Source organism: Rhizobium sp. BK512 (assembly GCF_014194915.1).
GTDB lineage: Bacteria > Pseudomonadota > Alphaproteobacteria > Rhizobiales > Rhizobiaceae > Rhizobium.
Genome location: NZ_JACIAS010000002.1, coordinates 1 through 57545 on the forward strand (window position 1 = coordinate 1; position 57545 = coordinate 57545).

The 57545-nt window shown below is 61.0% G+C and carries 52 protein-coding genes and 1 pseudogene (1 of these 53 running past the window's edge); 28 read left to right on the top strand and 25 right to left on the bottom strand.

Going from position 1 to position 57545, the window contains the following annotated elements; all coding sequences use genetic code 11:
• The 3 genes from FHX06_RS05820 to FHX06_RS35535 all read left to right on the top strand — a co-directional run.
• Window positions 1-894 (top strand): hypothetical protein (locus FHX06_RS05820; protein ID WP_183878422.1); only part of this gene is annotated, 894 nt, incomplete at its 5' end.
• A gap of 615 nt (window positions 895-1509) precedes the next feature.
• The gene (locus tag FHX06_RS05825) at window positions 1510-2355 is read left to right on the top strand and encodes a class I SAM-dependent methyltransferase (RefSeq protein ID WP_183878424.1); all 846 of its coding nucleotides are present in this window, start codon (window positions 1510-1512) and stop codon (window positions 2353-2355) included.
• Window positions 2356-2778: 423 nt separating this feature from the next.
• Window positions 2779-3015: a hypothetical protein gene (locus tag FHX06_RS35535; RefSeq protein ID WP_112547924.1), complete on the top strand. Its 237-nt coding sequence runs from the start codon at window positions 2779-2781 to the stop codon at window positions 3013-3015.
• Window positions 3016-3229: 214 nt separating this feature from the next.
• Here the strand turns inward: FHX06_RS35535 and FHX06_RS05830 are convergent, their stop codons facing one another.
• From FHX06_RS05830 to FHX06_RS05845, 4 genes are all read right to left on the bottom strand, one after another.
• Window positions 3230-3601, bottom strand: a complete 372-nt coding sequence (locus FHX06_RS05830; RefSeq protein WP_112971810.1) for a DUF1330 domain-containing protein — start codon at window positions 3599-3601, stop codon at window positions 3230-3232.
• Between the two features lie 53 nt (window positions 3602-3654).
• Window positions 3655-4371: a helix-turn-helix transcriptional regulator gene (locus FHX06_RS05835; protein ID WP_183878426.1), complete on the bottom strand. Its 717-nt coding sequence runs from the start codon at window positions 4369-4371 to the stop codon at window positions 3655-3657.
• 271 nt (window positions 4372-4642) lie between these two features.
• Window positions 4643-5080 (bottom strand): DUF6678 family protein, encoded by a 438-nt coding sequence (locus tag FHX06_RS05840; protein ID WP_113148480.1) that lies wholly within the window; start codon window positions 5078-5080, stop codon window positions 4643-4645.
• A 331-nt stretch (window positions 5081-5411) separates the two neighbouring features.
• Entirely contained in the window at window positions 5412-6065 is a 654-nt protein-coding gene (locus FHX06_RS05845; RefSeq protein WP_113017284.1) for a hydrolase, read from the bottom strand.
• Between the two features lie 172 nt (window positions 6066-6237).
• Here FHX06_RS05845 and FHX06_RS05850 point away from each other — a divergent pair, with 172 nt between their 5' ends.
• Entirely contained in the window at window positions 6238-7137 is a 900-nt protein-coding gene (locus FHX06_RS05850) for a LysR family transcriptional regulator (RefSeq protein WP_113017283.1), read from the top strand.
• Window positions 7138-7255: 118 nt separating this feature from the next.
• Window positions 7256-7537, top strand: a complete 282-nt coding sequence (locus FHX06_RS05855; RefSeq protein ID WP_018114898.1) for a GlsB/YeaQ/YmgE family stress response membrane protein — start codon at window positions 7256-7258, stop codon at window positions 7535-7537.
• Between the two features lie 70 nt (window positions 7538-7607).
• Here FHX06_RS05855 and FHX06_RS05860 read toward each other — a convergent pair whose 3' ends face one another.
• Entirely contained in the window at window positions 7608-8483 is an 876-nt protein-coding gene (locus tag FHX06_RS05860) for an NmrA/HSCARG family protein (protein WP_113017282.1), read from the bottom strand.
• 89 nt (window positions 8484-8572) lie between these two features.
• Here FHX06_RS05860 and FHX06_RS05865 point away from each other — a divergent pair, with 89 nt between their 5' ends.
• Window positions 8573-8986: a winged helix-turn-helix transcriptional regulator gene (locus tag FHX06_RS05865; protein ID WP_113017281.1), complete on the top strand. Its 414-nt coding sequence runs from the start codon at window positions 8573-8575 to the stop codon at window positions 8984-8986.
• A gap of 47 nt (window positions 8987-9033) precedes the next feature.
• Here the strand turns inward: FHX06_RS05865 and FHX06_RS05870 are convergent, their stop codons facing one another.
• Together FHX06_RS05870 and FHX06_RS05875 are read right to left on the bottom strand one after the other, a co-directional pair.
• Window positions 9034-9171 carry a hypothetical protein gene (locus FHX06_RS05870; protein ID WP_162728647.1) on the bottom strand — a complete coding sequence of 46 codons (138 nt, stop codon included), beginning with the start codon at window positions 9169-9171 and terminating at the stop codon, window positions 9034-9036.
• Between the two features lie 117 nt (window positions 9172-9288).
• Window positions 9289-9483: a hypothetical protein gene (locus FHX06_RS05875; protein WP_312866502.1), complete on the bottom strand. Its 195-nt coding sequence runs from the start codon at window positions 9481-9483 to the stop codon at window positions 9289-9291.
• Window positions 9484-9556: 73 nt separating this feature from the next.
• Here FHX06_RS05875 and FHX06_RS05880 point away from each other — a divergent pair, with 73 nt between their 5' ends.
• Window positions 9557-10354 carry a hypothetical protein gene (locus FHX06_RS05880; protein WP_162728646.1) on the top strand — a complete coding sequence of 266 codons (798 nt, stop codon included), beginning with the start codon at window positions 9557-9559 and terminating at the stop codon, window positions 10352-10354.
• 39 nt (window positions 10355-10393) lie between these two features.
• Here FHX06_RS05880 and FHX06_RS05885 read toward each other — a convergent pair whose 3' ends face one another.
• On the bottom strand, window positions 10394-11911 hold the full coding sequence (locus FHX06_RS05885) for a terminase (RefSeq protein WP_183878428.1): 1518 nt from the start codon (window positions 11909-11911) through the stop codon (window positions 10394-10396).
• Window positions 11895-12452, bottom strand: coding sequence for a terminase small subunit (locus FHX06_RS05890; protein ID WP_113017278.1), 558 nt, complete (start codon window positions 12450-12452; stop codon window positions 11895-11897). The genes FHX06_RS05885 and FHX06_RS05890 overlap by 17 nt, the downstream gene beginning before the upstream one ends.
• A gap of 316 nt (window positions 12453-12768) precedes the next feature.
• On the opposite strand from FHX06_RS05890, the gene FHX06_RS05895 reads away from it, so the two are divergent.
• From FHX06_RS05895 to FHX06_RS05905, 3 genes are all read left to right on the top strand, one after another.
• Complete coding sequence (locus tag FHX06_RS05895; protein WP_113017277.1) at window positions 12769-13026, top strand: KTSC domain-containing protein; 258 nt, start codon at window positions 12769-12771, stop codon at window positions 13024-13026.
• Window positions 13023-13421: a KTSC domain-containing protein gene (locus FHX06_RS05900; RefSeq protein WP_113017276.1), complete on the top strand. Its 399-nt coding sequence runs from the start codon at window positions 13023-13025 to the stop codon at window positions 13419-13421. The genes FHX06_RS05895 and FHX06_RS05900 overlap by 4 nt, the downstream gene beginning before the upstream one ends.
• 742 nt (window positions 13422-14163) lie before the next feature.
• On the top strand, window positions 14164-17769 hold the full coding sequence (locus tag FHX06_RS05905) for a hypothetical protein (RefSeq protein WP_113017275.1): 3606 nt from the start codon (window positions 14164-14166) through the stop codon (window positions 17767-17769).
• Window positions 17770-17796: 27 nt separating this feature from the next.
• Here the strand turns inward: FHX06_RS05905 and FHX06_RS05910 are convergent, their stop codons facing one another.
• Entirely contained in the window at window positions 17797-18390 is a 594-nt protein-coding gene (locus FHX06_RS05910; RefSeq protein ID WP_183878430.1) for a hypothetical protein, read from the bottom strand.
• A 260-nt stretch (window positions 18391-18650) separates the two neighbouring features.
• On the opposite strand from FHX06_RS05910, the gene FHX06_RS05915 reads away from it, so the two are divergent.
• From FHX06_RS05915 to FHX06_RS05930, 4 genes are all read left to right on the top strand, one after another.
• On the top strand, window positions 18651-19244 hold the full coding sequence (locus tag FHX06_RS05915) for a dienelactone hydrolase family protein (protein WP_183878433.1): 594 nt from the start codon (window positions 18651-18653) through the stop codon (window positions 19242-19244).
• A gap of 27 nt (window positions 19245-19271) precedes the next feature.
• Entirely contained in the window at window positions 19272-19907 is a 636-nt protein-coding gene (locus FHX06_RS05920) for a HEAT repeat domain-containing protein (RefSeq protein WP_183878435.1), read from the top strand.
• Window positions 19908-19989: 82 nt separating this feature from the next.
• Window positions 19990-20508 carry a hypothetical protein gene (locus FHX06_RS05925; protein WP_183878437.1) on the top strand — a complete coding sequence of 173 codons (519 nt, stop codon included), beginning with the start codon at window positions 19990-19992 and terminating at the stop codon, window positions 20506-20508.
• A 331-nt stretch (window positions 20509-20839) separates the two neighbouring features.
• On the top strand, window positions 20840-21070 hold the full coding sequence (locus FHX06_RS05930; RefSeq protein WP_018114917.1) for a hypothetical protein: 231 nt from the start codon (window positions 20840-20842) through the stop codon (window positions 21068-21070).
• Window positions 21071-21123: 53 nt separating this feature from the next.
• On the opposite strand, the gene FHX06_RS05935 is transcribed toward FHX06_RS05930, so the two are convergent.
• A complete protein-coding gene (locus FHX06_RS05935; protein ID WP_183878438.1) occupies window positions 21124-22803 on the bottom strand; it encodes a hypothetical protein in 1680 nt (559 codons plus the stop codon).
• Window positions 22804-23206: 403 nt separating this feature from the next.
• On the opposite strand from FHX06_RS05935, the gene FHX06_RS05940 reads away from it, so the two are divergent.
• The 7 genes from FHX06_RS05940 (at window position 23207) to FHX06_RS05970 (ending at window position 36248) form a co-directional block, all read left to right on the top strand.
• Window positions 23207-23737 (top strand): dihydrofolate reductase family protein, encoded by a 531-nt coding sequence (locus FHX06_RS05940; RefSeq protein ID WP_183878440.1) that lies wholly within the window; start codon window positions 23207-23209, stop codon window positions 23735-23737.
• Window positions 23738-23941: 204 nt separating this feature from the next.
• Complete coding sequence (locus tag FHX06_RS05945; RefSeq protein WP_183878442.1) at window positions 23942-25099, top strand: acyltransferase family protein; 1158 nt, start codon at window positions 23942-23944, stop codon at window positions 25097-25099.
• 495 nt (window positions 25100-25594) lie between these two features.
• Window positions 25595-30904 carry a DUF4082 domain-containing protein gene (locus FHX06_RS05950; protein WP_183878444.1) on the top strand — a complete coding sequence of 1770 codons (5310 nt, stop codon included), beginning with the start codon at window positions 25595-25597 and terminating at the stop codon, window positions 30902-30904.
• Window positions 30905-31024: 120 nt separating this feature from the next.
• The gene (locus FHX06_RS05955; RefSeq protein ID WP_018114922.1) at window positions 31025-32257 is read left to right on the top strand and encodes a GTP-binding protein; all 1233 of its coding nucleotides are present in this window, start codon (window positions 31025-31027) and stop codon (window positions 32255-32257) included.
• Window positions 32258-32306: 49 nt separating this feature from the next.
• Window positions 32307-32615, top strand: a complete 309-nt coding sequence (locus tag FHX06_RS05960) for a hypothetical protein (RefSeq protein ID WP_018114923.1) — start codon at window positions 32307-32309, stop codon at window positions 32613-32615.
• A gap of 40 nt (window positions 32616-32655) precedes the next feature.
• Complete coding sequence (locus tag FHX06_RS05965) at window positions 32656-34800, top strand: peptidase domain-containing ABC transporter (protein WP_112546011.1); 2145 nt, start codon at window positions 32656-32658, stop codon at window positions 34798-34800.
• The gene (locus FHX06_RS05970; RefSeq protein ID WP_183878446.1) at window positions 34797-36248 is read left to right on the top strand and encodes an HlyD family type I secretion periplasmic adaptor subunit; all 1452 of its coding nucleotides are present in this window, start codon (window positions 34797-34799) and stop codon (window positions 36246-36248) included. The genes FHX06_RS05965 and FHX06_RS05970 overlap by 4 nt, the downstream gene beginning before the upstream one ends.
• A 446-nt stretch (window positions 36249-36694) precedes the next feature.
• On the opposite strand, the gene FHX06_RS05975 is transcribed toward FHX06_RS05970, so the two are convergent.
• Together FHX06_RS05975 and FHX06_RS05980 are read right to left on the bottom strand one after the other, a co-directional pair.
• Window positions 36695-37804, bottom strand: coding sequence for a sulfite oxidase (locus FHX06_RS05975; protein WP_183878448.1), 1110 nt, complete (start codon window positions 37802-37804; stop codon window positions 36695-36697).
• Window positions 37805-38125: 321 nt separating this feature from the next.
• Window positions 38126-39022 (bottom strand): LysR family transcriptional regulator, encoded by an 897-nt coding sequence (locus FHX06_RS05980; protein ID WP_183878450.1) that lies wholly within the window; start codon window positions 39020-39022, stop codon window positions 38126-38128.
• A 140-nt stretch (window positions 39023-39162) separates the two neighbouring features.
• On the opposite strand from FHX06_RS05980, the gene FHX06_RS05985 reads away from it, so the two are divergent.
• Both FHX06_RS05985 and FHX06_RS05990 read left to right on the top strand, forming a co-directional pair.
• Window positions 39163-39861 carry an SDR family NAD(P)-dependent oxidoreductase gene (locus tag FHX06_RS05985; RefSeq protein ID WP_183878452.1) on the top strand — a complete coding sequence of 233 codons (699 nt, stop codon included), beginning with the start codon at window positions 39163-39165 and terminating at the stop codon, window positions 39859-39861.
• Window positions 39862-40082: 221 nt separating this feature from the next.
• Entirely contained in the window at window positions 40083-40781 is a 699-nt protein-coding gene (locus FHX06_RS05990) for an HAD family hydrolase (RefSeq protein WP_183878455.1), read from the top strand.
• A 246-nt stretch (window positions 40782-41027) separates the two neighbouring features.
• On the opposite strand, the gene FHX06_RS05995 is transcribed toward FHX06_RS05990, so the two are convergent.
• Window positions 41028-42329, bottom strand: coding sequence for a serine hydrolase domain-containing protein (locus tag FHX06_RS05995; RefSeq protein ID WP_183878457.1), 1302 nt, complete (start codon window positions 42327-42329; stop codon window positions 41028-41030).
• 253 nt (window positions 42330-42582) lie between these two features.
• Here FHX06_RS05995 and plsY point away from each other — a divergent pair, with 253 nt between their 5' ends.
• Window positions 42583-43239, top strand: coding sequence for a glycerol-3-phosphate 1-O-acyltransferase PlsY (plsY, locus tag FHX06_RS06000; RefSeq protein ID WP_246715499.1), 657 nt, complete (start codon window positions 42583-42585; stop codon window positions 43237-43239).
• Window positions 43240-43404: 165 nt separating this feature from the next.
• On the opposite strand, the gene FHX06_RS06005 is transcribed toward plsY, so the two are convergent.
• Window positions 43405-44346 carry an NmrA family NAD(P)-binding protein gene (locus FHX06_RS06005; protein ID WP_183878461.1) on the bottom strand — a complete coding sequence of 314 codons (942 nt, stop codon included), beginning with the start codon at window positions 44344-44346 and terminating at the stop codon, window positions 43405-43407.
• 74 nt (window positions 44347-44420) lie between these two features.
• On the opposite strand from FHX06_RS06005, the gene FHX06_RS06010 reads away from it, so the two are divergent.
• Entirely contained in the window at window positions 44421-45221 is an 801-nt protein-coding gene (locus FHX06_RS06010) for an AraC family transcriptional regulator (protein WP_183878463.1), read from the top strand.
• Between the two features lie 187 nt (window positions 45222-45408).
• On the opposite strand, the gene FHX06_RS06015 is transcribed toward FHX06_RS06010, so the two are convergent.
• From FHX06_RS06015 to FHX06_RS06055, 9 genes and pseudogenes are all read right to left on the bottom strand, one after another.
• Window positions 45409-45855, bottom strand: a complete 447-nt coding sequence (locus FHX06_RS06015; RefSeq protein ID WP_113116331.1) for a DUF2721 domain-containing protein — start codon at window positions 45853-45855, stop codon at window positions 45409-45411.
• Window positions 45856-46028: 173 nt separating this feature from the next.
• A complete protein-coding gene (locus FHX06_RS06020; protein ID WP_183878465.1) occupies window positions 46029-47864 on the bottom strand; it encodes a PAS domain S-box protein in 1836 nt (611 codons plus the stop codon).
• A gap of 260 nt (window positions 47865-48124) precedes the next feature.
• Complete coding sequence (locus tag FHX06_RS06025; RefSeq protein ID WP_312866449.1) at window positions 48125-48367, bottom strand: hypothetical protein; 243 nt, start codon at window positions 48365-48367, stop codon at window positions 48125-48127.
• Window positions 48368-48632: 265 nt separating this feature from the next.
• Window positions 48633-48746 (bottom strand): annotated as a pseudogene (locus tag FHX06_RS36165) (IS5/IS1182 family transposase); the annotation flags it as partial.
• Window positions 48747-48818: 72 nt separating this feature from the next.
• Window positions 48819-49325 (bottom strand): hypothetical protein, encoded by a 507-nt coding sequence (locus tag FHX06_RS06035; protein ID WP_246715501.1) that lies wholly within the window; start codon window positions 49323-49325, stop codon window positions 48819-48821.
• On the bottom strand, window positions 49326-49634 hold the full coding sequence (locus FHX06_RS06040; protein ID WP_183878467.1) for a hypothetical protein: 309 nt from the start codon (window positions 49632-49634) through the stop codon (window positions 49326-49328).
• A 152-nt stretch (window positions 49635-49786) separates the two neighbouring features.
• The gene (locus FHX06_RS06045) at window positions 49787-51493 is read right to left on the bottom strand and encodes an adenylate/guanylate cyclase domain-containing protein (protein WP_183878469.1); all 1707 of its coding nucleotides are present in this window, start codon (window positions 51491-51493) and stop codon (window positions 49787-49789) included.
• 180 nt (window positions 51494-51673) lie between these two features.
• Window positions 51674-53347, bottom strand: coding sequence for a dihydroxy-acid dehydratase (ilvD, locus tag FHX06_RS06050; protein ID WP_183878470.1), 1674 nt, complete (start codon window positions 53345-53347; stop codon window positions 51674-51676).
• A 125-nt stretch (window positions 53348-53472) separates the two neighbouring features.
• The gene (locus FHX06_RS06055; RefSeq protein ID WP_112547967.1) at window positions 53473-53910 is read right to left on the bottom strand and encodes a VOC family protein; all 438 of its coding nucleotides are present in this window, start codon (window positions 53908-53910) and stop codon (window positions 53473-53475) included.
• Between the two features lie 209 nt (window positions 53911-54119).
• Between FHX06_RS06055 and FHX06_RS06060 the strand changes: the two genes are divergently transcribed.
• On the top strand, window positions 54120-54386 hold the full coding sequence (locus FHX06_RS06060; RefSeq protein ID WP_112547968.1) for a DUF2277 domain-containing protein: 267 nt from the start codon (window positions 54120-54122) through the stop codon (window positions 54384-54386).
• Between the two features lie 21 nt (window positions 54387-54407).
• Here the strand turns inward: FHX06_RS06060 and FHX06_RS06065 are convergent, their stop codons facing one another.
• Complete coding sequence (locus FHX06_RS06065; protein WP_183878472.1) at window positions 54408-55358, bottom strand: alpha/beta hydrolase family esterase; 951 nt, start codon at window positions 55356-55358, stop codon at window positions 54408-54410.
• Window positions 55359-55737: 379 nt separating this feature from the next.
• Between FHX06_RS06065 and FHX06_RS06070 the strand changes: the two genes are divergently transcribed.
• Complete coding sequence (locus FHX06_RS06070; protein WP_113207350.1) at window positions 55738-56646, top strand: DUF1003 domain-containing protein; 909 nt, start codon at window positions 55738-55740, stop codon at window positions 56644-56646.
• A gap of 255 nt (window positions 56647-56901) precedes the next feature.
• Window positions 56902-57545 carry the 5' portion of a hypothetical protein gene (locus FHX06_RS06075; protein ID WP_183878474.1) on the top strand. 379 nt of this gene lie beyond the right edge of the window, so the window shows 644 of its 1023 coding nt (coding positions 1-644); the start codon lies at window positions 56902-56904; the stop codon falls past the right edge of the window.

Genomic DNA, 57545 nt, shown 5'->3' on the forward strand with positions numbered 1-57545 from the left:
GACCGTGGCGACAAGGGCGGAAACGACCGTGGCGACAAGGGCGGCAACGACCGCAACGACAAGGGCGGCAACGACCGCAACGACAAGGGCGGCAATGACCGCAACGACAAGGGCGGCAATGACCGCAACGACAAGGGCGGAAACGACCGTGGCGACAAGGGCGGCAACGACCGCGGCGACAAGGGCGGCAACGACCGCAACGACAAGGGCGGAAACGACCGTGGCGACAAGGGCGGAAACGACCGTGGCGACAAGGGCGGCAACGACCGCAACGACAAGGGCGGCAACGACCGCAACGACAAGGGCGGCAACGACCGCAACGATAAGAGCGGCAACAGCGGCTCGAGCAACAGCGGTTCCGGCAGCAGCGGCAAAAGCGGCTCGGGCAACAGTGGCTCCGGCAGCAGCGGCAACAGCGGCTCGGGCAACAGTGGCTCCGGCAGCAGCGGCAACAGCGGCTCAGGCAACAGTGGTTCCGGCAGCAGCGGCTCGGGCAACAGTGGTTCCGGCAGCAGCGGCAACAGCGGCTCGGGCAACAGTGGTTCCGGCAGCGGCGGCAACAGCGGCTCTGGCAACAGTGGTTCCGGCAGCAGCGGCAACAGCGGCTCTGGCAACAGTGGTTCCGGCAGCAGCGGCAACAGCGGCTCTGGCAACAGTGGCTCCGGTAGCAGCGGCAACAGCGGCTCGGGCAACAGCGGTTCCGGCAACAGCGGTTCGGGCAACAGTGGTTCCGGCAACAGCGGCAACAGTGGCTCAGGCAACAATGGCGGCAACGGTGGCTCTGGCAACAATGGCAACAACGGCGGCTCGGGCAACAACGGCAACAACGGCAACAACGGTGGCTCTGGCAGCAGCGGCACCGGTGGCCCCGGCAAGAGCGGCGGCCATAACTGATCCGGCATAGCGAACCGGAGGAGGGGCTTCAGGCAACGAAGCCCTTCCTCAATGGAAATATCCGAGATGCGGCCCGGCGACGGTGTCTTCACTATTTGCCTGGCGCATTCCCTTTCCTCTCTCATTCCTGTGCCCGCGTGCTGGCGCAAAGGATGTCACAGGAATCGCAGCGTCTCTTCTGTGCAGTGATGGTTCAGATGTAGTGCGTAGGAGTTGCTGCACCCGAAAGGGGAGAGTGCTGGATCTCTGTGAGATAACCCGGACTGGGCCGGGAACACAGAGATGAGGGGGGAGAGGGGTATTTGTGAGGGGCCGGGATCCTGCATCTGGGAGGGGGATTCCGGTTTGGGGGACGAAAGAGGGGTGCCGCAAGGTACCCCTTTTTTGTGGCATTAAGGAGCAAGTGGCGCGGATTGAGGCTCAGGCAAGGCGCTCTTCGTTCGCCGGTCCGCGCGATGGTTGACAGTCCCGGACGATCTATATTTTATGGATCGCTAATATGGCGATAAAAGGCGAACCTGATTTCAATCGGCGCCGCGGCATATGGCAGACCAGGCTGAGCCAGAAATTACATTTCCCTAAAGCAGTTGTTGTGAACTCGGACCGGACAGGCAGATGAGCAACGCTTCAGATTCCGAACACATCACGTCGTCCGGCCATAAGCTCAGCGCCGGAGGTCATCTCAATCTTCATTACCTGGCGCTGAGGGACGAATATGATGCCACCCTTCGCGCCGCCGGCATCCGGTCCGGCTGGTCAGTGCTTGATGCGGGAGCAGGCAACGGGGTCTTCCTGCCTTTAATGGCGGAGCTGCTGGGCCCCGAAGGGCATATCGAGGCTTGTGATCTGGCGCGGGAAAATCTCGAGGCAATCGAAGGCTTGATTGCAAGCGAGCGGCTTGCCTGTCCAATAAGAGCGCGAACCGGCAACATCCTCGCGCTGCCCTATGAGACGGGCACATTCGATGCGGTCTGGAGCGCGAACGTCGTCCAGTATCTGAGCGATGTGGAGCTGACACAAGCAATCGCCGAATTCCGCCGCGTCGTAAAGCCGGGCGGACTTGTGGCAGTGAAGGAGGTCGATATCTCGGTTTGGCAGTATCAGCCGCAGGATCCCAAACTGATGTGGCGTCTGCTCGATGCGCTGTCTGATGACGTGCAGATGTCAGGCGCAATGAGGGGAACGCGCGTATCGGCGTGGTTTCGAGCGGCGGGCCTCGAGAATGTCTCCGCAATCACGACGCTCGCGGAACGCCGTCAGCCGCTCACGTCCGTGGAGCGCGAATACATTCGCAACAATCTGGAATTCTTGTCCGGACTGGCCAGAACGCGCGATTTGACAGAAGCGGATCATCGCCAATGGAAAGCGATCGGTGAAGAGCCGGAACGCCTGATTGGCGACCCCGATTTCTGCTATCGCGAAATGTGGGTACTCAGCCTGGGCATCGTGCCGAGGTCTTAAGCACCTTTCGTCGCCACGATCTGCCCCGCGATCTATTGCGGTAATGCCGGAGTGGCGAGGGGCGCAGGATGCGCAGTGCGGTCCCGCCAACTTGTGCTTCCGCTCCCAAGCGATCGCGATCGCAAAGCTCCGGAGGCAAGACATCAGAGGTCTTGTGGCGCCCAAAGCCGTCGGCGACGCCGATCAGCCGCCGCAGGTATCGCAGCACGGAACCGATTCTACGTGATGTTACGGGCCAAGAATTGGTTCGAATGTTATGATGTTGCCGCTTGTGGGAGGCCGGCCATGACCGGTCCTGACGTTCCGCATTATCAAAGCGTTTGTACGCACCGTGGCCTGTTCAATGGCATTGATCAGGCCACAGGTGGGAGTGGGAGCAACCGCAGTGCTTCTCGGGAAGTATCGAAGACATAGGAGGCGAATATGAAACGAATTGCTGCTGCGTCACTTGCCTTTCTAACGATTGGATTTACGGCACCGCCCATGGATACCGCAAATGCTGTCGTCTACTGTCAATATATCAGTTATCCGGCGGGCTGCGTCGTAAGACCCGGGGTGGTGCTGAGGCCGCGTCCGGTTGCTCGTGCAGCGCGTGGTACGGTGACGCAGGGAACTGCTGTAAATAAGGGTGGTCCAGTTAACCGCGTCGGTCGTCGCTAGTTGTCGGTTTCGACGCGCCAACCTCGACCGCTACCAGATCGTCCAAGCTCCGAAGCCAAGACATCAAAGGTCACGGGAATCTTGTGGCACTCGCTCCATGATGCCGCCCTTGTGGCCGGCAACGACCGCTCCGGTGCGAAGCGGTCGTTGCCGGGTCAATACTGCCGCCGTGCAGGCGGCCAGAGGGCGGCTGCGCGACTGTCGTTCCCCGCCATCACACCATACCGTCGTCAGGTTTCAGAGGCTGCAGGACGATATCGGAGATCGCCGATACTCCGACCTTGAAGGCAATCTGGTATTCCGGATCCGCAACCATATCCTTGAATGCGGAGCGGCGTGGATACTGAACCAGCACGACCGCATCCCAACCCTTTTCCTGCCCGGTCGTCAGCACAGGCAGGCCATTTCCGCCAAACAGGATTTTCGCGCCGAAGCGAGCCAGGATCGGCTTCGCCATCCGCAGGTATTCCAGATATCTTTGCTTGCCGCCATCGGGCTCGAACCGGATGAGGTTCAGCATGACGACGGCAGAATCGTCGTCTTCGGCCAGGAAGGCGTCGAATACGGCAGGTGAGAATGAAACCATCTAACTTCCTTTGACACGGCACCGGGAGTGGGTGTGGGTGCGCCGGTCAACTGTTAGCCTGTCGCAGTGCCAGAAACTGGCAGGAACGAGCGCCAGTCGCGATCCTGTTGCTGCCACTGTTTCATGATCGACTGGCGTCGACCGGGGTAACGCTCGTCCGAAATAGCCTTCACCTGCAGACGATCGACGCGGAAGTGGCGGAAGGCCGATCTCTGTTCGCACCAGGCCGCCAGGACACGCACATCGTCGAAATAAACGATGGCGATCGGCCAGATGATGCGATCCGAGAGCGAGCCCTGAGCGTCTTCATAGCTGATCGCCACTTTGCGCTGCCGATGGATGGCATCGCGCAATGACGCGGCCTGCGGAGGGTCCACACGCTGGGAAACCGAGGCCGCCGCGAGGGCAGGCGGCCCATCCTTCGTCGCCGGGCCGTTCTTTTGGGCGGAAATTATCTTGGCCAGAGCGCTTTCGCTGCCCTGTGCCAGCGCAGGATCGGCGCGCTGCTGCACCCAGGCGAGGCCAAGGGTCAATGCGTCCAGCTCATCCGGCGAAAATGCGAATTCCGGCAGAAAGAAGCCTGGGCCCAAAGAGTAGCCAATACCCGCCTGTCCCTTGACGGGAGCGCCCAGCGACCGCAGCGTTTCAATGTCCCGGTATATGCTTCGCAGCGAAATGCCCAGCTCGCGTGCCAGATCGAGGGCCGTGACGGGTCTCCTGCGTGCTCGCAGCACGCTTATAAGCTCAAACAGACGGTTCGTTCTCGACATATCCAGTTTCTTCCGAGGCCAGTCCCATGCTCACGCATCCGACGCAAGGTCTCCAGCAAACCGGGACCTTCTTGCGACCGGAAGCAGCCGACCCGAAGATAGTCGACCTTGAGAATTTACAAGAGACGGGATTTCAACATTCCCAGGCGGCAATGAGGCATGTGGTGGCCTGAATTTGGCCAGCCTAGAAGAGGCGTACCGGAGCTGCCCAATCGGTGCGGTGATTGAATCAAGCGCCCTAGGTAGGAGCAATATCAGGCCCCGAGCTTCTTCACTTCACGTGCCCGATGACCCGAATTGCCTCTCCGGAGACCTCAAGGGGAAAGCGCTTACCTGTGCTTTCAATAACGGTCAGGATCGCATCTATATCTTGTGGCACCAGTTTCGCAGGAACATTGTTCGGCCGCTTCCACTCGACAATTCGTCGAAACTCGACCCACTCGATCTCCACTAAGGGATAGACGTTAAGGGGCCAGAGATCGATATAGGCACGAGGAGGATACAATCCGGGATATACGGGCGACCACTCCTTATCGTCATCAATGAACTTGACCGTCATCCCCTCAACTTTAACCGCAGACTCTTCGATAGCCTCGAACAGCGTCCGCCATTTGCTGTTCGACATCAACGAGGCCGCATAGGTCTCCGACGCAAACTTCTTCGACTCCAAGCGACGCGCCATCATATCGACAGGTTGGTTCTTCCACATGCTGCATCTCCGAGAGGCGTCCGATCAAATCGCTCCTACTCATTCCGTAGCACAGCTAACCAAAGACATGAACACGGTGAGGGCGCGTCCCAATGCAGCGTTGCAACGAGTTTCAACGGTATCGACGCAAAGCTGCCCACGCCGCATGCTTGCAGGTCGATGGCAGCAAATTCGGCTTCCTGTTGTCGGGAACTCTGGCAATCGAGGCCTTGGGCGGTTCAATGACAGCTCTGGCCCGAACGGGCCATGCAGCGGGTGGGATGACGAGCCCGGCAAGCGGCGAAGGCTTGTTCGCCGCTTCGGTCAGGGTTCCCGTCATCCCCTGCTCAGATCAGCCTGCCTTGCCGGGCAGCGGCGTGTTGAGCAGCTGCTGCTCCCAGAGATAGGCAATGCCGCTGCCGGCGGCATGCAGCTTGAAGATGTCGGTCAGCTCGTCGGCGTGTTCGGTGCGCGCCCAGTCGCGCTGCCATTCGGCGGCCAGCGCCACCCAGGTCATCATGTTGGCGCCCGCCGCGATCATGCGCTGGATGGCCACCTCGTGAGCCTCGATCGACGTGCCGCCCGAGGCATCGGTGATGACAGTGACATCCCAGCCTTCGCCGAGCGCCTGGATGACGGGCATGGCGACGCAGATCTCGGTCCAGAGACCCGCGATGATCAGCTGCTTGCGGCCCGTTGCCTTGACCGCATCAACCACCTTCCTGTCCTCCCAGGTGTTGATGAAGGTCCGGTCGATCACCTCCTGGCCCGGGAACACATCGGTGATCTGCGGGAAGATGAGGCCGCCGCGCGCGGCGACCACGCTGGTCAGGATGGTCGGCACGCCGAAAGCCCTGGCGGCCTTTGCCAGCGCCGCCGAATTGTTGACCACCATCTGCGGATCATGGCTGTTCAGGTTCGCGAGCTGGTAGGGCTGATGGTCGATCAGGACGAGTACGGAATCTTCCGGGCGGAGAAGCGAAGCAAGGCCATTACGAAAGGTCATGAAGGGATCCTCTGCTGCCGTCTTGTATGAGTTCGGTCTGGATGTTTCTCGATATTGAGACAGACATGCGCTGACAGCGGCGCCGCCTGCGAGACGGACACTGTCATTCCCGTTTTCGATACGGTAGCCTCCCGTTCTGCCAAGCTGTGTCGCAGGATGGGGAACGCCAACCGTGGATATCGAAGATCTCAGGACATTCGTGGAAGTTGCCGATGCCGGCGGCGTTTCGCCCGCCGCGCGGCGGCTCGGCATTTCCAAGTCCATGGTCAGCCGCCGGCTCATCCGGCTCGAAGCCGAACTCGGCGTACAGCTTCTGGCGCGAACGACCCGCGGTGCGGCGCTCACCGAAGCGGGGATCACCTTTCGGGACCATGCCGCCAGGGTCGGTTCCGAGATCGACACTGCCATGGAAACGATCCTGCCTTCCGGCGATCTTCGCGGCCGGCTGCGCATTGCCGTGCCGGTTTCCTTCGGCCCCAGCCACTTCGCCCACGTGCTGGCGCAGATGGCGCAACGCCACCCCGAACTCCACATCCATGCGTATTACAGCGACCGCTTCGTCGATCTCATCGCCGAGGGTTTCGACTGCGCGATCCGGGTCGGCTACCTGCCGGACTCGAACCTGGTCGCAAGACGCATCGGTCCGCTCTACGGAAAGCTGGTCGCAAGCCCTGATTACATCAGAAGGCACGGTTCGCCCCAAACGCCGGAGGAACTCGCCGGCCACGAGGCCCTCATGCAGGGAACGGAGGTCTGGCAGTTCATGGACGGAGAGGAGATCATCACGGTTCATCCGCGCGGGCGCTTCAAGGCGGATAACGCGCTCGCTCTCGCCGCCGCCGCCCTGGCCGGCGTCGGCATCGCCTGGATCCCCGACGGCGTAACCCACGACCATCTGGCTTCCGGCGCGCTGGTTCCGGTCATGACATGCTACCCGCCACCGCCCGCCGGCATCTACGTCATCCGCCCGTCGGGGCAGCATGCGACGCGGAAGGTGCGGGTGCTGACGGACATGCTGATCGAATGTTTCGAAGAGGCTCCGGCGCCGATGGGAGCTGCCGGCATGGCGTGAACAGCGCTTCGAAGCGCCTTCGACCTGCGCCGGCGCAGTGGATGGCGCGCGTTCTTTCAGTTATTCTTTCCAGCGAATATCGGCTTCCTGTCCCCATTCAAGCGAGGAGATTGCAAGGATGACAGAAGGGGAGATTGGCTGGGTCACTGCCATCATCGTAGGCCTGGTTGCAGGGTGGATGGCGGATAAATTCATGCATACTCACCTGCCGTTCGGATGGGCAGCTGTCGGGATGTCAGGCGCCTTTATCCTGAATGCGATAGCCGAAAAGGCCGGCTATCACTGGGGCGGCTGGCTGACCTACTTGCTGCTCGGCTTCTTCGGGGCATGTATGCTTCTGATCCCCCTTCGTCTCTATATAGTCCGCACGCGGCTTCCCAAAACTCCGGATGAGTGGTGAGACACGGCTTCGGTTAGCGCCAATGCCGCCATCGGCCTTGCGGACATCAAAAGGGCTTGTCTGCCGCATTCTACCCCAGGGCTTCGTCGAACGCCTTTCGGCCGATCCCGGCGAGCCAGGAGCGGAAAGTGAGGATTTCCGGATTGATCTCGCGCATGAGATCCAGATCCACACGTTCTGCCAGTGGGCCATCTTCCAGGCTCCTCGCCATGTGCGCGAGGTCGGCATTGGCTGCAAGAACATCGTCGGGAAAGCGCGCATAGGTGATCGTGCGGCCGGCGATTTCGCTCAGGGCGGCCTCGAGTTCGTAGCCGGTCAGCCTGTCGCTTGCGATTTTCAAGGCGACGCTGCCGAACCGGACCTTGTCGGCGAACATGGCCGCAACGAATTTGCCAATATCGTCCACCGCGGTCAGCTGGATCGAATGCTCCGGCCTGATGAGAGAGAGCAACTGGCCCTGGTCCAGGCCGAATCCCGGCCGCACCAGCATTTCCATGAAGATCATCGGCCTGACGATCGTGGCCGTGACAGGCAGTTTGCGGATATGCGCCTCTATGCGAGGCTTGGCGTCAAAACGCGCCACACCCGTCGGCTTGTCGCCGACGCTGGCGCCCGAGGAATAAAGGAGATGCGCGACGCCGCTTTCGACGGCCAGGTCGGCGATCGAAATCCCCAGACGTTCTTCCTCCTCTGCCGACAGGTTGGCCGGCAGCACGCTGAAAACGCCATATGCGTCTTTCATCGCCGCCCGGACGGCATCCTCGTCCTCGAATGATCCGGGCACGATTTCGACGCCGGCCTCCTGCAGGGCGATCGCGGCCGGCGACCCGGTATTCAATACAAGTGCGCGGACAGGTCGCTTCGCTTTCAGCAAGGCTCTGGCGACCGATCCGCCCTGACGACCGGTGGCGCCGAAAACGAGAATTGGATGTTTGTCATTGGTCATTGGGAACCCTCGCGTTGAACAACGACCGTCCATATATACGAGTAGAAAATCGCCGGAAGACGGCACATTTTTCAGCGTCAGGCACAAGGATGATACGCTTGGACAATGGTATCGGACCCGGCTCCCTTCAGGGACCAGAGGACAAACCACAATTCAGGCCGATCCCGTCAAACGGGATTTGCACACGGCTGGGCGACAAGTGGACTGTGCATGTTCTATGGCGGCTGTCTCTGGCCGATGAGCAACGGCTGCGCTTTTCAGCGCTCAGGAAAGAGATCGACGGGATCACCCAGAGAATGCTGACGCTGACGCTGCGCAACCTGGAGCGCGACGGCATGGTGATGCGTCATTACTTTCCCGAAGTACCGCCGCGCGTCGAATATGAACTGACCGATATGGGCGCCGGCGTGCTGCACGCTCTCGAGAGCTTCAACCTGTGGGTCCGGGATAATCTGCCCGTCGTCGAAGAACATCGTCGCTCCTATGACGAAGCCCTGAAGTAATTTCTTGAGCATGTCGCGCAAATGCGCAACCACCGCGCCACGCCGCGCTACCCATAGACATCATAATCCACCACAGCCTTCACCCCGGTCTCCGACCGGTGACGCAGGCGTTTGACGACTGGCTGCGTGAATGTCAGTGCCAGCGCGTCGGCTTCGTTGGGCGAGGGCAGGCCACTGTCCTTCATGTCTTCCTTGGATGCACCAACCGAGCTATGGCTGCAAGCCGCATAGGCGGGAGCGTTGATATTCCCATGCGCCGGCAGGGATCGCGACCAGTACCGCCGCGAGATTGATAGCGGCTCTCATTCAACCAGCCCGTAGAAGATGTCCCAGAGGCGGTTCTTGCGTGGCTCTACGGTTTCGAGGCAGTTAGCGTCTAGGCCTACGGGGCTCTTGTCGCGGCACATGCCGACCAGCAGCGCGTATCGCTCGCGTTCGACGTCCCCTAGGCGCCACAGCACAAATGCCAATATTCCGATCAACACGATCATGATCACATTGCGCAAATTCGTCGCCCCCACGATGTTGAAGAGGCTAGCCGCTTTCGGCTGAACTGGAAAGGTGCCGCTAATGATCGCCCAACGCCGCAAAATTCCTGAGAACATGACACGGCTCAATGAGGGCGAGGAGTACATCTGCAAGCGGTCGATTGCCGCGATTGAGGCCGATGAAGCGCTTCTGAATCATGTCGAACTAATCGAAGCGGTGATGGACCATATTGATTTCTTCGCGAAGCGCGATGCCGTCGACCTCGATCAAGAAACCATCCAATTGCTCGGCGCCCGGATATTCAACGATCTCGGATCTGCGTATGGTCAGCTCACGCGAGGCTACTATCAGCTTGCAGCGGCGACCCTGCGCGACATCATGGAGATTGTCTTTTTATGGGGCTGGTTCGACCGCGATCCCGCCAAGATAACTGAATGGCGGGAATCGGACGACAAGAAGCGCCGGCAGATTTTTGCACCGGTGAAGGTTCGTGAGTTCCTCGACAAATTCGATAACTTCAAGGAAGGCAAGCGCGGCCCGGCGTACAAGTTATTCTGCGAGTATGCGTCGCATGCGACGTGGCACGGCTTCGCGCTGATGCGGCCCACCGGTGGAGGCCAAGTCGTCATGGGGCCGTTCTTTGATGCACCATTGATGAAGGCCGTGCTCGAGGAGATGGCGCAACTCGCCGCACAGGCCGGCAACTATTTCTCGGGCTTCTTCGACAAGACCGGCGAGGACGTGCAAGCACTTGAGGTCTGGCTGCGCCGATATGTGGTCACGGGCGAATGGGCCGAAAAATACCTTGGCCGGCCGCACGACAGGAAGTTCGTCACAGAGATGGAGACATGGCTGCTTCAGCTCAAAGCACAAGCATGATGGGTTCCAGGACAGTGCCAGCGATCTAGCCGCCACCTGCTACCCATAGACATCATAATCCACCACAGCCTTCACCCCGGTCTCCGACCGGTGACGCAGCTTCTTTGCCACCGGCTGCGTGAAGGTCAGCGCCAGGGCATCGCCTTCATTGGGCGATGGCAGACCGCGATCCTTCATGTCTTCCTTGCTTTCGAGCTGGATCTTGCCGTCCAGCCGCGCCACGGTCTCCGGTCCCACCAAGTCCTGGTAGAGAACCTCATTGCCGGGATCGATCGCGCCGCCGGCCTTCAGCCAGCGTTTCATCTGGCCCCAGATATAGGCGCGCATATTGTAATAGCCGGGGTCGAGCACCTTCGTCGAGGCGAACCAGACGAGCTGCCACGAGCGGCCCATGACGGTACCGGCGCTGGCGATGCCGGTGCCGTAGCCGGCATCCACGAAGACGGCGTCGGCCTCGTATTCATCCTCCAGCCGGGCGATGAGATTGGCAACCTCGATATCGTTGTCGTTGCGGGCAATGGTCGCCAGCCGCTTCGAATAGAGGCCCTGGCGCAGCATGATCACCGTCGGGTCGTCGCCCGTCCAGGCGGGGTCGACGCCCAAAATGACGGGCGCGAAGGCATATTGCTCGGGGCGCAGGTGCGTTGATCTGGCCCGGTCGGCATCGTCGGCGGAGATGAACTGCATGGCGGACTGGCTCGGAAACTGGCCGCGAACGCGCACCTTGACGATATCGCTATCCTCGCCGTGATCGTCCACGAGACGTTGCAGGAACTCTTTGTTGGTGCCGGGCACCGTGCGGCTGTCGATCTGCCTTCCCACCCAGCGGTGGCGGAAGCGGCGGAAGCACTCGCGGAAGCGGCCGCTGTTTCTGGTCGGGTTGCCGAAGACGATCCAGATGATGACCGTATCCTCGTCCGTCAGCGCGCCTTCGGCCACTTCCCAGACCTTGTCGTGGATCTTGGAGGCCTCGTCGAAGAGCAGGAGTATGATGCGGCCCTTGTTGTGCAGGCCGGCGAAGGCTTCCGTATTGTGCTCGCTCCAGGAGACGAAATCCTGCCGCCAGCTTTCGCTGCGCTCGGGATCGCGCGACTTGATGGACATGGCCTGCACATCGAACCAGTGGGCGGTGATCGAAAGTCGGAACCATTTGCCGATTTCGGGCGCCGTCTTGGTGCGCAGCTGGCCCTCGGTATTGGCCGTCGTGACGATCTTGCAATCGGCAAAGCAGGACATGGCCCAGTTGGAGAGCATGCCCATTTCCGCCGATTTGCCGATGCCGTGGCCGGAGGCGACCGCGATCTGCAGCGGCTGGTAGCGGGTGGCAGGGTCGGCAAGATGGGCGCCGATCAGCTCGTTGATCTCGTCCTGCCAGGGGCGCGGGCCGTCATAGTCCTTGAGTTCGCCCATGCCCCAGTCCCAGGCGAGCCGGCTCCAGCGCTTCGGGCTGAAGCGGCAGGCGGCGGCAAGCTCGATGATCGCGTCATTAGGATCGCTGATTTCGCCGGATGCGGCGGGCAGGGGCTTTCGGCGCGTCATGCTACTGCGCTTCGCCATCGTTTTGCGTCTCAGTGCGCCTTTGCGCCCGCTCCAGCCGCTCGGCGAGCGCGGAGAGGCCCTTGTGCTCGATGATCTCCTTGAAGGCATTGATGCGGATATGTTTGCCGATCAGCTCCAGCCGGCGCAGCCGCTCGGCAAATTTCACCTTCTTCACATGGCCGATTTCGCGGCGCTCCTTGCCCGTGCCCTCGTAGAGCGCGGAGATTTCGAGATCCGTCACCAGCCCCTGCCGCCAGATCTCGGGCCATTCCCGGATCGGCAGGAGATCGCCATTGTCGTCATAGAGATCGCCGAGATCGGCTTCGGCCTCGGCGGCAAGCCGCGTCAGCAGCCAGTCCGCATCGATCCGCGTGCGCTCGGAGCGCTCGGCCTTCGCCTTGCCGATGGCTGCGGCAATATGAGGTATCTTCAGCAGCCTGCAGGCAGTCTCCTTCGCGCCGCGAGGCGAATAGCCCGCCCTTATCGCCGCCTGCGCGCCCACAGTATCGACGAGATATTCCTCCACAAAGCGCTGCTGCCGCGCCGTCAGTTCGCTCATGCCATCACATCCCGGTTTGCCGGGGAGATAACAGAGCAACGGTTGGCGCAATGAATGGGCGGAAGAAAGGAAAAATGTGAACGGCCGGCGGGAACCTTTTCGGGGAACTGCGCGTTTGGGGCCTCAGCCGCTTTCTGTGCCTGACCTAGCGGGAGGAAAATCGCCCCGGGTGATGGCGGCGCAAGAATATCAGTAGGGAATGCAGCTTTTACGCGTAAATACGGACGTTAACCACCCTATTTAACTGAATTAAACGATAATCGTTGCTGCATGCAATGAATTAATCAAGGATTTATTAGAATAGAGGAGTTCGCTTATGCTTGAAAAACTTAAGAATGCTATCGGTATATCTGACAGGATGCACCGGGACAGGGAAATCAGCAGGATTGGCTATAGCGAAGAACCTTCCAGGCTGGTCGTCGAATTTTCCGACGGCAGCATGCATACCCATCTCGATGTCATCGAAGGGCACATCGTCGGCCTGCGCATCGCCGAGGACAAGCTGGATTTCTACGAATCCCAGATCGAGCCTTCGAACCGCCCGCTGGAATCCGGAAGCGCGGGGCGGGGATGAGCCCAGTCCATAGCGGGCAGGGGGACCATAACGGAGAGGGGGAACGGGACGAGCATACAGCAAACCCTGCTGCCGCAACCGGCGAGCAAGGAACGCAGTCCTATGATCCCGCCCGGTCCTCCGATGAGCCCCCGGTTGCGGTGACGGTCAAACTCGCATCGCATCTGATCAGCGAGATCACCTATGATCCCGTCACGCGGATCCTCGAGATCGAGCACCGGCTGAAAGGCCACCGCCGATATTTCGACGTGCCCCAGGGCGTCGTCATAAACCTGGTCACCGCGCCATCGCCCGGCTGGTATTACACGCAGCACATCCGCGACGCCTTCCGCCGCGACGACGCCCACCGGCACTTTTCCTTCCACTGGCTGCGCTCCCGCGATCATCATCATTGAGGCAGGCGGGATCGCCGCAGCGAGATCCGATGGCGGTCTCGTGCTGCCTGCATGGCTAAAAATAGCTAAGTCCTTGATCCTGAATAAGTGACGCAGGAAAGCGGAAAAACTTTTATATTTTTTTCCGTCGCCGGAGGCTTTCTCCTGATTTGAATTTCTTTACGCGTAAGTTTGGGAGTAAGTGGATCACTTATTCAGGATCAATGACTTAGCCGGAATTTTGGCCGCTTTTGCTGCATTTTCAGAAATTCTTATTCAGGATCAATGGGTTATCGTCGAGTGGCTGGGGATCTGAGCCGAGGGGCGGCGCTTTCCGGGCTGTGCGAGACGCCAAGTTCGGCCTCCAGCCCAAGCCGGGAAATGCGGGCCTGTTATAGTTTCGATGTTGCTAACTCAATGATAGATAGTAGTCCACTCAAGTCAAAATATTGGCTAACAAAACGATAAATCCTTAATTCGTAGCGTCTTTCCTTGGGCCAGACTGCCGCTTTCGGCAGAAACTCTTTCCCTGTTTCTTCAATTATGCTACTATAAAGTGAGTTAGGGAGGGTAACATGCGTATCTTCGTACTACTCATCGCTATCGGCCTCTGCATATCGACCGTCGCTGTCGTTCCGCCCGCTGCGGTGGCGGGGCCCTGCGACCCGAATGTCGGCAACTGCTAGCCAGAAAAATCCGGATACACCGGCACTGACCGGTTCCGCTTGAGAACCTTTGAGCGCCACTATCTCTGGAGAGGCGGATGGATAATCCCTGGCCGGCGGATATCCCGTGGTCGCTCTGGAACTACCAGGGCCTGACCATCAGCGACATGCCGCAACTGCCCATGATGGGCGTTCGGTTCGAGCCCTCTTTCCTCTACGCTTTCGCTTTCGGCTGTTTTTTCGTGGCCTTCTTTTCCTGGCCGCGGTTCAAGGCGAGGGGGCGGAATATCAATGCCACCTCGGAAGCGCTGCGTGATTTCGACCCGACGGACCTCGGCGGCCAGAATTCGCTCCACAGGGCCTATTTCATCTATGCCGGCGCGATGCTGATCCTCTATGTGTCGCTGACCTTTTTCGGCAAGCTGATCTTCCAGGCAACGCAGATGATCCCCGTTGCCGGCATTTCCGTCGATATTGCCGAATTGAAATTCGACAGTCCGCAATGGCCGCTGACCCTTGCCTTCGCGTTTGCGGGGCTTGCGGACCTGCTGCCGCCGGTGCGGATCGCCGAGGAGTGGCTGCGCAACCGCGCCTACCGGGCAGCCGGCATTCCCGTGCGCATCGAACAGACCACCCGCAGCCTCATCGCCACGCTGGAGGAACCGCCGGGGCACAGCGGCGAGCGCCGGGAGCATTTGCGCAACAGGGGCAGGGGCTCGCTTGCCGAAATGCTGGGGCACTTTCGCAAGAACTGGCAGGCCCAGATCGATGCCTATCCACGCGTCAGGTGGCTGCTCGGAAAGCGGACGTCGCGAACCCGGGAGCTGCTCGCGCTACTGTCGCAGCTGGAGCTCCTGATCGTCTGGGCGAAGACGACGCGCGGCAGCTGGCCGGGCGCCGAGGTTTCAGCCCGCGTGCGGGAGACTGAAGCCAAGTTCGTCGATAGCGCCGATGCTCTGCTGAACAGCTTTCAGCGCCGGCTGCAGGAAACCGGCGATCCCAATGCCACCGATCCGGCCCATGCCGAGCTGCATGCGGGCGAAGCCCGGCCGGCCAATCCCGATCTACGTGCGAGCGAAGCCCAGCCGGCCAATGCCGGTCTGCACGCGAGCGAAGCGCGGTTCGACGATTATATTTCGCAGGTCATGAAGGACGCGACAGCGGTCCGTTTCGAACTGGTGACGCTGCTGGCGATCTTCCTCGAGCGCGACCCGGATTTTCGCGGGCCGGCCAGGGCGCCGAAGCCCGGCCTGGCACACCCGATCGATGCGCTTGCCGATCTGCTGCTCGAAACCGACCGGCCGGATGCCGTCGGCAGCGGGCCGGAGGCGGGGCTGCTGCTCTCGCTCATCCCCGTCTTCATCCTGTTTGCCGCCAGCGCCTGGCAGGGCGCGCAGGAACTCGTCAGTCAATATGTGGAGACGACGAACCTCGCCGGGGTGCTGCTGACGGCACTGGTCGAAACCCTGAAGATCGCCTCGCTGACCTGGCTGCCGCTTCTGGCGGCCTTTTCGCTGCGTCAATACCGGTGGGACACCAAGGACTGGGTCGGCGCGCAGCAGGATTGGGACTATAGAAATTCCTCGCGCCTGTCGCAGATGATGGGTTGCCTTGCGCTGGCGCTCGCCGTCTCGATCCTCGGACTGACCGGGGTTGCGATGCTGCGGGCCTTTGCCATCGCCCAGAATGCGAACCATTTCAATTCGCTGCTCTTCGGCGGATCGGCCCCCTTCATGCTCTATTATCCGACCCTTGCCGTCACCCTTCTCCCGATGGTGCCGATGTGCCTGGCGGCGGCCGATGCGCGGGCGCATGGAAGGCCGGTCCTTGGCCATGCGGTGCTCTGCGCCGCTTTGGTGCTGGTGCTTTCCATCGCCCACAGCTGGTTCTGGGATCCCAATTGGCCGGACGCCTGTTTCAAGGCGGAGACAATTGCGACCGCAGAATGCAGCCGGCGGTCGGATACGCTGAGCCGGCTCATTCTGACGGTCCTGGTATTCCTCGCCAGCTGGAACCTCGGCCAGCCCGGTTTCAGCAGAACGCGGCGGCGGATCAACCGAAAGCAGGCGGAGTTTGTCTGCGCGGTCCTCATGGCCGCCACCTTCGTGCTGAGCACGCCCGTTTTCGCTCGCGACGTGCGCGTCGGCTTCCGCGACAATGTCGAGCCGTTCTCCTATCTCGTCGGCGATGGGCACGGAAAGGCGCATCATATCGGCTACCTAGCGGACCTCTGCCACGAGATTTTCGCGGTCGGCGAATATACGATCGAGGAAGTGTCGGTCACGACGGCCGAACGCTTCAAGCTGGTGAACGGGGACACGGTCGGCGACAAGAAGCCCGTCGACGTTCTCTGCGATACAGTGACCATGCGCTTTTCGGGATTGTCGATCAGCGCCAATGGCGATTCAGGCGACGATGCCGATGGCCGGTCCAAACGGGACTGGAACAGCATCTACTCGCCGATCGTCTTTGCCTCCGGCGTCTCCTATCTCGTCCGGTATTCGCGGGAAGCGACGACCTATGCCGGCGATGTCGTGATCGGTTACGTCTCGGCAACGACGGCCGCAGATGTTGCCTTCAAGAGCTGCCAGGTCGACTTCTTCAAGGGGCTGGCACCGACCCAGCGAAAGGCACTCTACGAGCGCTGCCGTTTCCTCGATGCGGCGGCGGCGGTCAGGCGCAGGATTGCGATGCTGCTGCCCGACAATCCCGGTTCGCGTGCTTCCGCCCCGGCATCGTCTGAAAAGGCGATGCCGGATCATGCCAGCGTATCGCCCGAAATAGAGCTGCCGCCCGATTTCAAGACATCGCTTGAAAAGGCGCTCCAAAGCGCGAAGAACCTCGCGCCCCTTTCGATCCTGCCTGATACGACATCCTTTCTACCGCTGCCGTCGCAGGAGATGGCGAACAATCTCATCACCACCGTGGGCAAGATTTGCGGGTCGAGCCCGAATACGTCGGGCGATCAGGCCGCGCAATCGATCGTCCTGTGCGACGACGCGCTGAAGCCCGATCCGCTCAAATTGATATCCGCCGCCGTCACCGATCCGCGTTGCAACCCTGATGAGAAGAAGGAACTCAGCGATGCTGACAAGAAGAAGAGATCCTGGCGTGAATATCATTTCTGCCCGATGAAGGATTACGGGGATCTCATCCGGTGGTTCTGCAGCCCGAATCCGGGCCTGAGACCGGTCTTCATGGGCGATCGGGAGCTGATCCTCGGCAAGCTCGACAGCTGGAACGCCCGCAATACGCCCTGCGCGGTCGAGCAGTTGATTGGCGCCGAATATCTGACCTACGAACCCTATGCGCTGCTGGTCAGCAAAGACGATCCCGAGTTGGTGCAATTCGTGCAGAGGCGCGTCTACCAGATCTTTTCCCACCGCTCGACGGCAACGGCACGCTTCGCCTCCTATTTCCCCAAACGCAGCATGTCTTCTGCGCTCGCCTATCTCTATCTGCTGAATGCCGTCGATCCCGAGCAGGGCTATCTCGTTCCCTGCGGCACGCCCGACAAGGCGCAGAGCGACGGAACAGGCCCAGCTTCAGCGGTGTCCCGCCCGGCCGGCGACATCAGGTCCTGTGCAGACGAGACCGAAAAGAAGCCCGCGCCTGCCGCGTTGAACGCCTGGCTGGCGGCTGCGGGCGAGCGGGCACGTTCGATCCTGTCTTCGGTGCTGCGCACCTCGGGGATCATCGAGTGAATGGGTGTCGGCGCGGCGGCAGCGGGCTCAAGGTTGCGGGGTTTTCGACCCCAAATAGGCGCGTTCCAATCCTTGCTGCAGGACATAGGGGAATTCGGCCCTGTCGAGCCTGTATTCGCCGGGTTCGGCATCGGCAACGTTTGCCATGATCAGCCTTACCCTGGCATAGGCATAGTTGCAGCTGAGGCTGTCCTCGATCCCCTCGAATTCCAGTTCCGCGAGGCAATTGATCATATCGAAGTCGGGATGATCATGCTCGCCGAGAATGCGCGCGACCGTGCCGGCTATCCCGTTCAGGCTCTTTTCGCGCGCGGACGGCGCAAAGCGGGCCGGCCCTTTTTTCCCTGCGGTCTCCTCGATGATCCTCGAGGCGGTGGCATCATCAATCCTCAGCGGCGGAACGGCATATTTTCCCGCCATCTTGATGAATAGCGCGGCCCTCCAGCAAACGATCAGCTTCTTACCAACGATCCTGGTGGTGGTCGAACACTGGTAAATCGTGTGGCGTGTCGACGAAAACTTGTCCAGAAACGCATCTGATGACAGCGGCACCTCGGCGAGGCCTACGCCCGGAAGGAGGAGGGTGATCGCAAGAAGGAACGGTCGCCAGCGGCTATGCATGAGATCTCCCCATAGTCTGGAGGCGGCATTTCGCCGCCGCTTTATCTGCAGGCCATTAAAAGCCTGAATGATGGATTTGCAATCAGGAGCTGAGGCAATTCAGTTGCAACCTGAAAGGCTGCCGGGCGAATAAGCCTGTACAAGACCTCGTCATTGAGGCCCCGGACGGTCCTTCGATAAAGCGTCCGCACTTCCCGGCGCGGTGATGAGCCTGTAGAGTGGCCGAACGTGCGCCAGATCATCCCACCCGGAGTTTCTCAATGGCCGAGGTCTTGCTGTTCCACCACGCACAGGGGCTGACCGCCGGCGTGCGCGCCTTTGCCGATGACATCAGGTCTGCCGGTCACAAGGTGCATACGCCCGATCTCTTCGAAGGACGCACCTTTCCGAGTATTGCCGAGGGTCTTGCCCATATCGGTGCAACCGGGTTCGACGCCATGCGGGAGCGCGGCGTCCGCCTTGCCGACGAGCTGCCTTCGGGGATCGTCTATGCCGGGTTCTCGTTCGGGGTCCTGCCGGCGCAGAAGCTCGCGCAGACGCGGCCGGGCGCGCGGGGAGCCCTGCTTTTCTACTCCTGCCTGCCGATCAGCGGGGAGTGGGCCTTCGGACCCTGGCCGGCCAGCGTTCCGGTGCAGATCCACGGCATGGATAACGACCCGGTCTTCGTCGGCGAGGGCGATATCGATGCCGCCCGCGAGATCGTGGAGGAGGCTGATGACGCCGAGCTTTTCCTCTATCCCGGCGACCAGCACTATTTCGCCGACAGCTCGCTGCCCTCCTATGACGCGGATGCGACCCGGCTGCTGACGATCAGGGTGCGTGCGTTTCTGAACCGCGTTGACACGGGCCGATAGCCCGAAAATCTCCCGGCTTGGGGCGCTTTGCAATTTCAAATTCTCATTTTGAACAACGAGTTAGTTATGACGGATGAAGAGTGCGAGCAGATTTGGGAGTTTTTTCGACTTCTGCCCGACGAGCCCGCAGAGCAGCGGAGCAAGAAGGACGCATTTCTGAGGGAGTTTCGCGAGGCAAGCGATGGGCGAATTCTCGCAAATACGTTGATGGTCGAGGCGCTTGTCTCAAGAGTTCCCGAATATGTGGAACCCGCCCTGCTGGTCGGTCATGTCTACGGTTTTAACGACGAAAGCGTGGATGTACTTCTCACGCTGCTGCGGCAAGACTGGCACCACAGGCACGAGGACATCGTTCTTGCGCTTGCGGCATTGAAAGCGCCTCGCGCAGTCGAAGATCTGGACTGGGCCACCCGATGGGTGCCCAGCTATCTGGAGTGGGATGAGAACCGCGTCCTCGCACGAAAGGCCGCCTATGCGCTCGGGGCGATCGACACGCCCGAAGCGCGGGCGGCGATTTTCGCGCTCAGCAAGGATGCAGATCCCGTCATTGCCAGACATGGGCAAGAGCAGCTGATGCTCAGCGCAACCATTGCGCCGGCCGCAGAGAAAAGATCCATTCTTGCCAGGACCTATGAGTGGATTGCGGGCGGCAAGTTCGAATGACGAGGCTGCCTACAATCCCCGGCCTTCACGGCCTTCGGCCCGTCCCGATTGACCTGCCGACTTGAAGCTGTAGCCTGCGCCCATGCAAAATGCGCTGCTCGACTATGCCGATCTCATCTCGCTGCTGACGGCGGTCGGCACCTTCGTCGCGATCGTCGCCGGCGTCGTCGAGCTCATCAAGGCGCGGCGCGAGCATGTGAGAGCGAAGGAGCAGGAGTTCAACAGCTCCTACCTGACGATCAGCGATGCCTATCACCAGCTGCTCGAACTCTCCGTCGAATACCCCCATCTCGGCATCTTCCCCTGGCAGGAAGAACCCGCCGACCTCTCGCCCGACGACCTCGTCAGGCGGGACATTTTCTACGAAATGATGATCTCGATCTTCGAGCGCGCCTATCTGGAACGGCACAAGACGCCCGAGATAGCAGAGCATTTCTGGCCGGGCTGGGAGACGTTTCTCAGGCGGCAGATCGAGAAGCCATCATTCCGGAAATACTGGGGTATTTTCGATGGGGAGGGCGCGTTCGGAGCGTATGACAAGCGCTTCGAGGCGTTTGCCAAGCGGCTGGATGGCGGGCTGCCCGGTCAGGATGGAGTGTGAGGCATGTCACCGGAGAGGGAGAGCGAACGCCCCCGAACAAGAACAGCGTAAGCGGATTCTAAATCTACTATCAGTTGCTGTGCCAGTGTGGGTCAACCAAGTTGCATGGCGGTAAAACTCCCCGGCAGGATCGCCGAAATGATGACATCCACAAGATAAAATCTACCTAGACGGATTAGCCCAATTCTTGCAATCCTCGGGGGTGGTGCAGACATTATTGTCGCGATAAGATCAACCCGATACCGCGGTGGGCCGGATCTGTAACCTCGACTTGGAACTTGTTGAAGGCCCAACGTATTGTTTAGGCGTTCTTCTATCGATCGAGGGTAAAATGTCTGCAGAGTCCACGCGTCTCACGTCCGAGGCAATGACACTATCGGCCGCCGCCGTCCTGAATTCACTCATCTCCGTGCTTGGCAACAAGGGCCTGCTTTCTCCCGAGGAAGAGCGCGAAGTCTACCGCGCCGCCGCCGACATGATCGACGAGGCCTCCGGCGACGACGAGGACGGAACCTACGAGCTGGCGCGTGAGCTTATCGAACTCAGGCTTGCCGATACCTAGGGCATGTCGCGCAGGAATGTGCAGCAAATTCTTCGGTCGCCGGGTCGCTGACATCAATGCACCAGCCTCGGCGTCAGGCGCCGGGGCGCAAGGGTCGAAGGCCGGGTCTCGGGCAGGAGTTGCATCAACTGGTCGAATAACGCATGCACGAGGCGGAAGTCACGGCTCTGCTGCAGCTGAGCATTCTGGAAGGCCGGCACGGAAGACGCGATGACCACCCAGCCATTTCCGAGCCGCCGCGCCACGGCGACGGACTGGGTCGTGATCAGGCCGTTGGCATCCGGCTCCCCCGACGCCAGTTCAAAGAGGGAAATCTCGCCAGCATCCTGCGGGAAGATCAGCGGCGTCGGAACGGCGCCGATGGACCGTCCTGCAGAGCCATCCGCCTCGGCGCATCGCACCGGCAGCCAGTTCTCGCCCTGGACGAGTTGAGGTTCTGAAAAGCCGAAATGCTGCGCAAAGGCGCGCTTGTGTTCCCAGTCCTGCGGGTCGGTCAGCATCAGCAGGATATTGCCGTCTTCGATGACCCGCGCGTAGCCCTGGAAAAGAGCATTGCCCAGCATCTGGTTCACTCTCGGGATCACCAGGATGAGGCGACGGGTACCGGCCAGGCTCTCCCAGGGAGCATCCGCCAGCGGAATGACGTTGCAGCCACGGTCCTCAAGGCAATTGCGCAGCTCGGACAGTCCGGTCGCTGTCTCCGATGTCGCGCTGTCGACGTCAGGGGTGCGCGATTCATCGAAGATGACGGTAGCAGGGGCATTGGCATTGCCGAGGTCGGCGAGCACCGTCGCCACAAGCCTGAACAGCATCATGACGGTCTCCGTTGCCAGGACGAGGCCGCCGAAGGCGCAGACGAAAAGCCCGGCGCGGATCGAGCCCATCATGTCAGGGTTCGGAGCGCCCAAGGCCAGCTCGCCTTTCGTCAGGATCAGGCCGAAGATCGATGCAACGACGGCGATGGTTGCCGCCTGCTGCACGGAGCGCGTGTCCGCCGCCACCTCGCGCCTCAGCCGCATGGTCGGGATGGCTTCGTAGATGAAGGTGAAGACCAGGGCTGCAAAGCCGATGATCGTCAGAAGACCGCTGATCGCGGCGGAATAGAAGGTGGTGAGCACCGCCTCGCTCAAAACGACCCCGAACCAGAAGAGGGCGATGATGGCGAGGAAAAGACCGAAACGGACGACGACAGTCCGGTCCTTGACCCAGGCGCGCTCGATGCGGCGGATCTTGAAGCCGCGCAGCAGGGTTTCGGAGGAATAGCGCGTCGCCATCGTGTTCAGCTTCGATATGTCGAAGCTCGTCAGGCCCAGCATGGCGCCGCCATAGATGAAGGCCGTCGCCAGATTGTTACGCAATCCGTTGGCGGCGAGATAAAATCCGATGCAGCCCGCAACCACAGCCCATGTTCCGAAGACAACTCTCAGCACCCGGAGAAGCCTGCCGTCGCCGCCCGGCAGCAAGACGAGCACGACGAATGGGCAGGACAGGAGAAAAAATCCGGTTGCCGGCCCCAGGATCTCGTAGAGTGCTCCATACGGCGTTTGAACGAGCGGTCCGAGGCGGGCCTCTATAGGCGGCCAGATATACTGCAATATCAGCGCGTAAATTACATGCGTCAGGGCGACGATCGCCCACATGATAAGGGGTATGCCGACAAACTGTCCGAGCCTGGCGCCTTGTTTGGCGTCGAGCAGGCCCGAAATCAGGCCGGCAATCAAAATCGCAGGCAACCATCCCCATAAGGCGAAGAAATGTTGCCAGGTTCCAAACCAGTCCGCAATGAAAGATCGAATGTATTCCATTGAATTTCTTGTCGAAACCGAACCAATATATCATGTGTTCTTTATGGCTGTGATTTATACGTTATTATACCTCGGGTGGAATTTCTATATCTGGAATTAATATTTACGACCGAAGCAACGCAAGGCAAATGACTGCCCGATTCCCGCTCTCACAGCTATCCGTCAGCTGCGCGAACAGATCTTCCTGCCGATGAGGCGTCGACCAGCAGTCGCCGGCCCATCCGGATCCCGGAAACCGATTGCGATTTAAAACCGGTGAGGCTATCCTGTAACTGATTGCATGACGCAATCAGATCCGCGTTCGCGCGGCGCTCCGAAGGAGGGAGAGGACATGGCCAAGCTTGTTTTCGGAAAGAACGTGTCACTGGACGGATACATCGATCATCAGGCGTTTGCGCCCGGTCCGGTGCTCTTCCGTCACTTCATCGAGAGCGTGCGGGGTGCTGCCGCCATCGTCTACGGCCGCCGCATGTACGAGATCATGCGCTATTGGGACGAGGACCACCCCGAGTGGGACGCGGCGGCACGCGATTTCGCGGCGGCGTGGCGGGGTCGGCAGAAATGGGTCGTGTCGCGCTCGCTGAAGTCGGTCGGCCCCAATGCCACGCTTGTCGGCGAGGGGCTCGAAACGGTCATCGGCGGGCTGAAGGACAGGCTTGCCGGGGAGATCGGCATTGGCGGATCGGAGCTGGCGCGAAGCCTGACCGAGCTTGGTCTCATCGATGAGTACCAGCTCTATTTCCATCCCGTCGTGCTCGGCCACGGCACACCATTCTTCGCCGCGCCGCGGCCACGGCTGCGCCTCGTGGCCAGCGATCGCATGGACGAGGACGTGATCAGGCTGACCTATGTTCCGGCTTGAGGGTTGGGGCGGCTGATACGTCCAGATGCATGCACCCGTCTGTCCCAAAAATATACCGCACAAGCTGTGTTTTCGCGCACAGCTCGCTAACTCTTCGTTGAAAAATTCGGATGTAGGATGCATCCGCAAATATTCCTTCCACCTGCGTAGTTGCGCTTCATTCGGCGGGCTGAGGGATGTGTGGGGCTGCTTTGCGGAGGGGTGATGAAGAGCTTTGGCGAGGTGCTGGCGAGCTATCACGGTATTGCGCCGGGTTTCAATTTCCTGCGTCTTGCGCTGGCGCTCACCATCGTCTTCTATCATGTGCTCACGGCAGACGGCTATTATGGAACTGCGCACGGCCCGGTTCTGTGGTTTTTCGAATATAGCCTCGTGCCGATGTTCTTTGCGCTCAGCGGGTTTCTGATCACGGCGAGCGCCCAGCGGCTCGATCTGGCGAATTTCCTGCTCAATCGCGCTCTGCGTATCGTTCCTGCTCTCGCGGTCGATATCCTGATCTGCGCCTTCATTATCGGCCCGGCCGTCACCACGCTGCCGCTTGGCGAATACTTCACCGATGCGGGTTTCCTGGCCTATCTGATGAACATCATCGGCATGGTGCAGTTGCAGTTGCCCGGCGTCTTCACCAGCAATCCCATTCAGCAGGTCAATGGCGCGCTCTGGACCATTCCCTGGGAGATTACTTGTTACATCATCATGGCATTCATGATGATAACGGGTGTGGTGCGACGACAGACGGCAACGTTCCTGCTGCTTGCCGCTTTCCTCATCGCCGGTCTTGCGATCGAGCATTTTGTGCCGGTCAGGCCAGGGGTTGGATACGGCCTCCATACATTGTTCGTCATTCGCGGCGCCCAGTTGATCACGGCTTTCCTGTGTGGCGTGCTCGCCTACCAGTTCAGGGGCCGGATACCGATGAGCAGGGCGCTCTTCTCGATCTCCGTCGCGGTCGCGCTGATCGCGATGATCGTGCTCGATACGCGGGCCACGGAAAGCGTCGCAAACCGCCTGATCCTGATCCCGGTTCTCACCTACATCACCATCTATGCCGGCCTGTCGCGGCTGCCGTTGCCGAAGATTCTCGGGCGCGGCGATTATTCCTACGGCGTCTATCTCTACCACGTGCCGTTCATACAGCTTTCGATCTTCCTGGCGCCGTCTTTCTTCGTCGGCACGATCCCCGGCGTCGTCATGCTGACGGCGGTGACAATTGGTATCGTGCTCTGCGTCGCTGCCGTTTCCTGGCACGTCGTCGAGAAGCCCGTGCTGTCGCTGCGGCGCTTTGCGCTGACGGGCAGGGCGACCGGGGAGGGCCGGGCGGTGATGGCGCCGGTGGCAGCCGTGGAAGGGGTGGGGCGGTAGCGGCGGCCAGGGGCGGAGACGTTGGTGGCCGTGGCCCCCTCATCCGGCCCTTCGGGCCACCTTCTCCCCGCCGGGGAGAAGAGGGAGCAAGCGGCGCGGTCTCATGTAACGAATAGGGGCTTTGACAGGAAGCGGGTGGCCACGACGCTGTCCCTTCTCCCCGGCGGGGAGAAGGTGGCCCGAAGGGCCGGATGAGGGGGCTGCACGGCACCTCGGAAAATGAAGGGCCCTGTCTCCCGGTCCCCACCGCCATCCCGTTGCCCCTGCAATACCTTTTCCGAACCCGTCCAGCGCGCGGCAGACCCGTCGCCAAGCCCCGCGAGCATGCGCAAGCATCATCATATGGACGTAGGGAGGCACCACCCGCATACCCCTGATTGCTGTCGTACGGTCCCGCGCGAAAACTGCCAGAATGGGTGTCTTGAAATACTGCTTCGTGGGGCCGGTTGAGGGGCAGGTCCAGGAGGCTGGTGGACGGGAAAGGGGACGCCGCATATGCGGAGAATTCGGGTTAGTAGTCTTGAGTACCTGAGCATATATGGTGGAGCGTTGAGTATCTGTCGTGTACCGTCAGCCTGGAGCGCAGTGCTGGGAACCGCGACTGTCGTATCATCAACGAGTACCGATGGTTCCCTAAGTTTTGCCAATCAGGGCAGCTTTACCGATCCGGGCGGCGCCGTCGTCCCGTCCTCCTTCACAGGCAGTATCACGCAGCCTTCTGCGTCGATCTCCTTGGGCGGCGTGCAGACGGCCTCGATACCGCCGAGCGCAATATCAGCGCCTTCAGGCGATGGCGGCGCGCAGGACACGTCGAACAAGACCGCGTCGCTCCTTCCGGCGCTGCAGACGACAACCACGACGACAGAGCGCACCGTGCTCGGCCCGGACCCGTACCAGGAGGCCGCGACGCTGCCGCTGGCGCCCGTGTTGACGGGCGTTACCGGCGATGCCGGCGCGTCAGCTCCGACCACGTCTCCGACCGATCCTGCCGCCGGTTCCGGCGCGAGGTCGATACAGCTTCAGACCTCGATAGCCTCCATCTCGGTGCAGCCGAGCGAGAGCGTTTCGGCCGAGACCCCCGTAGGCTCGGCGGCGCTCGCAGCCCCTGCGCCGGCGGCTGCCGCTGCTCCGACGCTCAACAAGATCGCGCTCGAGAACATGAAGCAGGGCAACCCCATCAGCGAATGGGGCATCGAGGGTGACGGCAACGGCACCATCCAGGGCTTTGCCACCGAAATCAGCACCAATATCGGCGGAACGGTCGATTTCAAGATCGCGACGGATTCCACCCATTACCGCATCGATATCTACCGCATGGGCTATTACGGCGGAGCCGGCGCGCGCAAGGTCGACTCGATCGAGCAGCAGCTGACCACGGCGCAGATCCAGCCGCATCCGATCGTCGACATGTCGCTCGGCCTCATCGATTGCGGCAACTGGTCGGTGTCGGCCAGCTGGCAGATCCCTACCGATTTCGTCTCGGGCGTCTATTTCGCCAAGCTGGTGCGCGAGGACGGCGTCGAGGATGCGAGCATCATTCCCTTCGTCGTGCGCGACGATGCCTCGACCAGCAATATCGTCTTCCAGACCTCGGATACGACATGGCAGGCCTATAATGCCTGGGGCGGCGCCAGCCTCTACTACGGCGAAGTGCCTGTCGATCCCGCCGACATGATCGGCTACCTGCCGCCGAACTGCAGCTGCGGCCTGACCGCAATCGGCCGCGCCTCGGCCGTCAGCTACAACCGCCCGATCATCACCAACACGAGCCCGATCGGCGGCAGCCACGATTACATTTTCGGCGTCGAATCCTCGGCCATCTCATGGCTGGAGCAGAACGGCTATGACGTCTCCTATATCTCCGGCGTCGATGCGACGCGCAACGGCGCGCTGCTGCTGAACCACGATGCCTATCTCTCCGTCGGCCATGACGAATACTGGTCTGCCGAACAGCGCGCCAATGTCGAGGCCGCCCGCGATGCGGGTGTGAACCTCGCCTTCTGGAGCGGCAACGAGTGCTACTGGAAGGTTCGCTGGGAAAGCAGCATCGACGGCAGCGGCCAGGCCTACCGCACCATGGTCTGCTACAAGGAGACCTGGGGCACGAGTTCGGATCCAAGCAATGTCGGCACCGGCACCTGGCGCGATCCGCGCTATGCCGATCCGGGGCAGGAGCCGGAAAACTCGCTGACGGGCACGATGTTCCAGGTGGACAGCTACCGCCAGGATACGATCTCCATCCCGTACGACTATTCGAAGCTGCGCTTCTGGCGCAATACGGATGTCTCCCAGATCAACGAGGGCGATACCTACAATCTGGTGCAGAACCTGCTCGGCTACGAGTGGGATTCCGATGTCGAGAACGGCTTCCGGCCGGATGGCCTCATCAACCTGTCGCTCTCGTCGATCTCGGTGGAAACCTATCTGCGCGATTACGGTGCAACGGTCGGTTCGGCCGTCGCCACCCACAGCCTCACCATGTACCGGGCGGCAAGCGGCGCGCTGGTCTTCGGCGCCGGCACCGTCTTCTGGTCCTGGGGCCTCAGCGACAATCACCAGGGTCCGGCGACCTCGACCGACCGCAACGTGCAGCAGGCGATGGTCAACATGTTTGCCGACATGGGCATCCAGCCGACCACGCTCGATGCGAGCCTGATCCTCGCGACCCAATCGACCGACACGCTGAAGCCGACCTCGACGATCTCGTCGCCGATCGTCGGTGCCTCCTTCCTCGAAGGCCAGCACGTGACGATCACAGGCACGGCGCAGGATTTCGGCGGCGGCATCATTGCCGGCGTGGAAGTCTCCACCGATGGCGGCCAGCACTGGTTCAAGGCGACCGGCCGCGAGAGCTGGAGCTTCAACTGGGTCGTCCAGGCAAGCGGCACCTATACGATCATGTCGCGCGCGGTCGACGACAGCGTCAATCTGGAGGCGCCGTCGGCCGGCAAGCAGGTCACGGTCAAGCTGCCGACCACGCAGGGCCTTTGGACGCTTTCGGAAAAGCCGGCGACCGAAGTCGCAATCGACCGCGATCCGGTCGAGCTCGGCCTGCGCTTCCAGGCGACGTCCGCCGGTTCCGTGCAGGGCATCCGCTTCTACAAGGGCTTCTACAATATCGGCGATCATGTCGTCAGCCTCTGGTCCAGCGACGGGACGCTGCTGGCAACAGGCGTATCGACGAATGAATCGCTCTCCGGCTGGCAGACGGTGATGTTCTCCTCGCCCGTCCAGATCGCGGCGGGCACGACCTATGTCGCCTCCTATCACAGCAACGGCTTCTACTCCGTCACCGACAATTATTTCGGCAGCGGCAGCACCTATGCCAGCGGCTCGCTGAAGGTTGTCGATGGCGGTGGCGTCTATGCCTATAGCGACAATGCCGGCACGTTCCCGGGCCTCAGCCCCGGCGGGTCCAACTACTGGGTGGACGTGGTCTTCGATGCCGGGCCGAACAGCGTGCCGGTTGCCGGCGACGACAGCGGCCTGACGATTTCGCGCAACAGCACGCTGACGATCTCGATCGCCACGCTTCTGGCAAACGATACCGATGCCAATGGCGATGCGCTGACGATCAGCGCCGTCGGCAATGCACTCAACGGCACGGTCACCCTCAACAAGCAGGCCGGCACCATCACCTTCACGCCGGCTGCCAATTATGCCGGCCCGGCAAGCTTCACCTATACGCTGTCGGACGGGCGCGGCGGCACGGACCAGGCCAATGTCAGTCTCACGGTCGACCCGGGCCCGGCCGGCCAGAGCCTGTTTACCGCCAATGAGGGGCCGACCGGCGGCAGCATCCAGGAAAACTCGGCGCTGGAACTCGGCATGAAGTTCTCGGCCTCGGCAAGCGGCACGATCACGGGCATCCGCTTCTACAAGGCATCCGGCGATACCGGGCCGCATACCGGCTCGATCTGGTCGGCGAACGGCACGCTGCTTGCGACGGTGACCTTTGGGGATGGATCGGCCTCCGGCTGGCAGACCGCGACCTTCTCCAGCCCGCTGCAGATCACGGCAGGCACGACCTATGTCGCTTCCTACCACACGACCGGCAGCTATGTGGCGACATCGGGCTATTTCAGCACCGCCCATACGAATGGCGCGCTGACGGGCCTTGCGGGCGCCAACGGCGTCTATTCCTACGGATCGGGCACGACATTCCCGACATCGAGCTACCAGTCCTCGAACTACTGGGTGGACGTCGTCTTCAACCAGTCGACATCAAATTCGGCGCCGGTCGCCGCTAACGACAATGGCTATACGACCTATTCCAACACCGCGCTGTCGATTGCCGCGGCAAGCCTGCTTGCCAACGACACCGACGCCGATGGCGATCCGCTCTCGATCACCGGCGCCAGCGGCGGGGTGAACGGCACGGTCATCTTCAACAGCCAGACGAACAGCGTCACCTTCACGCCAAACTCGGGTTATACCGGCGTCGCAAGCTTCACCTATTCGATCTCGGACGCGCATGGCGGCACGTCTTCCGCCACGGTCAACCTCACGGTCAATTCGCAGCCCGACAGCGGGACGACGAGCCTGTTTACCGGCGCCGATACGTCGGGTGTCACCGCCGCCAACGATCCCAACTCGGTCGAGCTCGGCGTCAAGTTCATCGCCTCGGCCAATGGCCAGATCACAGGGCTCACCTATTACAAGAGCGCCCAGGATACCGGCACGCATGTCGCCTCGCTCTGGACGGCGAGCGGCCAGCTTCTCGCCCAGGCAAGCTTCATCAACGAGACGGCGAGCGGCTGGCAGACGGTTTCCTTCTCGCAGCCGATCAATGTCACGGCCGGCACGACCTATGTGGCGAGCTACCATTCCAACGGCTTCTATTCGGCGACCGCAAACTACTTCACGACGGATCATACGAGCGGGGCGCTGACGGCGCCGGCAAGTTCGGTCAGCGGCGGCAACGGCGTCTATGCCTATGGCAGCGGCAGCCTGTTCCCGACCTCTTCCTACAATGCCACCAACTACTGGGTGGATGTGCTCTACAAGCAGGGTGCGCAGAACACGGTGCCGGTTGCCGCCAATGACAGCGGCTTCACCACCAGCACCGGCACGCCCGTCACCATCCAGGCCACGGCGCTGCTTGCAAACGACAGCGATGCCGATGGCGATGCGCTCACGATCACCGGCGTCAGCGGTGCGGTCAACGGCTCGGTCAGCTGGAATGCCCAGGCCCAGACGGTGACCTTCACGCCGACGGCAGGTTACACGGGGCCGGCAAGCTTCAACTACGCGATATCGGACGGCAAGGGCGGCACGTCCTCGGCGCAGGTGGCGCTCAATGTCAACAACCCGGCCGCAGGACCGGAGCAGAACCTCTTTGCCGCCAATGCGACGCCCGCAGTCGTCTCCGTCAACGACAACCAGCCGGTCAATCTCGGCATGAAATTCCAGGCCGATACCGCCGGCTGGATCACCTCCATCCGCTTCTACAAGGGTGCGGACAATACAGGCTCGCACAATGGCTACCTGTGGACGGCGTCCGGCACTCTGCTCGGCAGCGTCACCTTCAACAACGAGACGGCGAGCGGCTGGCAGACCGCGCAGCTCACCCAGCAGATCGCCATCCAGGCGGATACGACCTACGTCGTTTCCTACTCGACCAATGGCAACTATTCGGCGACCGGCAATTACTTCGGCAGCGACGTGACCAATGGCGACTTGAAGGCGCCATCGGGCAATAACGGCGTCTATGCCTATGGCTCGGGCGGGCTGTTCCCGACCAGCAGCTACAACAGCACGAACTACTATGTGGATGTGGGATTCAAACCGCAACTCGCGGCCTAAAGCAATTCCAGCAAAAGCGCGCAGCGGTTTTGCTGGAATTGCGTGAATACAATTGGAGCGCGGTGCGCGCTCCAGAGGCCGCGAGGATGTCAGACCAAGCCTGTGTAACGAGTAATATCGATGATGCGTACAGACAACAGATTGCCGGTTACCGTCCTCGCCGGGTTTCTCGGCGCCGGCAAGACGACTGTCCTCAATCATGTACTGAGTAATCGCGAGGGTCGTCGCGTTGCTGTCATCGTCAACGATATGAGCGAGGTCAACATCGATGCGGATCTCGTGCGCGAAGGGGGTGCAGACCTTTCGCGCACGGACGAGACGCTTGTGGAGCTCACCAACGGGTGCATCTGTTGCACGCTGCGTGACGATCTCCTGAGCGAGGTGCGGCGGCTGGCGAGCGCCGGCCGTTTCGACTACCTGCTGATCGAGGGCACGGGCATTGCCGAGCCGCTGCCGGTCGCAGCCACCTTTTCCTTCCGTGACGAGAGCGGGGCGGCCCTTTGCGATGTCGCGAGGCTCGACACGATGGTCTGCGTCGTCGACGCGGTCAATCTTCTCGCCGATTACCAGAGCGCCGAGTTCCTTGCCGATCGCGGCGAGCGGCGCGACGGCGATGACGAGCGCAAGCTCGTCGAGCTCCTGGTCGAGCAGATCGAATTTGCCGATGTCGTGGTCATCAACAAGGCAGGCGACGTGCCCTGCGCCTCGCTTGCGGAGGTTCGCCGGGTGATCGCGGCGCTCAATCCGGATGCGCGCGTCATCGAGGCTGTCTTCGGCCAGCTGCCGCTTTCCGCGATCATGGATACGGGCCTCTTCAGCGAGGCCAAGGCTGCCCGCCATCCGCTCTGGCACAAGGAGCTCTTCGGCTGGGGCAGCCATGTGCCGGAGACCGAGGAATACGGCATTTCGAGCTTCGTCTATCGCAGCCGCAGGCCCTTCGATCCGGCGCGGCTTGCCCGCGTGCTCGAAGCGCCGCTTGCCGGCATCATCAGGGCGAAGGGGCATTTCTGGCTGGCGACGCGGCCGGACGAGATCGGCCTCTTGTCGATTGCCGGCACGCAATGCCGCATCGGGACGAGAGGTTTCTGGTGGGCTTCGGTGCCGCAGGCGCAATGGCCGCGCCATCCGCAATTCCGCCAGCTGATCGAGAGGCATTGGGACGAGGTCTGGGGCGACCGCCGCCAGGAGCTGGTCTTCATCGGCTCCGGCTTCGACGAGGCGGCGATCCGCGCGGCACTCGACGATTGCCTGACCGGGGAGGAGACGGGTTTCGACCCGGAGAGCGCCATCGGCCTTTGCGATCCGTTTCCGGCCTGGCAGCACGATATGCATGCATCGGGCCGAAAAGTGTGAAGCCGCTTCCGGCCAACAGTTTTGACGTCAACCAGAGGGAGAGAGAACAATGAGCAACGAACTTTATGCAGACGGCATCGGCGAAATCACCATCACCGGCACGATCGTGCGCATCGACCTGATGTCGCTGTCGGCGACCGACCGCGATGCCAACAACAATCCGAAGCCGGTCTTCCGCCAGCGCATCATCATGCCGGTCGACGCCTTCGCCAATGCGGTCGATCTCATGCAGAAGGCGCTTGGCGGCCTCGTCGAAGCGGGCGCGGTTCGCCGCATCGGCGACATGTCCGCTGCTGCGGCGGCCGATATCCAGGCGACGCAGGCCGGCGCTTCGAACGCCTCGCCGAACTTCAACTGACAGCGAGTAGAGCCTCGGTCTCTTTTGTTTCGGGTGGGCCATGAGTGGATTTCTGCATACCAACCTGCATTGTCTTGCGCTCGTCGCGCGCCATCACGGCGTCGATCTTGCGCCCGAGCGGCTGCAGCACGATTATGCCGTCGGCAACGATCCCGTCGCCGTGCGGCAGCTGTTGCGCATGGCCAAGGATGCGGGCCTGAGGGCCAGGCATCTCGATCTCACCTGGCGCGGCCTGTTCCAGCTCGGCGAGGCTTTCCCCGTGCTTGCGGAACTGACCAACGGCAACTGGGTGGTCATCGCCGGCGCTATCGGGGAGGGCGAGGATGAGCGGATCCGGGTTCTCGACCCGCTGGCCTCACGCGCCGAGGTGATGATGCTCAGCGAAGAGCAGTTCGCCAAGGCCTGGCTCGGCTCGGTGATCCTGCTCAAGCGCAACTATCGCATGTCGGATGAGGACCGGCCCTTCGGCTTCCGCTGGTTCGTGCCTGAAATCATCAAGCAGCGCAGCTTCTTCCGCGATGTCGCGCTCGCAGCCTTCGTGCTCTACGGGCTCGGGCTGATGACGCCGATGTTCTTCCAGCTCGTCATCGACAAGGTGCTGGTGCACCAGAGCTATGCGACGCTGACCGTCCTGACCGTCGGTATCGGCATCGCGCTGATCTTCGACGCGACCTTCTCCTTCCTGCGCCGTTACCTGCTGCTCTACGCCACGAACAGGATCGACATCCGCGTCGCCACCCGCACCTTCGGCCATCTGCTCAACCTGCCGATCGCGCTTTTCGAGCAGGCCTCGGCCGGCGTTCTCGTCAAGCATATGCAGCAGACGGGGCGTATCCGCGAATTCCTGACCGGCCGCCTGTTCCTGACGCTTCTCGACGGTGTGTCGCTCTTCGTCTTCGTGCCGATCCTGCTTCTCTACAGCGTCAAGCTGACGCTCGTGGTGCTCGGTTTCGCAGCCCTTGTCGGCCTCGTGGTGATGATGCTCGTCGGCCCGTTCCAGCGCCGCCTGAAGGCGCTCTACCAGGCCGAGGGCGACCGGCAGGCATTGCTGGTGGAAACCGTGCATGGCATGCGCACCGTCAAGTCACTGGCGCTTGAGCCGCGCCAGCGCAAGGTGTGGGACGATTATTCGGCCCAGTCGATCTCCGTGCGTTTCCGCGTCGAGAAGATCTCCACCATCGCGCAGTCGCTGACGGGGCTTCTCGAAAAGCTGATGAGTGTCGCAATCATCGGTCTCGGCGCGCTCGACGTGTTCTCGGGCACGATGACGATCGGTGCGCTCGTTGCCTTCAACATGCTCGCCGGCCGCGTTTCGGGGCCGCTCGTGCAGATCGTCACCATGGTGCATGAATATCAGGAAGTGGCGCTTTCGGTGCGCATGCTCGGCGAAATCATGAACCAGCGGCCGGAGCAGGCGGGTCGCGGCCGAGGTGTCAGGCCGCATCTGCATGGCCGCATCGAATTCGACCGCGTCAGCTTCCGCTATGCGCCGGATGCGGCACCTGCGCTCGACAATGTCTCCTTCGCCATTCCGGCAGGCTGCGTCTTCGGCGTGGTCGGCAAGAGCGGCTCGGGCAAGACCACGATCACCAGGCTCATCCAGGGGCTCTACCAGAGCCAGGAGGGGCTGGTGCGCATGGATGGTTACGACAGCCGCGAGATCGACCTCGTGCACCTGAGAACCAGCATCGGCGTCGTGCTGCAGGATAATTTCCTGTTCCGCGGCTCGGTGCGCGACAATATCGCCGCCGCCAAGCCCGATGCCAGTATCGAGGAGATCATGCAGGTCGCCCGCATCGCCGGTGCGGAAGAGTTCATCGAGCGGCTGCCGCGCGGCTTCGACACGATGCTGGAGGAAAATGCCGCCAACCTCTCCGGTGGCCAGAAGCAGCGGTTGGCAATCGCGCGTGCGCTGATCACCGATCCGAAGCTCCTGATCTTCGATGAGGCGACAAGCGCGCTCGACCCGGACAGCGAGGCGATCATCCGTGACAATCTCAGCCGCATCGCTGCCGGGCGCACGGTCATCATCGTCTCGCACCGGCTTTCGACGCTCGTCGATGCCGACGCCATTCTCGTCATCGATCGCGGCAAGGTCGCCGATATCGGCCGGCACGATCAGCTCGTGTCGCGCTGCATGACCTACCGCCATCTCTGGGCCCAGCAGATGAGGCAGGTCGCATGAACGCCCATGTCAGAAAATCCGACGAAAACATGCCTGTCCCTTCCGAGAAGGGGCCATCGGAACAGGGCCGGTCCGGCAAGGGCGGGGCGCTTGTCGCCCGGCCGCCGCTGCCGCCTGTCATTGCGGAGTTCCAGTCCGATGCCGTCGAACTGGAAGAACGCGCGCCGCCGCGCGTTGCCCGTATGACGCTCTATTGCGTCACCGCACTGCTTGCCGCAGCCATCACCTGGGCTTCCGTCTCCTCCATCGACGAGGTGGTGATTGCGCCGGGCAAGCTCGTCACCACGCAGCCAACCATCGTCGTGCAGCCGCTCGAAACCTCGATCATCCGCACGATCGAGGTGAAGGCCGGCGAGGTGGTGCATGCCGGCCAGACGCTGGCGACGCTCGACGCCACCTTCAGCCAGGCCGATGTCGGGCAGCTGAAGGCGAAGTTTTCCGCACTCGACGCCCAGGTGAAGCGCCTGGAGGCGGAGCTGACCAGCGAGGATTATTCGAAGATTGCCGGCAATACGCCGGACGAGCAGCTGCAGGTGCAGCTCTTCGGCCAGCGGCGTGCCTTCTACATGGCGCAGCTGCAGAATTTCGACCAGCAGATCGCCGGACAATCGTCAGTGATTGCGGCAAACCGCAATCAGGAAGCGGTGCTGAACGACCGGCGCGACAACCTCGCGCAGATCGAGGCGACGCGAAAGAAGCTCTATGACAAGGAAAGCGGCTCGCTGCTCACCATGCTCGGCTCGCGCGACGCACGCCTCGATGTCGAGGCCGATATCACCGCCGTGCGCGGCAAGGCCGACGAAGCGGCCCATGCCTATGCGAAACTGCGCGCCGACCGCCAGGCCTTCGTCGAGGATTTCCGCCGCGCCGCGATGGAACAGCTCGTCGACCTGCGCAGCCAGCGCGACATGGCCGGCGAGGAACAGAAGAAGATGGAGCTGCGCCGCAACATGGTGGCGCTGACCGCGCCGGCAGACGCCGTCGTGCTCGATCTGGCGCAACGCTCGGTCGGTTCCGTCGTGCGCGAGGCCGAGCCGGTCGTCACACTCGTGCCGATCAATGTGCCGCTCGAAGCGGAAGTCTCGATCAACACCCGCGACATCGGCCGCATCGCCGTCGGCAAGGAAGCCCGCATCAAGCTCGATGCCTATCCCTTCCAGAAATACGGCACGGCCTCGGGCGAAGTGCGCACGATCAGCCAGGACACTTTCGTGACCGGCCAGCAGCAGGACCCGAACGCCACCACCGCCCAGCCGCCGGCCGCACCCTTCTTCAAGGCGCGCATCCTGCTTGCGGATACAAGGCTGAACGTTTCCGACGTGCCGGTGCGGCTGCTGCCGGGCATGACCGTCTCGACGGAAATCAAGGTCGGGAACCGGACGGTGATGTCCTATTTCCTCTACCCGCTCCTGCGCGGGCTGGATGACGCGATCCGCGAACCAAACTGAGAGGTCCGCCGGCGGTGCAGGCGAGGGGCCTCCTGCACACGCCATGGGATGGGGGCGCGCCGCCGCTCACGGCGCTGCCCCCAAACCTGTTTGATGCTGAGGCGGATCACGGGTCTCGACCTGTCGTTCGCCACACGGCGGGCGGCAAAATCTGCCGCGACGCCTTCCGGATCTCCAACGTTGCAGGAAGGACGAGGCGTTGCCCCACCCTCCCTCATCCCTGTGCTTGTCACAGGGATCCAGCCACCGCGCGTCTGCGCGGTGAATGACTCATAATATGCTTCAAGCAAAAAAGTCTTTCCTGCCCAAAGACTTGGGCAGGCTGGATCCCAGTGACGAGCACAGGGATGAGGGGAATTTGAGGCGGGCGTCGGCGTCCAGAGCGAACTCGAGTGACAACCGGGTCGCAGTTGCGCCAAAAGCCGCCATTCCCCCAAGGCGGGTGATCAAATCACGAATTCCTCTTCGTAGGTCTTCGGCTCGGGAACGACCGTAACCTTCACCGGAATGATCCAATTGGCCACGTAGCTCTCGCAGTCGGAACGCTGGACGTCGGGCTGCACGCACCCCGCCGCATCGGTCGCGCGAGATCGCAGTGTATATTGCCCCACGTCTTCAGGGGTCCACATGTACTCCCACAAGCGCCATGCAAAGGGACGTTCTGTTTCGAGGAGCCTTGCCTCGCGCCAGCCCTTGCCATCTCCGGTGCAGACCTGCACCTGCCGGATAGGAGCCTCTCCGCTCCAGGCAGCTCCGAAAATCCGGTGCGGTTGGCCGGCGACGAGATGCGCCCCCTGTACGGGACGCGCGATCTGCGATTTGACCTCCATCTGCGCAAGCGGGACCAGCGTGGGTTCCCCGAGGCCGCGCTCCCAACGGAAATAGTCGCGCGCCTGCCAGTAGCCAAGGAAGGGTCGCTCCACAACCGTGATATGCGTGATCCACTTGACCCAGGCCATGCCGAACCAGCCGCCCACGACCGCGCGCAGCGGATAGCCGTGATCGCGCGTCAGCGGCCGTTCGTTCATCGAATAGGCAAGGATCGTGCTGTCGGCCATGGCCTTCTCAAGCGGCAGACTGCGCGCAAACGCGATGGGGCCGGGAGAGGCCGTTTTCTTGTTCGCGTCGACGACGCCGCTGTCGGCGCCTGTGAGCAGAACCTCACATGCGGTCTGCCTAACGCCCGCCATCTCCAAGATCTCGCGCAGAAGAACACCTGTCCAGGCGGCATTGCCGACGGCTCCGTTCTGCCACTGCAAGCCCTCCCTCGGGGGCTCATAGTAGACGCGCCCGTTGCCTGCGCATTCGACGACGGCGGTCAAACTCGTTCTCCGCATTGCCTTGATGCTGTCGAGGTCAAGTTCGATCGGCCGCTCCACCGCCCCGTCAATGCGCAATCTCCAGTCTCGCGCATCGAGGTCCGGCGACGGGAAATGGTTTCGCACGAAGAACAGTTCGGCTGGGATCAGCCAATCGGAGAGCGACGCAAACGGAAACTCGATGTTTTCAGGTGATTTCTGTCGAACTATCAGACTGGGTTGCTGTGCTGTCGGCATCTTCCTCGTCTTCCCCTTTGAAGAACACAATGTCGGCTCTCGGTCGCGCGAATTCCGCTACGATAACACTGCCCCTCGCAGCGCGTCTGTCGCATTTCGGATTCGTGCGGCATCCTAGCACATGCCGCACGTTCCCCGGATCGAGTTCGAACGACAGCGAAGGGGCCGGCGGCGGTCCTGACCGCCTTGCGCCAGAAGCGGATATATTCGGGTTCTCGATCGTTGGTGACAAGTTCGCGGTCAAAGCGGGAATCGGCCGGCATCCGGAGGCGTATCGCCCCGCCGAACTGTGAGCGCGCGGAAATCAATCCACGCAAGTCATCAGCGTACGGCCGGATAGGCAGCAAGAAGCTGTTGTTCGAGAAAATCGATGAATGCGATGACGCGCTGGTTGCGCAATTGTCCTGTCGTGACGGCATACAGGTTCGCGTCCCCGACTGAAAATACATCAAGCGCGGTTACAAGCTGGCCGGTACTCAATTCCTTCCGGATACCCAGGGCTCCCCTCCTGATTACGCCGCGTCCCGCGAGTGCCCAATCGCGGAGGGCGCCGCTGTCGTTAGCAACGCGATCTCCCTGAACACGGACCGATATCGGCTTGCCTTCCACCAGGAAAGGCCAGGCGGCGAAGGCAGCGTCGGGGCGTGCGTGCACAAGGCAGTTGTGCTCCGTGAGATCATCCGGCTTGCGAGGAACGCCTCGCTCATTCCAGTAGGCCGGCGATGCGCACACGACTCTGCTGCCTCGCAGCAGCAAACGCGCCATCAGGCTCGAGTCATTCAAAGGGCCGAAGCGCAGGGCGACGTCGATATCGTTGCCGACCAACTCGACGACGTCGTCCGCGAAATGCAGTGTGATCTTTACAGCCGGATGTTCGAGAAGGAATCGATCGACCATCAGCGCCAGTCCGAGCTGGCTAAATTCCTGCGGGGCGGTGACCTTGATCGGTCCGCTCAATAGCCCGCCACGCGCACCTACGATCGCTGCATCCCAGTCGGCCAGGATGCGTCGCGAGTCCGCAAGGAATTGCCGTCCCTCGTGGGTGAAGGACAAGCGCCTTGTGGAGCGGGTGACGAGGCTCACGCCCGCCCGTTCCTCGAGCTGCTGCAGCGCGACCGTGACCGTAGAGGTAGCCACTGACGCGTGACGAGCCGCTGCGGACAGGCTGCCCGTCTCGGCAATGCCAACGAAAAGGCGCAACGCGTCGATCGTATCCATTTCTCGCGTTTCCCGAAAGGTGCTTTTGAATCGGGATTCCTTATCACGGGCGGCGAAACAAACAATATGTCGGCTTCAACACGGTCCGACCGCATGCCATGCGCAACCGCACCGAGGATATTTTACGGAAAGACAAGATCATGACCAAGGTTGTTATCGTCACTGGCGCTTCGCAGGGCATTGGCGCTGAAATCGTCAAGGCGTTCCGGAAACTCGACTACCGCATTGTTGCAACTTCGCGAACGGTCGAGCCGTCGGAAGATCCAAACATCGTGACGGTCGCTGGAGATATCGGTGATCCCGCAACCGCCCAGCGCGTCATTTCAGAGGCTGTCGCACGATTTGGCCGAGTCGACACGCTGGTGAACAACGCCGGGATCTTCATCGGCAAGCCGTTCACCGAAAACACCATCGAAGACTACAATGCCGTCATGAATGTGAACATGGCTGGCTTCTTCCACATCACCAAGCTGGCCATCGCCGAAATGGAGAAGCATTCGAGCGGCCATGTGTTGAATATCACCGGCAGCATCGACAACGGCATCAGCGGCGGTCATATGGCGCTGGCGGCGCTTACCAAGGGCGGCCTGAATGCTGTCACGCGCGTGCTGGCGATCGAGTATGCCAAGAAGGGCATCCGTGTGAACGCCGTCGCGCCAGGTGTTACCAAGACACCGATGCATCCTGAAGAACATCACGAAATGCTGGGCACTTTCCACCCCCTGGGCCGCATGGGTGAAGCAAGCGAGGTCGCAAGCGCCGTCGTGTTCCTGGATTCGGCCGAGTTCGTCACCGGTGAAATCCTGCATGTCGACGGTGGCCAGAGCGCCGGTCGCTGAACGAGGCCAAACGGGGGCGTTTCGGCCGCTGAAGATCACGTCCATCTGGAGATGACCACTGAGGGCCGACAGCGGCCCAACCATGTCGTTCGGAAGGCGAACCGCCGATTGGGCGTTTGACAAAGTGCCCAGGGTACCGCGCTATACGCATACTTCCCGCCAGATCGAAAAATGATCCAACCTTCACGGATTTTGCTTATGACTGCGACGCAGGAATATAGATGCATGGACAAACGATGACGCTGCCTCACATCCCCGCCGCCGTGATCTTCGACATGGACGGGCTGATCTTCGATACGGAAGCTCTCTATCAACAAGCGTTTCTCGCGGCGTCAAGCGCCGGGGGGCTCAATCTGCCGATAACGCTGATCCAGGGCACGATAGGGGTACCCTGGGCCAGCAACAGACTTCTGATCCTGGAGCAGATGGGACCGGATTTCCCGGTGGATCAATATGGGGAAGCGGTGATGGCCCATTTCACGGCGCTGGCGGCGACCGAACTCCAGCTGAAACCCGGCGTCCTCGAACTCCTCGATGTCCTCGATCAGCTCGAACTGCCGCGAGGCATCGCAACGTCGTCGTCCCACTCTACCGTCCGGAGCCATCTTTCGGCTCATGGTCTGGAAGGCCGTTTCGATGCGGTCATTGCATACGGAGACTACGCGGCAAGCAAACCCATGCCCGATCCGTTCCTGACTGCCGCGAAGAGACTGGGCGTCAATCCCGCCCTGTGCCTCGCGCTGGAAGATTCCTACAATGGCGTTCGCTCTGCCTCGGCGGCCGGAATGATGACCTTCATGGTCCCCGACCTTCTTCACCCAACGCCGGAAATCCAATCCCTCTGCACCGGTATTGTCAGCGACCTCAAGGCCGTCTGCGAGCTGATCCTCGCGGCCTCGGCTGACCGTACTGTGGCGTGAAGGGATCGCAGTGGCTTTGGGCGACAGCCGACATTTAGTGTCGGCCGCTTTGCGCCAGAAGCAGCCGCTAAGGCAAGATCGATTGCCTCCGGGACGGAATCTGTGTTCTCAAGTGAGCATTGGCTGCTGAGCGAAGATACCCGCCATCGCGCCTTGCCATGTTGCCGTGGTGACCGAGGGGATGCGATGCACGCGTCGACTGCCCTTCGGGCCAATTCGGCCGTCCAACCTTATCGAGACCATTGTCTATTCTGTCTTGATCGCTGAATGGATTGCTTCGACGGCCTCGGAAAGCTTGTTTGCGTCGTCGTTCGGCTGGCTGTTGGTCTGCACGGTGATCAGAATGCCATCCTTCTCGTACCACACATAAAGAGTGCGATAGCCCAGGGTCATTCCCTGATAGAACCAGGCCGGGCCGCCCGGTATCATGCCCTGCACGAGGCCGAGGGCAAAGCCCTGAGGATGCTCCTCGCTGACCTGCGCGATCGGTTCACCTGTCTTGGTCGAGACCATCGACATCCATTCGGCCTGTTGCTTCGGCGGCACCACACGGCCTTCGAACACGGCGCGCATCCAGCGGGTAACATCGCGCGCGTTGGAGATAGCGCCGCCCGCGGCCTGAGCCCAGGAGGTGCTGTCTTCACGCACGTCGCGACCGATCATCGGCTTGTTCCAACTTTCCTTGCAGTCGGACGGCTGGTATTCGGCGCAAGCGGTGTTTTCGAAATAGCCGTGCGCCAAGCGGGCGATCACGTCCGGTGGGTGGGCCCCCGGAGAGTAAAAGGTGGAGTGGAGGCCGTGCTGCTCGATTATCAGTTCACGGACCAGCTCCTGATAGGGTTTGCCCGTCGCCTTGGCTGCGATCAGGCCGGCGAGAATGTAGTTGGTGTTGGAGTAGTGATACCCTTCGGTCACCGGCAGGTTGTTGCTGCCGTCGGGATATGCCGCGGCGATCAGTTCTTCCGCGGTCAAGTCGCGTTTCGGCTGCTCTACCCAGCTACGCGAAATGAATTCGGTCTCGGAATAATTCGGGATACCACTGGTCATATCGAGAAGGCGGCGGATGCTGACGCTGCCCCAGGCGGGATATTGCGGCAACCACTTTCCGACCGTGTCATCGATGGAGAGGAGCCCTTGGGCTTCCAGTTTCAGGATCACTGCGGCGGCGAAAGACTTCGACGTGCTGCCCATGGCGAAGAGGGTATTCTGGTCTACCGGCGCATCGTCATCGGCTCTTCCGGTCTTGCCTGCAAAGGCTTCGATGTTCGGACCTGATGCGCCAAGGCTGACATAGGCGGCGATGCCGGTGACACCCTCGAGTGGTGAGCGTTCCGCGAGCCAGGCGTCCAGCGCTTTCTGTACGCGCTGAGTTTGCGTGGGCGTTTCGCCGGCAAACGCCGTGCCCGTGGCAAAAAGGACGATTGCTGCGGCGAGTCCTCGACATCTAGCCAGTTCCATGATCGCGCCGCCCCTCCGGGAAGTTAGCCATTCTTGAAATGAACATGACAGATCGGGAATAAAATACTGGCCCAGCTGGCAAAACGCCATGGGCCGGGATGCTGGTGACAAATAGACACGACAACTGAAGGGCGGTCAATCGGGAGGAATTCTCGACCTCCCGTAGGCAATGACAAATTGAATGTGGCGACGGAGGCCTTGGGTCAATGCGACCATCTATGTCCGCTTGGGGCCGATAGCTGCCATCCATATTCGAGCAACCTTACGCCGATTGCAGACTTGACGTTGGTGCCGAAGGGATGCCCTAACGCTCTTATTAGAGATGGCGGCAGCGGGTAGTCTTATGGTTTGGATTGCACTCAGTAGCGGATTGCTCATCGCTTATCTTCTCGGTTCGATCCCAACGGGATACCTCATGGGAAGGATGCTTCGCGGCATTGACATAAGGGAATACGGGTCGAAATCCACCGGCGCGACAAACGTATTGCGCACCCTGGGTAAAGGGCCAGCTTTCTGTGTGCTTGTCGTAGATGTCCTGAAGGGCGCCGCGGCAATACTCTTCGCCGCCCGCTACTGTTCCTGGCTGATCGCGCAGCCATCGTTCACATCATCGCCGGACATTGCCCCCCAGTATTTGGTGCCTTGGTATACCTGTGTTGCTGGCCTAGCGGTGCTGTTTGGCCATGGCCGTTCAATATGGTTGGGGTTCAGGGGCGGAAAGTCTGCGGCAACTGGTCTTGGCGTGTTATTGGCGATCTCTCTTCCTGTGGGGCTTGGTGCAGCGGCTGTATGGATTCTGACGCTCGCGGCCTTCCGTCTCGTTTCATTCAGTTCGATTCTTGCCGCACTAACCGCCATCGTGCTCGTCTTCGGCCTGGAGCACCCGACTCCTTATCGACTGCTCGTCGTTGTTGGCGGGCTTTACGTCGTTGTTCGGCATCAGGCCAACATTCAAAGGCTCGTTGCAGGTACGGAGCCACGGTTGGGGCAGGGGAAGTGAATGGGAGGTTGTCCGACCCTGCGGCTTGTCCGCTTCGGGCCGACAGCCGACTTTGGGGTTGGCCGCCTTGCGCCAATTGCGGTCATATGGCCACCGCAATAAAATAGTTTGCGGTAGCATCCGGTAAGGACTGAAAATTGCCGGGACAATTCAAGAGAACCAGCGCTAGTCCCTGGCGGTCCACATGGAAAACGTCTCTCGCTGGTCTCCCGCTCTGACCGCCTCCAGGTAGCGCGGCTTCCAGACGTCACCGATGAACGCCTCCATCGTCGTGGGCAATTTCAGGCGATCCTCGTGCTCCCCATGGAACCTTACGATGCCATTGTTCAACGCGTCGGCACTCAGGGTGTCGTCCTGCCATTTTTCCGGCGTGCCGAACCGCGCCAGAAATTCGGCTTCCACGTCTTTGCGGGTCGTCTCGATGTATCGGTACTCCACCGGCCTGCCGATCTCCCTGCCAATGATCGCGGCCAGTTCGTTCATCGAGACATCTTCCGAGCCGACTTCGAGATAGACGCGGTGTCTGCCCCTCGGATTGGTCAGTTCCTTCGCTGCCAGCGATGCGATGTCATCGGTCGCCACCCAGGGCATCTTCAAGTCGGGTTTGCAGAACCAGGCAATGCGACCATATTTGGCAACCGGCCCCGTCCACGCCGACACGTCTTCCATGAACCAGGCGGCGCGCAGGTGGACCAGATCGATATTGCCGAGTTCGTTGAGCTTTTCGTCCAGATCGTGGAAGCACTCGAAATGACCGGTCTTCCCCTTCACGTCCGAACCCATGGCCGTCAGGCTGACGGCCAGTTTGACGGAGGAATTTTCGAGCGCATCGACAAAGCGCCGGGCAACGGCGGGGTAGTGTCCCGCGATGTTGTTCCAATCGGTCTTGACCATCAGGAACGCGGCATCCGCACCCTGGAAAAACCGGTCAAGCTCTCCCGCTCCGGTGTCGAAGCTTCCGAGGAATGGCTCTGCTCCGAGCTCGACCAGTGCGTCGAGCGCCGGGCCACCTCTCGACAGTGCTCTGACCTGATGCCCTGATCTCAGCAGGGTGCGGGTCAGCTTGGCGCCGACTCGTCCCGTGGCGCCGACGACGGAAATTCGCATGGCAGTCTCCTTTCGGTTGTTGGTCACCGAGGTGTAGACTATTGCTGCCTGTGCGAATTTGGAGATAATGCCAAATGATCTCGAAATCGGGCCAATCCGCAAAGCTGCCTTCCTGCTACGACGATTTTGATCCCGACTGGTCAGATCGCCCAGCCATCGCCGTCCGCCTCGACTTCAGCGACTATGAGGCTGAAGTGCCCCAGCACCAGCACAGGGAAGGGCAGCTCATCCTGGCCCTGCACGGGGCCGTCACATGCAGGACGGAGAATGGCATCTGGATTGTCCCGCCAGACTGCGGGATCTGGATACCCGGCGGCGTGCCCCACAGCAACCAGGTCACGTCCAACGCACGCCTGTCCTATCTGTTCGTTCAGCCCGAAGCGGCGAGGCTGCCGCGGGAGTGCTGCACTCTGTCCGTGTCGCCGATGCTGCGCGAGATGATCCTGCGGCTGGCGGATGTACCGGTCAATTCTGCTCCGGACGATCATGTCGGCCGCATGGTGCGGGTCTTGCTGGATGAACTCGCGCAAATGCCGATACAGGGGCTGGACTTGCCCGCGTCCAGCCATCCCAAGATCGCCGCGATCACTGCTGCGCTGATGGCGGACCCGAGCGACCGTCGCACCCTGGTCGATTGGGCGGCGCACGTTGCCATGAGCGAGCGATCCTTGAAGCGGCTGATGGTCCAGGAAACGGGCCTGACCTTCGGCCGGTGGCGGCGGCAACTGCACCTCGTCATCGCGTTGCGCGAACTGGCCGGCGGCGCGACGGTCCAGAGGGTGTCGAGCGACCTTGGATATGAATCCGCTACCGCCTTTATCGTCATGTTCAAAAAGGCATTGGGCACAACGCCGACGCGCTACTTCGCGAGCTGATTTGCGACAGCGGAGCACCTGGCCACCGTCTCCCAAAAATGGGAAGCTCACGCAACATATCCCGGACGATGACCATGTCCCACGGCAGGAACTCCGTGATGCCCAGACCCACGACATCGGCTTGCTGCGCAACATCCGACAGCAGGCGAACGACTTCCTTGATCGGCATGCGTCCTTGCGGAATGCCTCAGCTACCCCGATCTCGATCCATCCTGATCTGTCGCAGCATGCTGTGGCCCGACACGATGAGTTCGAACAGAAAGGCTGCCAACGAAGACATCAGGGAAACGATCGCGCCACCAAAGAACCACACGAGATTTTCTGGCCGGAGCCGGATTGCCAGCGCGCCCGAAAGAAGGTTGAGGATTGCGCAACAGGTACAAATGCCGGCGACAACGCCAAGTATGACCGCGGCCTCGAGGATCAAAGTCCGGCTTCGCAGATAGACGAGCTGGTGCAACCGGTTCTCTCGGGGGAGGTGAGTGTCCGTTGCCTCGTTCAGCCTGTCCGACACGCGCCCTAGACGGGTGACGTAGATTCCGACAAACGCCGCTGTACCAGCGAGCAGGAATACCGGGGCAAGGGAGGTTTGGATTACCTGAGCGTAGTCGACTATGATCGGCGGGGTGTCCATATGGATTCCGTATCAATTCGATGCTGCAACAGGAAATCCATACGATGGGTGCTTCCATGAAGGCAAATCGAAAAAGGGAACTCTGAAAGGCTCACGTGAGGTCGGCATTGGGCCGACAGCCGAGATTCAGGGTTGGCCGCCTTGCGCCTGTTGCGGTCATCCGCATTGGGGCATCAGAGCCTGCTGACAGCCTCCACGACTTCGCGCAGCGCAATCGGTTTTTGCAGGCGCTTGATATTGGCGAGGTCATCAGGGATCACGTCCGGGTCGTATCCCGTGAGAAAGACGAACGGTATGCCGCGCTCCAGCAATCGATGCGCGATTTCGAACTTCGGGCCCCCACCGCCGAGATTCAGGTCGAGAACGACCGAGGTCGGGGTCTCATGTTCGAGCACATGTGCTACGTCCTCCGCTGTGGGGGAGGGTCCAAGAACGACCGCGCCCGCGCCGCGCAGAGCAGCGGCAGTGTCCGACGCAACGTAATAGTCGTCTTCCACGACGAGGATCGTCTTGCCGCTCAGGTCAGGTGCTCCGGTCATATCGACAGTTCCTCCATATAGCCGCGTCGGTACGGGCGCATCGGTTTCCAGAATGCTCTCAGCTTCGCGAAGCGGAAACTCGATATGACATCTGGCGCCCTCGGGCTCGATCGTCGTCTTTCCAGTGCCCCGCAGTTCGTAAGGAATCCTGGCCTCGATGAGCTCCGAGCCGAAGCCGCGGCGGGTCGGCGGGGCACGCGATGGCGCGCCTTCTTCGACCCAGTCGATTGCGATCCAGGTTTTTTCCCGCTTTTCGAAAAGGGTCCAGGTGACAGTCACCTTTCCCCTGCTGACCGAGAGCGCGCCGTATTTCAGGGCGTTGGTCGATAGCTCATGGAAGGCCAGGGTTAGAACTTCCACGGCCTTGGGGGATAGCATGATGTCGGGGCCTGTCAGTTCATACTGATTTTCGGAGTGAGCTTGTGCCCCGATTTCGCTTTCGAGGATGTCACGCATCCATCCGCCCGCATTGGCCTGGCGCGTGAGGAGGGTCTGGACCCGAGCCAGGGCCAGAAGACGTCCAGCAAGGGACGTCTTGTAGTCTTCCACATCCGCAGCCCCATCCGCAGACCTGACGGCCATGGAGCGGATCACCGCCATGATGTTGCGCACCCTATGCTGCAGTTCATGCAGCAGGACGCCCTGGTGCTCCACGGCCATCTTTGTTTCGGTGACATCTTCCGCGATGCCGCCAACGCGCTGCACATTGCCGTTCTCGTCAAAGAGGGGGAAATCCGTGTCCCTGATCCAACGGAATGAACCGTCGTCTCGCCGAATGCGGAACTCGTGAATAGCAGGGTCACCACGACAGGCCTGCGCTATGTGATGGCCTGCGGTCTCCCGATCCTCGGGCAGGACCATCGCGGCCCAGTATTTGATGTCGCCGAGGAGCGCGTCCGGTTCGGTGCCATAGATCGTCGCGATGGAGGGGCTGACGAATTCCATTCTCAACGTTTCTGCGTCTCTGATCCAAAGGCCGGATGAGGACGCATTGGCAAACTGCTGAAACCTGTTTTCGCTTTCACGCAGGGCGATCTCGGCGCGTTTGCGTTCGGTGATGTCATAGAAGACGCTGACCAGGCGCCGGCTTCCAGAGCCGCCGACGCGTGCGGTAGAGCTGTGAACCCATCGTCCGGTCGGCTGGTGCCACTTTTCAATCTGCTCGGCTACTCCGGTCTCAACCACCCTGCCGAACATTTCAATCCAGTATGGCTCCGTTCCAGGCATGAATTCGCTGGCCAACCTGCCTGCGACATCCTTCAATCCGCTCTGCTGTTCGTACCCGGCATTGGCCTCTATGATCCTCCAATCGACAGGCCTGCCGAAGTCGTCGTAGATCATGTCGAAGACGCAGCAGGCTTCGATCATGGTTTCAAACGCCGCACGAAACTTCGCCTCGCTCTGCCGCAAGACGTCGATCTCGGCCCTGGCGTCCGAGAGGAGGCGCTCCAGTTCTCGTGCATCAGCCACAGCCAAGCTCCTCGCGCAGGACATCGCTCACGAAGTCGATAGGCCACAACTTATCACACAACTCGATGGTAGATCGGCTATTTCAAAGCTGACGTCCGGTCTGGGCGAAAGCAGGTTTCAGCCGCTTGTCCGCCGCGAATAATTTCACGGCATCGGCACGTCGATCTGGCTCTGTGGCCGCTGACGATAGCGGTGAGTGCCCGGCGAAGAGAGCCTTCTTTCGCTTGAGTGCTATCGTTCTCCCGACACTGTCGACGCGATCAGGGGAGGCTCAAGTCCAGGCCGAGCATCCCGCCAAGGACGAAGGCGACGAGCCCCGTGCCTAGCAGCGCCAGCGCAAACATTGCGACCATCGTGCCGCCCGTGCGCAGTAACGCTCGCCTCTCGCCCTTTTCTCCTCGGTCGTAATGCCACTTGATGGCGAAGAACATGGCAATTCCCAATGCGAGAACCTTGAAGATAACGAGGACTACGGGGATCCAATCCATCTTGGAGACTTTCATGTACATCAGCTACGTGCCTTATGATCTCATCTTGGGCAAACGGATACTTCCGATGATGCAAGGCAGCTATGTAATGGCAGGTGGCAGTTTCCTGGCCGGTGTCGTTGGGTTCGGGAATGACCGCTTCGGGGCCGAAAGGAGACGGACGGCTTCCGGGATTCAGGCTGCGGGAAGGGGACTTTGGGTCTGAGCAGGCAGCGCTGTAACCTGACCCCAAATATGAGAGGTCGCTCGGGTACGCCCGCCCACTGCAAGCCGGGACCGCCACAGGATTCCGAACCCTGCGATCATCTACGCGAGGGACGCCGCGTGGCTTGTTCGGCAGCAGCTGGACGGTGCTTCACTCAAAATCAGCCACGTCCAACCGGCGACGGGTCACTAGAGGCCTCCAAATAAACGCCTCGGTGAATCTGAAACCCATCTTCTCGGAACCCAACCTCCGAGGAATGGCTTAAATTATCGGCCTTCCTTTGTCCCAGGAATCATGGACCTTAGCCCACCATACGAGAGTTTCCGGCTGCAGCCATGGAAGAAAATCGTCAGGGCGAGTTTTGCGATGCAAATGTCCATTCTGCAAATCTTCGAGGAGACCTACTGTAGCCGCCTCTTTAACATACGGATCGCCCTCGATGTGCCAGCGTTCGACAACATCAAAGACCGCGTCAAATCGATGCGTGTTGCCGGTTTCCAAATCCTCAATCAGATGACGGGCAAGCTCTGACAGTGCCAAGTAAAGTGGCAACTCGTCGTCAGATTGATATTCCTCCTGGAACGTCTGCCACTTTCCATGAAACGACGGGTCAGCCCGCAAAAGCGGCTCAAACATATTCGAGCGATCGAACTCGAACGATAGCGCGTTGATGTCGTTCTCGGAGATAATGCTTTTCGCTCTTCCGATGCCTGCGTTGCAAGGCTTGATCTGGCAAGTTGATTGGGCCGTGAACCCGCTAACGGTCATTCAATAGATCGCGAACAATTTCAAGATATCATTGAACTCTTCGCCGAAGGCGGCGCTCGCCACTGCGTGGCCGTGACGTGACACGACCGTCGATGAGGTTGCTGCGTCAATTGCCTCCGCATGGAAATTCCCGTCGGACCACATTGTAATGCGCGCGATAAGTTCGCTGTTTTCAATGTCGATTTTGGCGGCGGGATTCGGCGTGGGAGTGCAAACTTCAACATGGATGCTCAAGGCTGAGGACCGAGTTGCTGCTGCAAGCCTCGCTCCCCATGCGATGAAGCTGTCAATCAATGTGGCGTCAGACATCTAGCAGACATAGCCCAAAATCCAGAACTCGCAAACGATGTCAGAAACAGAGAACATGATCTCACAGAGCTTGGCACTGCGATCCAGACCTCCGTTCTCGCGCAGCGCATTCCGCTGATCGAGTCCTCGAACGTGTTGGTCTCATCCCCCTGTCACATCTCCGGCAGACCTGCCTTCCTAAAGCCGTCGACAAAGTGGTCCCTCACAGATGCATCGCGCAGTGGCTGGGAGTTGAGCCAATGGGCGATGGTGAAATGAGGGTGGGCGATCAGGAACAATTCTGCTTCTCGCAGCGCCTCGTCATGGTGGCCCAATTGCGCAAGCGTGGCGGCCAGGAATTTGCGTGAGTTGGTACGATAGGTGTCTTCCCTGCGCAGTGTCGCGGCCGCCGCCTCATAGTCACGCGCGGCGTATTGCGCCTGGCCAAGATGACAAAGATACCAGCAGGCCGGACGGGGATTGAGCCGCAGGGCTTTTTCGATCTGCGCCAGTCCATCGGCAATCCTGCCGTCCAGCACGGAAATGTCCGACATGGCGGCCCAGGTGTCGGCGTGGTTGGGGTCCAGCTCCAGGGCCTTGGCGAAGGCGGCCTCCGATTCCTGCCATCGCCGCTCATAAGCCAGGATGGTCCCCAGGACGTAACGGCAGCCGGCATCGTTGGGGTCGAGGTCGACCGCCTTCTGCGCCGATGTCGTCGCCATCTCCCGGTTGGGATCTTCGGGCTCGCCGAAATGCGTCCAGGCCAGCCAGCGGTTATAGGCGAGCAGGCCGAGTGCCTCGGCATAGGACGGCTCGAGCTTGAGCGCGCGCTGGAGCAGCATATGGGCCTCGCGCTCGGTTTGCGGCGACTCTTCCGTCAGGAGGCGGGCGCGCACACAGAGGTCGTAGGCCTCAAAATTCTTCGGCCGATTGCGCTGCGGCGGGATGGTCAGCCGGCCGACGAGGGCTTCGACGATCTTGGCGTTGACTTCATCCTGCAGCTCGAAAACATCTTCCACGGTCCTGTCGAACCTCTCGGCCCACAAGTGGCCGCCGGCAAGCGTGTCGACCAGCTGGGCGTTGATGCGGACACGGCCCATCGCGCGTCTGGCGCTCCCCTCCAGCACGTAGCGGACGCCGAGTTCCTGGGCGACCAGCTTCACGTTGACCGGCTTGCCCTTGTAGCCGTAGACCGAATTGCGCGCGATGACGAACAGGCCGGCCGTGCGGGAAAGGTCGGTGATCAGGTCTTCGGTCAAGCCGTCGACGAAAGGCGCGTCCGTTTCATCCCCACTCATGTTGGTGAAGGGCAATACGGCGATCGAGGGATTTTCCGGCAGCGGCAATATGCTCTGCAGCGCATCCGGCCAATGCCACACGTGGACCGGGCGGGTGAGGTTCTTCAGGTAACGTTCGCCTGCATCGAAGAACCGATCGTCGATCTTGCCGAGGATCTCGCCGTGAACGCTGGATGAAATGCAGATGCCTCCCGGCGCGGCCAGTCTCTCGAGGCGCGCCGCGACATTGACCCCGTCGCCGAGGACGTCTGAACCCTCGTCAATGACATCTCCGAGATTGACGCCTATGCGCAAGAGCAGGCGCCGGTCTCCGGAAGCCTCGACGGCAGCGTTGGCCAGCTGCATTTCCAGCGCTGCTGCGACCGCTTCCACCGCGCTGCCGAATTCGATCAGGAAGCCGTCGCCCATGACCTTGAAGATGCGGCCCTTGTGGCGCATCACGGCCGGCTCGATCGTGCTGGAACGGAGTTCCCTGAGGTTCTCCAGCGTTGCGACTTCATCTGCCTCCATCAGGCGCGAATATCCCACCACATCGGCAACGACGATGGCGGCAAGGCGACGCTGAAGAGATTGATCCGTCATATGAGGACAAGCCTAACGACCGAATTAGCAAGTTATTGTTCAACCGTCGGTGAGTCAACAAGGGGCAGGGGCAAGTCCAGGCGCACTCCGCCTTCGTCGAGCCGTGGTCCTTGTGACCGACGGCGTCGAGGTCGGCGAATGAGGATCAGTAATGCGACCGCCCTACGGTCGAAGCGGGCTTCAGCCCGTCACGGCTCCCTCGTTCGCCGGTCGGACCAGGGCCGCGAACTTGGCGAGGACGCCGCGCCTGTAGCGCGGTTGAGGCTGGACCCAGAGGCTTCGGCGTCTCGCAATCTCTTCATCGGGGACGTCGAGCTGCAGAAGCTGGCGATGGGCGTCGATGGTGATTTGGTCGCCCTCGTGGACAAGTGCGATCGTTCCGCCCTCGAAGGCTTCGGGCGTGACATGCCCGACCACCATGCCCCATGTGCCGCCGGAGAAGCGTCCATCGGTGATGAGGCCGACGCTTTCTCCCAGGCCGCGCCCGACGATGGCCGATGTCGGGGCAAGCATTTCCGGCATTCCCGGACCGCCCTTCGGCCCGAGGTAACGCAGCACCATGATATCGCCGGCCCTGATCCTGTCCGACAAAATAGCGTCCATTGCGGATTGCTCGTCGTCGAAGACGCGCGCCGGGCCGGTAATGACCGGGCTCTTGAGGCCGCTGATCTTTGCCACCGCGCCGCCTTCCGCCAGATTGCCCGTGAGGATGGCGAGATGTCCCTCGCGATAGAGTGGCGCTGCGAGCGACCGGATAACCTCCTGGTCGGCAGACGGTTCGTCGGGCACGGCCGAGAGCTCGTCTGATATCGTCCTGCCGGTGATCGTCAGACAGTCGCCGTGCAGGAGGCCGGCATTCAGCAGCAGCTTCAGAACCTGGGGAATGCCGCCGGCAGAGTGGAGATCGACAGCCATATAGCGGCCGGATGGCTTGAGATCGCAGATGACGGGTACCTTGCGGCGTATCCGCTCGAAATCCTCCAGCGTCCATTCCACCTCGGCCGCATGGGCAATGGCGAGATAGTGCAGCACCGCATTCGTCGAACCTCCGGTGGCCATGATCAGCGCCACGGCATTTTCAATCGACTTGCGCGTGACGATGTCGCGCGGCCGGATGCCGGCTCTTACGGCGTCCACCAGGACGCGCGCGGACTCGGCCGTGCTGTCGATCTTCTCCTGGTCGGGATTGGCCATGTTGGAAGAGTAGAGCAGCGACATGCCGAGCGCCTCGAAGGACGAACTCATGGTGTTTGCGGTGTACATGCCGCCGCAGGATCCCGTTGTCGGGCAGGCATTGCGCTCGATACCCTCGAAATCCTCGGCGCTCATCCTTCCGGCGATGTAAGCGCCGACGGCCTCGAAAGCGGAGACGATGGAGAGGCTCTGGTCCTTCCAGCGACCGGGCTTGATGGTGCCGCCATAGACATAGATGGACGGGACGTTGGCGCGCAGAATGCCGATCATGCCGCCCGGCATGTTCTTGTCGCACCCGCCGATCACGAGAACGCCATCCATCCACTGGCCCTGCACCGAGGTCTCCACGCAATCGGCGATAACCTCGCGCGAGACGAGGGAATATTTCATGCCCTCCGTTCCCATGGCCATGCCGTCCGAGATGGTCGGCGTGCCGAAGGTCTGCGGATTGGCTCCGGCCGCCTTGATGGCGGCGACTGCCGCATCGGCAAGCGGCTGGAGCCCGGCGTTGCACGGCGTGATCGTCGAGTGCCCGTTGGCGATGCCGATCATCGGCTTGTCGAAATCGGCTTTCGCATAACCCAGCGCATAGTACATCGCGCGATTGGGAGAACGGGCAATGCCCTGGGTAATATGCCGTGAACGGTCGTTGTCAGCCATGAGCGCCTCCCGCTAGCCAGCCGGGACTATAGCGTGTCGGAAGGCAAATACGCCGAGAAATATGCACTTGCCTCCGGCGAAGTCGCCGACGCTCGGCTGACCATTCTCGCTCCTGGCCGTTCGGCTCAGCCGAGTTCCTGGGCGAGCCCGATGAGGATGCCTTCGGGGCCGCGGATGTAGCAGAGCCGGTAGGTGTCCTGATACCGGACGACTTCGCCGACGAGTTCGGCGCCGCGCGCACGCAGCCTTTCGAGCGTCTCGTCAATATCGTCGACGGCGAACATGACGCGGAGGTAGCCGAGCGCGTTGACCGGGGCGTTCCGGTGGTCGGCGACGACCTGCGGTCTCAGGAAGCGGGAGAGTTCGAGCCGGCTATGGCCGTCGGGCGTGCGCATCATGGCGATCTCGACATGCTGATCGCCGAGGCCTGTGACCCGTCCGGCCCATTCTCCCTCGATCATGGCCCGGCCTTCGAGTTCGAGGCCGAGTTCGCGAAAGAAATCGATCGCTTCTGCGAGGTCTTCGACGACGATTCCCACATTGTCCATTCGCTTGAGCGCCATATTCCCGATCTCCAGGCTGCTGTTTCACTCTACAAGGCCTCGCCTTGTGCACCAAAGGACGTGCGAGGCAGGGCAATACCGACAACCATCCGGCCGATTTTTGCTTTCCGCATGATCGCGACATGGTCCGTTGCAATTGGCACGCACAGGACTAACTTTCGGGGAAGCCACGCCCCTTCGTGGCGAAGATATCAAAGGGAAGCAAAGGCATGTGCCGGAACATCAAGCCCCTGTTCAATTTCGATCCGCCGGCAACGGACGCGGAAATCCACGATGCGGCGCTCCAGTTCGTGCGCAAGCTCAGCGGAACCAACAAGCCGTCGAAACGCAACGAGGCCGCGTTCGAAAACGCAGTCATGGCGATTGCGAATTGTGCCCGTGAATTGCTCGATTCGATGGAGACGTCGCAACCGCCCCGCGATCGCGAGGAAGTCGCCGCCAAGGCGAAAGCACGATCGGCAGCCCGCTTCGCCTGAAGGCACACTTGCCGATCCTAGTCACTCGCCGTGATAGCGGCTGATAAAGCTCCAGACTTCGGCCGCCGTCTCTATATCGTTGCTGCATCCCCCGAAACGCGGTCCGTCCGGCGGATCGTCCATGCCGGAGCCGGTATCGGGCCGGGCGAGACGGGGCCAGCAGTGGCCGCCGTTTTCGATGCGATACAGTTGAACGCCCGTATCGGCCTGGCATCCGGTCCATTGCACAAGACTGGCGCGGGTGAGGTCATGCGGGTTCAGATGCGGCAGCGGCGTTGACGTCTCCCCGGTGCAGCCGTCGATCCGGCGCCAGTATTCGGTCGTCTCGGGCACGGAAAGCAGCCGTCCGAAGGAGCGGATATAGCCATCGTAGCGCTGCACGTCGTCGCTGGTGCCGTTGATCATCATGACCGGCATGGGGTGGCCGGGCTTGCAATCTTCGACCTGCGCTTCGTTGATCGCGCTGGCGACGGGCGCTATCGCCGATATCCTGTCGGGAAGCGCGCAGGCGAGCGTATAGGTCATCAGCGCGCCGAAGGAGAAGCCCGTGGCATAGACCCTTGAGCCATCGGCGATCTTCCGGCCGACGAGATCGTCGATCATGGTGCGGAAGAAGCCGATGTCGTCGACCGGCTCGCCGTTGATGGCAGGTTTTCTGGATTTGATGTTCCAGGCGCCATCGATCGCTTCCGGATAGAGGGTGATGAAGTTCTCGCGATCGGCGACTGCATCGAATCCGCTGTTTTTCTGGAAGTTCGCGGCCTTGTCGTCGGATCCGTACATGACGATGACGAGCGGGGCAGGGTGCCCCGCCGCGCCGGCGGGGATATGCAGGATCGCGGTGCGGTCGACGCCCTGCCATCTGTAGGTCAGGAGGTCATCGGCATCAGCGCCCCTCGGGCCGAGGAGAAATGCCAGGCCGAAGAGAAAAAGGAAGCCGGCAAATGGCAGGCGTGGCAATGCGCAGAACATCAAACGTCCTCGCTTTCTGACGAAAACACAGCGACGAAACATATGCCATTGCGCAGCACCGGCAATGAACCGACGAAGCGACGCAATGGCGCAGGTTGATGTCTTCATCGGCTGGGTTTAACCCGCCGCACTTGCTTGCCACATCTCGCCGTCACGGAAGCGGCGAGGCAGTGCCACCGGTTGGCCCCTCCTACCTCTGGGAAGGGGTTGGGGAGGGGATTGCCACCATTGCGGAAGGGGCTTTGGCGCGCCTTCTTGCCCCCGGCGCTGAGGCGGCTAATTTGCCGCAGATATTGCTCAATTCAGAGACGGTTGCATGTCACAATCCTGTTGGAATTGATGGCTAGACGGGCGAAAAATCGGCAGCGAGGATCGGCAGATGGCAGAAGAGAAGCCCCTGGACCTGACGGGCGAAATCGTCGACTTCGATGCGGGGCACGGAGAGGCGGCCACCGTCGAGATGGACGACTATTCCAAGAGCCTGGCGCAGGCCAAGGCGAAGTCGGTCAAGCTGGTGGATGCGATCACCGGCGCTACGCTGAAGAAGAAGGACGCCTTCCATTTCGACGATCTGCGCCCGGCGCTTGCCGATTTCGTGCGGCAGAAACATCCGGGCCTCCGTTCGGACGATTACATCAGCCGCAAGCTGATCGATGATTATCGCGGCCAGTATATTGCCGAATTGCTGCGCGACGAACGCGGCGAGCTCTCCAACCTCGAGGATGAAGTCGTCGAGAGCCTGAAGAGCCATGACACGCTCGCCGAAAACATCGAAGAAGATTACGAGGAACGCCGTTCGCTCGGCGATCGTGTCGCCGATGTCGTCGCCACCTTCGGCGGCAGCTGGACCTTCATCATCTCCTTCTGCTTCTTTCTCGCCGTCTGGATGGGCATCAACCTGGCGCTGGGCGAGAAGGCTGCCTTCGACGTCTATCCCTTCATCCTGCTGAACCTCATCCTTTCGACCATCGCCGCCCTGCAGGCGCCGATCATCATGATGAGCCAGCGCCGCCAGGAAGCGAAGGACCGGCTGAGGGCGCTCAACGATTACAAGGTCAATCTGAAGGCGGAACTGGAAATCCGCCACCTGCATGAAAAGGTCGATCACCTGCTGAACCGGCAGTGGGAACGGCTGACCGAGATCCAGCAGATCCAGATCGAAATGATGCTGGAACAGGCCAAGGCCGCCAATCGCGCGCTGAAGCTCAGCAAGGCGCAGAAATCCAAGACCAATGCGCTGAAGAACCTGTTCAGCACCAAGCCTGCCGGCGAGGAGACCGAGGAATAGGGGAGTGGTCGTGCAGAGGGCACAAAAAATAAAAGAGGCCTCGAAGGGCCTCTTTTGGGTTGTTTAGACTCATTCGCGTCGCAATCTCTGCAGAATGCGCACAGCCCCCCTAAGGGCATCGCAACGGAGTGCATCGAAAGTAAGTGTTCACCCCGGCAATGTCAAGCCCCATGGCACCTATTCAGTTGCAAATTATCTATGCAACCCAAACCATTGGGTGTAACGCTACCGTAAAGCAAACGCGGTTGCAAGTTCATGAAAACTGTCGTCGAAAAGCATGCCGAGGGGCTGCTGGCAGAGTTTGAAATCGAGCTGGAAATCTACGAGAGAGCTCAGTTTACTGCTCTTTGCGCGCAGGCCAATGGCGACTTCCTCACCAGCGCATTGAAGGAACTGCGCGGGGTCGCCAAGAGCGTCGCGAAGGCCAAGGCTCGTGCCGAGGCGGCGGGAACGAAGTGCGAAGCTGCCGCGCTCATCCCGAAAATCATCCGCACCTATTATCGAAAACTCGGCGAGCAATCGAAGCTCTTTCCGGCATTGTCATTGTTCGAAGCGGCCTACCGCACGCATCTGTCGGCATGGATGGAGCATCATTATGGCACGCCCCAATGGTGGGGCGACATCTATGCCCACATCAAGCGCGGCGGCAAATCCTCCGATTTTTCCGATATCAACGGGGTTAGCGTCACGGCGGGTACGCCTCGCGTGATCGAGAACATGCTGAGAGGCATAGATGGGCAGGGACTGCACGGAACGCTGATCCCGACCTTGAGCGATGGCAGGAAGATGCTGGAGAGGAGCAAGCTCTCCGACATCGAAGAGCTGATCCGCGAACAATGGGTGCAGTTCAAGACCTCGATACCGGACAGGCTTCATCACGGCGCGCCTTTGGACCTCGA

Bases quoted from the DNA above. Each gene is read 5' to 3' on its own strand.
- FHX06_RS05910 (WP_183878430.1), bottom strand. From the start codon at position 18,390: ATGCATAGCCGCTGGCGACCGTTCCTTCTTGCGATCACCCTCCTCCTT.
- FHX06_RS05885 (WP_183878428.1), bottom strand. From the start codon at position 11,911: ATGGCGAAGCGCAGTAGCATGACGCGCCGAAAGCCCCTGCCCGCCGCA.
- FHX06_RS05925 (WP_183878437.1), top strand. From the start codon at position 19,990: ATGCAAAATGCGCTGCTCGACTATGCCGATCTCATCTCGCTGCTGACG.
- FHX06_RS06070 (WP_113207350.1), top strand. From the start codon at position 55,738: ATGGCAGAAGAGAAGCCCCTGGACCTGACGGGCGAAATCGTCGACTTC.
- FHX06_RS06025 (WP_312866449.1), bottom strand. From the start codon at position 48,367: ATGAAAGTCTCCAAGATGGATTGGATCCCCGTAGTCCTCGTTATCTTC.
- FHX06_RS05990 (WP_183878455.1), top strand. From the start codon at position 40,083: ATGCATGGACAAACGATGACGCTGCCTCACATCCCCGCCGCCGTGATC.
- FHX06_RS05975 (WP_183878448.1), bottom strand. From the start codon at position 37,804: ATGCCGACAGCACAGCAACCCAGTCTGATAGTTCGACAGAAATCACCT.
- FHX06_RS05970 (WP_183878446.1), top strand. From the start codon at position 34,797: ATGAACGCCCATGTCAGAAAATCCGACGAAAACATGCCTGTCCCTTCC.
- FHX06_RS05855 (WP_018114898.1), top strand. From the start codon at position 7,256: ATGACAGAAGGGGAGATTGGCTGGGTCACTGCCATCATCGTAGGCCTG.
- FHX06_RS35535 (WP_112547924.1), top strand. From the start codon at position 2,779: ATGAAACGAATTGCTGCTGCGTCACTTGCCTTTCTAACGATTGGATTT.
- FHX06_RS06005 (WP_183878461.1), bottom strand. From the start codon at position 44,346: ATGCGAATTTCCGTCGTCGGCGCCACGGGACGAGTCGGCGCCAAGCTG.
- FHX06_RS06035 (WP_246715501.1), bottom strand. From the start codon at position 49,325: ATGACCGTTAGCGGGTTCACGGCCCAATCAACTTGCCAGATCAAGCCT.
- FHX06_RS05860 (WP_113017282.1), bottom strand. From the start codon at position 8,483: ATGACCAATGACAAACATCCAATTCTCGTTTTCGGCGCCACCGGTCGT.
- FHX06_RS05880 (WP_162728646.1), top strand. From the start codon at position 9,557: ATGATCGCCCAACGCCGCAAAATTCCTGAGAACATGACACGGCTCAAT.
- FHX06_RS05870 (WP_162728647.1), bottom strand. From the start codon at position 9,171: ATGAAGGACAGTGGCCTGCCCTCGCCCAACGAAGCCGACGCGCTGGCA.
- FHX06_RS05890 (WP_113017278.1), bottom strand. From the start codon at position 12,452: ATGAGCGAACTGACGGCGCGGCAGCAGCGCTTTGTGGAGGAATATCTC.
- FHX06_RS05915 (WP_183878433.1), top strand. From the start codon at position 18,651: ATGGCCGAGGTCTTGCTGTTCCACCACGCACAGGGGCTGACCGCCGGC.
- FHX06_RS06065 (WP_183878472.1), bottom strand. From the start codon at position 55,358: ATGTTCTGCGCATTGCCACGCCTGCCATTTGCCGGCTTCCTTTTTCTC.
- FHX06_RS05905 (WP_113017275.1), top strand. From the start codon at position 14,164: ATGGATAATCCCTGGCCGGCGGATATCCCGTGGTCGCTCTGGAACTAC.
- FHX06_RS05985 (WP_183878452.1), top strand. From the start codon at position 39,163: ATGACCAAGGTTGTTATCGTCACTGGCGCTTCGCAGGGCATTGGCGCT.
- FHX06_RS05845 (WP_113017284.1), bottom strand. From the start codon at position 6,065: ATGACCTTTCGTAATGGCCTTGCTTCGCTTCTCCGCCCGGAAGATTCC.
- FHX06_RS05840 (WP_113148480.1), bottom strand. From the start codon at position 5,080: ATGTGGAAGAACCAACCTGTCGATATGATGGCGCGTCGCTTGGAGTCG.
- FHX06_RS06015 (WP_113116331.1), bottom strand. From the start codon at position 45,855: ATGGACACCCCGCCGATCATAGTCGACTACGCTCAGGTAATCCAAACC.
- FHX06_RS05995 (WP_183878457.1), bottom strand. From the start codon at position 42,329: ATGGCGTTTTGCCAGCTGGGCCAGTATTTTATTCCCGATCTGTCATGT.
- FHX06_RS05955 (WP_018114922.1), top strand. From the start codon at position 31,025: ATGATGCGTACAGACAACAGATTGCCGGTTACCGTCCTCGCCGGGTTT.
- FHX06_RS05960 (WP_018114923.1), top strand. From the start codon at position 32,307: ATGAGCAACGAACTTTATGCAGACGGCATCGGCGAAATCACCATCACC.
- FHX06_RS05865 (WP_113017281.1), top strand. From the start codon at position 8,573: ATGATACGCTTGGACAATGGTATCGGACCCGGCTCCCTTCAGGGACCA.
- FHX06_RS05825 (WP_183878424.1), top strand. From the start codon at position 1,510: ATGAGCAACGCTTCAGATTCCGAACACATCACGTCGTCCGGCCATAAG.
- FHX06_RS06010 (WP_183878463.1), top strand. From the start codon at position 44,421: ATGATCTCGAAATCGGGCCAATCCGCAAAGCTGCCTTCCTGCTACGAC.
- FHX06_RS05945 (WP_183878442.1), top strand. From the start codon at position 23,942: ATGAAGAGCTTTGGCGAGGTGCTGGCGAGCTATCACGGTATTGCGCCG.
- FHX06_RS05895 (WP_113017277.1), top strand. From the start codon at position 12,769: ATGCTTGAAAAACTTAAGAATGCTATCGGTATATCTGACAGGATGCAC.
- FHX06_RS05830 (WP_112971810.1), bottom strand. From the start codon at position 3,601: ATGGTTTCATTCTCACCTGCCGTATTCGACGCCTTCCTGGCCGAAGAC.
- FHX06_RS05835 (WP_183878426.1), bottom strand. From the start codon at position 4,371: ATGTCGAGAACGAACCGTCTGTTTGAGCTTATAAGCGTGCTGCGAGCA.
- FHX06_RS06045 (WP_183878469.1), bottom strand. From the start codon at position 51,493: ATGACGGATCAATCTCTTCAGCGTCGCCTTGCCGCCATCGTCGTTGCC.
- FHX06_RS05940 (WP_183878440.1), top strand. From the start codon at position 23,207: ATGGCCAAGCTTGTTTTCGGAAAGAACGTGTCACTGGACGGATACATC.
- FHX06_RS05980 (WP_183878450.1), bottom strand. From the start codon at position 39,022: ATGGATACGATCGACGCGTTGCGCCTTTTCGTTGGCATTGCCGAGACG.
- FHX06_RS06055 (WP_112547967.1), bottom strand. From the start codon at position 53,910: ATGGCGCTCAAGCGAATGGACAATGTGGGAATCGTCGTCGAAGACCTC.
- FHX06_RS05950 (WP_183878444.1), top strand. From the start codon at position 25,595: ATGCGGAGAATTCGGGTTAGTAGTCTTGAGTACCTGAGCATATATGGT.
- FHX06_RS05900 (WP_113017276.1), top strand. From the start codon at position 13,023: ATGAGCCCAGTCCATAGCGGGCAGGGGGACCATAACGGAGAGGGGGAA.
- FHX06_RS06060 (WP_112547968.1), top strand. From the start codon at position 54,120: ATGTGCCGGAACATCAAGCCCCTGTTCAATTTCGATCCGCCGGCAACG.
- FHX06_RS06040 (WP_183878467.1), bottom strand. From the start codon at position 49,634: ATGTCTGACGCCACATTGATTGACAGCTTCATCGCATGGGGAGCGAGG.
- FHX06_RS05965 (WP_112546011.1), top strand. From the start codon at position 32,656: ATGAGTGGATTTCTGCATACCAACCTGCATTGTCTTGCGCTCGTCGCG.
- FHX06_RS05930 (WP_018114917.1), top strand. From the start codon at position 20,840: ATGTCTGCAGAGTCCACGCGTCTCACGTCCGAGGCAATGACACTATCG.
- plsY (WP_246715499.1), top strand. From the start codon at position 42,583: ATGGTTTGGATTGCACTCAGTAGCGGATTGCTCATCGCTTATCTTCTC.
- ilvD (WP_183878470.1), bottom strand. From the start codon at position 53,347: ATGGCTGACAACGACCGTTCACGGCATATTACCCAGGGCATTGCCCGT.